At 59.9% G+C, this 57,671-nt stretch carries 50 protein-coding genes (2 of these 50 only partly in view); 35 read left to right on the top strand and 15 right to left on the bottom strand.

All coding sequences use genetic code 11. The annotated features are described in order from the left end of the window. The 3 genes from aat to infA all read left to right on the top strand — a co-directional run. A protein-coding gene (gene aat / locus FFS64_RS13090; RefSeq protein WP_137805746.1) for a leucyl/phenylalanyl-tRNA--protein transferase crosses the window boundary here: on the top strand, positions 1-606 show its 3' portion. 75 nt of this gene lie to the left of the window's left edge; the window shows 606 of its 681 coding nt (coding positions 76-681); the start codon falls outside the window, past its left edge; it ends in the stop codon at positions 604-606. A gap of 68 nt (positions 607-674) precedes the next feature. Then, positions 675-1,382: an arginyltransferase gene (locus tag FFS64_RS13095; RefSeq protein ID WP_137805747.1), complete on the top strand. Its 708-nt coding sequence runs from the start codon at positions 675-677 to the stop codon at positions 1,380-1,382. 112 nt (positions 1,383-1,494) lie between these two features. After that, a complete protein-coding gene (gene infA, locus FFS64_RS13100) occupies positions 1,495-1,713 on the top strand; it encodes a translation initiation factor IF-1 (protein ID WP_002553999.1) in 219 nt (72 codons plus the stop codon). A gap of 136 nt (positions 1,714-1,849) precedes the next feature. Here infA and clpA read toward each other — a convergent pair whose 3' ends face one another. Both clpA and clpS read right to left on the bottom strand, forming a co-directional pair. Further along, entirely contained in the window at positions 1,850-4,120 is a 2,271-nt protein-coding gene (gene clpA / locus FFS64_RS13105) for an ATP-dependent Clp protease ATP-binding subunit ClpA (protein WP_095192703.1), read from the bottom strand. 30 nt (positions 4,121-4,150) lie between these two features. Then, positions 4,151-4,513 (bottom strand): ATP-dependent Clp protease adapter ClpS, encoded by a 363-nt coding sequence (gene clpS / locus FFS64_RS13110; protein ID WP_015094394.1) that lies wholly within the window; start codon positions 4,511-4,513, stop codon positions 4,151-4,153. Positions 4,514-4,737: 224 nt separating this feature from the next. Between clpS and cspD the strand changes: the two genes are divergently transcribed. Next, on the top strand, positions 4,738-5,004 hold the full coding sequence (cspD, locus tag FFS64_RS13115; protein WP_095192704.1) for a cold shock domain-containing protein CspD: 267 nt from the start codon (positions 4,738-4,740) through the stop codon (positions 5,002-5,004). Between the two features lie 82 nt (positions 5,005-5,086). Here cspD and icd read toward each other — a convergent pair whose 3' ends face one another. After that, the gene (gene icd / locus FFS64_RS13120) at positions 5,087-6,343 is read right to left on the bottom strand and encodes an NADP-dependent isocitrate dehydrogenase (protein ID WP_137805748.1); all 1,257 of its coding nucleotides are present in this window, start codon (positions 6,341-6,343) and stop codon (positions 5,087-5,089) included. Between icd and FFS64_RS31280 the strand changes: the two genes are divergently transcribed. The 25 genes from FFS64_RS31280 to FFS64_RS13240 all read left to right on the top strand — a co-directional run bounded on the left by FFS64_RS31280 (position 6,342) and on the right by FFS64_RS13240 (position 33,792). Further along, a complete protein-coding gene (locus tag FFS64_RS31280; RefSeq protein WP_171017084.1) occupies positions 6,342-6,509 on the top strand; it encodes a hypothetical protein in 168 nt (55 codons plus the stop codon). The genes icd and FFS64_RS31280 overlap by 2 nt on opposite strands. Positions 6,510-6,860: 351 nt before the next feature. Next, positions 6,861-9,086 carry an NADP-dependent isocitrate dehydrogenase gene (locus FFS64_RS13125; protein ID WP_137805749.1) on the top strand — a complete coding sequence of 742 codons (2,226 nt, stop codon included), beginning with the start codon at positions 6,861-6,863 and terminating at the stop codon, positions 9,084-9,086. Positions 9,087-9,204: 118 nt separating this feature from the next. Further along, positions 9,205-9,651 carry an NUDIX hydrolase gene (locus FFS64_RS13130; protein WP_137805750.1) on the top strand — a complete coding sequence of 149 codons (447 nt, stop codon included), beginning with the start codon at positions 9,205-9,207 and terminating at the stop codon, positions 9,649-9,651. A gap of 59 nt (positions 9,652-9,710) precedes the next feature. Further along, a complete protein-coding gene (mnmA, locus tag FFS64_RS13135; RefSeq protein ID WP_137805751.1) occupies positions 9,711-10,844 on the top strand; it encodes a tRNA 2-thiouridine(34) synthase MnmA in 1,134 nt (377 codons plus the stop codon). Next, positions 10,841-11,464, top strand: coding sequence for a high frequency lysogenization protein HflD (hflD, locus tag FFS64_RS13140; protein WP_137805752.1), 624 nt, complete (start codon positions 10,841-10,843; stop codon positions 11,462-11,464). Before mnmA ends, hflD begins: the two co-directional genes overlap by 4 nt. Positions 11,465-11,592: 128 nt before the next feature. Then, the gene (purB, locus tag FFS64_RS13145) at positions 11,593-12,963 is read left to right on the top strand and encodes an adenylosuccinate lyase (protein WP_095192711.1); all 1,371 of its coding nucleotides are present in this window, start codon (positions 11,593-11,595) and stop codon (positions 12,961-12,963) included. An 86-nt stretch (positions 12,964-13,049) separates the two neighbouring features. Then, a complete protein-coding gene (locus FFS64_RS13150; protein ID WP_137805753.1) occupies positions 13,050-14,219 on the top strand; it encodes a cupin domain-containing protein in 1,170 nt (389 codons plus the stop codon). Next, entirely contained in the window at positions 14,212-14,637 is a 426-nt protein-coding gene (locus tag FFS64_RS13155; RefSeq protein ID WP_137805754.1) for a GNAT family N-acetyltransferase, read from the top strand. The genes FFS64_RS13150 and FFS64_RS13155 overlap by 8 nt, the downstream gene beginning before the upstream one ends. 171 nt (positions 14,638-14,808) lie before the next feature. Continuing rightward, the gene (locus FFS64_RS13160) at positions 14,809-15,570 is read left to right on the top strand and encodes a secretin N-terminal domain-containing protein (protein ID WP_137805755.1); all 762 of its coding nucleotides are present in this window, start codon (positions 14,809-14,811) and stop codon (positions 15,568-15,570) included. 512 nt (positions 15,571-16,082) lie between these two features. Beyond that, on the top strand, positions 16,083-17,408 hold the full coding sequence (aceA, locus tag FFS64_RS13165; RefSeq protein WP_020799541.1) for an isocitrate lyase: 1,326 nt from the start codon (positions 16,083-16,085) through the stop codon (positions 17,406-17,408). 541 nt (positions 17,409-17,949) lie between these two features. Then, positions 17,950-18,363, top strand: coding sequence for an NADH-quinone oxidoreductase subunit A (locus tag FFS64_RS13170; RefSeq protein WP_003223812.1), 414 nt, complete (start codon positions 17,950-17,952; stop codon positions 18,361-18,363). 10 nt (positions 18,364-18,373) lie between these two features. Beyond that, the gene (locus FFS64_RS13175; protein ID WP_047527662.1) at positions 18,374-19,048 is read left to right on the top strand and encodes an NADH-quinone oxidoreductase subunit B family protein; all 675 of its coding nucleotides are present in this window, start codon (positions 18,374-18,376) and stop codon (positions 19,046-19,048) included. A 72-nt stretch (positions 19,049-19,120) separates the two neighbouring features. Then, positions 19,121-20,905 (top strand): NADH-quinone oxidoreductase subunit C/D, encoded by a 1,785-nt coding sequence (gene nuoC, locus FFS64_RS13180; RefSeq protein ID WP_095192716.1) that lies wholly within the window; start codon positions 19,121-19,123, stop codon positions 20,903-20,905. A 2-nt stretch (positions 20,906-20,907) separates the two neighbouring features. Then, positions 20,908-21,405: an NADH-quinone oxidoreductase subunit NuoE gene (gene nuoE, locus FFS64_RS13185; protein ID WP_008020715.1), complete on the top strand. Its 498-nt coding sequence runs from the start codon at positions 20,908-20,910 to the stop codon at positions 21,403-21,405. Next, a complete protein-coding gene (nuoF, locus tag FFS64_RS13190; protein ID WP_137805756.1) occupies positions 21,402-22,757 on the top strand; it encodes an NADH-quinone oxidoreductase subunit NuoF in 1,356 nt (451 codons plus the stop codon). The genes nuoE and nuoF overlap by 4 nt, the downstream gene beginning before the upstream one ends. A gap of 137 nt (positions 22,758-22,894) precedes the next feature. Next, positions 22,895-25,609 (top strand): NADH-quinone oxidoreductase subunit NuoG, encoded by a 2,715-nt coding sequence (nuoG, locus tag FFS64_RS13195; protein WP_137805757.1) that lies wholly within the window; start codon positions 22,895-22,897, stop codon positions 25,607-25,609. Further along, on the top strand, positions 25,606-26,613 hold the full coding sequence (gene nuoH, locus FFS64_RS13200) for an NADH-quinone oxidoreductase subunit NuoH (protein ID WP_095192719.1): 1,008 nt from the start codon (positions 25,606-25,608) through the stop codon (positions 26,611-26,613). The genes nuoG and nuoH overlap by 4 nt, the downstream gene beginning before the upstream one ends. A gap of 12 nt (positions 26,614-26,625) precedes the next feature. Beyond that, positions 26,626-27,171 carry an NADH-quinone oxidoreductase subunit NuoI gene (nuoI, locus tag FFS64_RS13205; RefSeq protein WP_007970449.1) on the top strand — a complete coding sequence of 182 codons (546 nt, stop codon included), beginning with the start codon at positions 26,626-26,628 and terminating at the stop codon, positions 27,169-27,171. A 9-nt stretch (positions 27,172-27,180) separates the two neighbouring features. Further along, entirely contained in the window at positions 27,181-27,684 is a 504-nt protein-coding gene (gene nuoJ, locus FFS64_RS13210) for an NADH-quinone oxidoreductase subunit J (RefSeq protein WP_095192720.1), read from the top strand. Between the two features lie 2 nt (positions 27,685-27,686). Then, positions 27,687-27,995, top strand: a complete 309-nt coding sequence (gene nuoK / locus FFS64_RS13215; RefSeq protein WP_007946416.1) for an NADH-quinone oxidoreductase subunit NuoK — start codon at positions 27,687-27,689, stop codon at positions 27,993-27,995. Continuing rightward, a complete protein-coding gene (gene nuoL, locus FFS64_RS13220; protein WP_095192721.1) occupies positions 27,992-29,845 on the top strand; it encodes an NADH-quinone oxidoreductase subunit L in 1,854 nt (617 codons plus the stop codon). The genes nuoK and nuoL overlap by 4 nt, the downstream gene beginning before the upstream one ends. A 39-nt stretch (positions 29,846-29,884) precedes the next feature. Next, positions 29,885-31,417: an NADH-quinone oxidoreductase subunit M gene (gene nuoM / locus FFS64_RS13225; protein ID WP_137805758.1), complete on the top strand. Its 1,533-nt coding sequence runs from the start codon at positions 29,885-29,887 to the stop codon at positions 31,415-31,417. Positions 31,418-31,424: 7 nt separating this feature from the next. Beyond that, positions 31,425-32,888 carry an NADH-quinone oxidoreductase subunit NuoN gene (gene nuoN, locus FFS64_RS13230; protein ID WP_095192723.1) on the top strand — a complete coding sequence of 488 codons (1,464 nt, stop codon included), beginning with the start codon at positions 31,425-31,427 and terminating at the stop codon, positions 32,886-32,888. 249 nt (positions 32,889-33,137) lie between these two features. Beyond that, on the top strand, positions 33,138-33,488 hold the full coding sequence (locus tag FFS64_RS13235) for a toxin (RefSeq protein ID WP_137805759.1): 351 nt from the start codon (positions 33,138-33,140) through the stop codon (positions 33,486-33,488). Next, a complete protein-coding gene (locus FFS64_RS13240) occupies positions 33,478-33,792 on the top strand; it encodes a DNA-binding transcriptional regulator (RefSeq protein ID WP_095192725.1) in 315 nt (104 codons plus the stop codon). Before FFS64_RS13235 ends, FFS64_RS13240 begins: the two co-directional genes overlap by 11 nt. 252 nt (positions 33,793-34,044) lie before the next feature. On the opposite strand, the gene FFS64_RS13245 is transcribed toward FFS64_RS13240, so the two are convergent. From FFS64_RS13245 to FFS64_RS13270, 6 genes are all read right to left on the bottom strand, one after another. After that, positions 34,045-35,787, bottom strand: a complete 1,743-nt coding sequence (locus FFS64_RS13245) for an ABC transporter substrate-binding protein (protein WP_137805760.1) — start codon at positions 35,785-35,787, stop codon at positions 34,045-34,047. Between the two features lie 167 nt (positions 35,788-35,954). Next, the gene (locus FFS64_RS13250) at positions 35,955-36,227 is read right to left on the bottom strand and encodes a DUF2160 domain-containing protein (RefSeq protein ID WP_095192727.1); all 273 of its coding nucleotides are present in this window, start codon (positions 36,225-36,227) and stop codon (positions 35,955-35,957) included. 10 nt (positions 36,228-36,237) lie between these two features. Then, complete coding sequence (locus tag FFS64_RS13255) at positions 36,238-37,038, bottom strand: carbohydrate ABC transporter permease (RefSeq protein ID WP_095192728.1); 801 nt, start codon at positions 37,036-37,038, stop codon at positions 36,238-36,240. 10 nt (positions 37,039-37,048) lie between these two features. Continuing rightward, entirely contained in the window at positions 37,049-37,915 is an 867-nt protein-coding gene (locus tag FFS64_RS13260; protein WP_056854628.1) for a carbohydrate ABC transporter permease, read from the bottom strand. Continuing rightward, complete coding sequence (locus FFS64_RS13265) at positions 37,912-39,027, bottom strand: ABC transporter ATP-binding protein (protein WP_137805761.1); 1,116 nt, start codon at positions 39,025-39,027, stop codon at positions 37,912-37,914. Before FFS64_RS13265 ends, FFS64_RS13260 begins: the two co-directional genes overlap by 4 nt. Then, a complete protein-coding gene (locus FFS64_RS13270; protein ID WP_095192730.1) occupies positions 39,027-40,121 on the bottom strand; it encodes an ABC transporter ATP-binding protein in 1,095 nt (364 codons plus the stop codon). The genes FFS64_RS13265 and FFS64_RS13270 overlap by 1 nt, the downstream gene beginning before the upstream one ends. Positions 40,122-40,434: 313 nt before the next feature. On the opposite strand from FFS64_RS13270, the gene FFS64_RS13275 reads away from it, so the two are divergent. Next, on the top strand, positions 40,435-42,270 hold the full coding sequence (locus FFS64_RS13275; protein ID WP_137805762.1) for a sigma-54-dependent Fis family transcriptional regulator: 1,836 nt from the start codon (positions 40,435-40,437) through the stop codon (positions 42,268-42,270). Between the two features lie 168 nt (positions 42,271-42,438). On the opposite strand, the gene cysS is transcribed toward FFS64_RS13275, so the two are convergent. Next, positions 42,439-43,821 (bottom strand): cysteine--tRNA ligase, encoded by a 1,383-nt coding sequence (gene cysS, locus FFS64_RS13280; protein ID WP_137805763.1) that lies wholly within the window; start codon positions 43,819-43,821, stop codon positions 42,439-42,441. A gap of 15 nt (positions 43,822-43,836) precedes the next feature. After that, the gene (locus FFS64_RS13285) at positions 43,837-45,534 is read right to left on the bottom strand and encodes a glutamine--tRNA ligase/YqeY domain fusion protein (RefSeq protein WP_137805764.1); all 1,698 of its coding nucleotides are present in this window, start codon (positions 45,532-45,534) and stop codon (positions 43,837-43,839) included. A 250-nt stretch (positions 45,535-45,784) separates the two neighbouring features. On the opposite strand from FFS64_RS13285, the gene FFS64_RS13290 reads away from it, so the two are divergent. Together FFS64_RS13290 and lpxH are read left to right on the top strand one after the other, a co-directional pair. Continuing rightward, on the top strand, positions 45,785-46,288 hold the full coding sequence (locus FFS64_RS13290; RefSeq protein ID WP_095192734.1) for a peptidylprolyl isomerase: 504 nt from the start codon (positions 45,785-45,787) through the stop codon (positions 46,286-46,288). Further along, positions 46,285-47,037: a UDP-2,3-diacylglucosamine diphosphatase gene (lpxH, locus tag FFS64_RS13295; protein ID WP_137805765.1), complete on the top strand. Its 753-nt coding sequence runs from the start codon at positions 46,285-46,287 to the stop codon at positions 47,035-47,037. Before FFS64_RS13290 ends, lpxH begins: the two co-directional genes overlap by 4 nt. Positions 47,038-47,115: 78 nt before the next feature. On the opposite strand, the gene FFS64_RS13300 is transcribed toward lpxH, so the two are convergent. From FFS64_RS13300 to FFS64_RS13310, 3 genes are all read right to left on the bottom strand, one after another. Next, positions 47,116-50,790: a translocation/assembly module TamB domain-containing protein gene (locus FFS64_RS13300; RefSeq protein WP_137805778.1), complete on the bottom strand. Its 3,675-nt coding sequence runs from the start codon at positions 50,788-50,790 to the stop codon at positions 47,116-47,118. An 11-nt stretch (positions 50,791-50,801) separates the two neighbouring features. Beyond that, positions 50,802-52,529, bottom strand: a complete 1,728-nt coding sequence (locus FFS64_RS13305; protein ID WP_137805766.1) for an autotransporter assembly complex family protein — start codon at positions 52,527-52,529, stop codon at positions 50,802-50,804. Between the two features lie 78 nt (positions 52,530-52,607). Beyond that, positions 52,608-53,258 (bottom strand): N-acetyltransferase, encoded by a 651-nt coding sequence (locus tag FFS64_RS13310; protein WP_137805767.1) that lies wholly within the window; start codon positions 53,256-53,258, stop codon positions 52,608-52,610. A gap of 279 nt (positions 53,259-53,537) precedes the next feature. Here FFS64_RS13310 and xthA point away from each other — a divergent pair, with 279 nt between their 5' ends. After that, positions 53,538-54,350 carry an exodeoxyribonuclease III gene (xthA, locus tag FFS64_RS13315; protein ID WP_137805768.1) on the top strand — a complete coding sequence of 271 codons (813 nt, stop codon included), beginning with the start codon at positions 53,538-53,540 and terminating at the stop codon, positions 54,348-54,350. A 128-nt stretch (positions 54,351-54,478) separates the two neighbouring features. Then, entirely contained in the window at positions 54,479-55,819 is a 1,341-nt protein-coding gene (locus FFS64_RS13320; protein ID WP_137805769.1) for a substrate-binding domain-containing protein, read from the top strand. A gap of 135 nt (positions 55,820-55,954) precedes the next feature. Here FFS64_RS13320 and FFS64_RS13325 read toward each other — a convergent pair whose 3' ends face one another. Further along, positions 55,955-57,184 (bottom strand): acyl-CoA dehydrogenase, encoded by a 1,230-nt coding sequence (locus FFS64_RS13325; RefSeq protein ID WP_137805779.1) that lies wholly within the window; start codon positions 57,182-57,184, stop codon positions 55,955-55,957. Between the two features lie 174 nt (positions 57,185-57,358). Between FFS64_RS13325 and FFS64_RS13330 the strand changes: the two genes are divergently transcribed. Continuing rightward, a protein-coding gene (locus FFS64_RS13330) for a LysR family transcriptional regulator (protein ID WP_137805770.1) crosses the window boundary here: on the top strand, positions 57,359-57,671 show its 5' portion. It continues 617 nt past the right edge of the window; 313 of the gene's 930 nt are visible here — the first part of the coding sequence; its start codon is at positions 57,359-57,361; the stop codon falls past the right edge of the window.

A 57,671-nucleotide genomic window follows, 5' to 3' on the forward strand; every position in this document is an offset into this window, starting at 1 on the left:
TTGGCCGCCGGCGGCGACCTGTCTGCCGATCGGCTGATTCAGGCCTACCGTCACGGTTGTTTTCCATGGTTCTCGGAAGGCCAGCCGATTCTCTGGTGGTCGCCGGATCCACGCACTGTCCTGTTTCCCGACGAACTGCACGTTTCCCGCAGCTTGAACAAACTGCTGCGCCAACAACGTTATCAAGTGACCTTCGACCAGGACTTTTCCGCCGTCATTCGCGCCTGCGCCGCCCCACGGGAGTACGCCGATGGCACCTGGATCACCGAAGCCATGCAGAACGCCTACCTGGAGCTGCATCATCGCGGTTTCGCGCACTCGGTGGAGGTCTGGGACCAGGGCACGCTCGTCGGCGGGCTGTACGGCCTGGCGATGGGCCGGCTGTTTTTCGGCGAATCCATGTTCAGCCGCGCCGACAACGCCTCCAAATATGGCTTTGCCACACTGGTGAGACATCTGAAAGACTCGGGTTTTGTACTCATCGACTGCCAGATGCCCACCGACCATCTGCACAGCCTGGGCGCACGGGCGATTCCCCGCAGCGCATTTGCCGGCTACCTGGCGCAGTATCTGGATCAACCCAGCCGCGCCACCTGGGTTTGCTGAGCGACTTTTGCGCGCGTGGCTTACACTTAGAGACGCCCCTAATTAAAAGCTTATCCCGAGGGTTGATCATGACCGAGTTGGCGCGATTGAAGTTTTATGCCACTCAGCCCCATTCTTGCAGCTATCTGCCCGAGGAGCAGGCCACGACCCTGTTTCTCGACCCCAGTCAGCCCATGGATGTGCATGTCTATGCAGACCTGTCGGAAATGGGTTTTCGTCGCAGTGGCGACCACTTGTATCGCCCTCATTGCCAGAACTGCAATGCGTGCGTGCCGGCGCGCATTCCTGTTGCGCAATTCACACCCAACCGTCAGCAGAAACGCATTTTCAAGCGCAACGCCGACTTGCAGGTACGCCCGGCCAAGCCAGGATTCAGCGAAGAGTATTTCGACCTTTATCAGCGTTATATAGAAGAGCGGCATGCCGACGGCGACATGTACCCACCCAGTCGCGATCAGTTTTCGACGTTCCTGGTGCGCGATCTCCCGTTTTCCCGGTTCTACGAATTCCGCCTCGACGGCCGGTTGCTGGCGATTGCCGTCACTGACCTTCTGCCGAACGGTCTGTCGGCGGTCTACACCTTCTACGAACCCGACGAAGAGCGTCGCAGCCTGGGGCGTTATGCCATCCTCTGGCAAATCACAGAGGCCCGGCGCCTGGGGCTGGATGCGGTCTATCTGGGTTACTGGATCAAGAACTGCAAAAAAATGAGCTACAAGACCCAGTATCGCCCCATTGAATTGCTGGTTAACCAGCGTTGGGTCGTTCTGAACTAGAGCACACCCTTAAACCCCTTGGCTTGCCCCCCACTTTTCGGGCACAATGCACGCCGCTTTTGCCTGGCGCAGTTGCACCGGGCCATTCACTGGACACCGAGGGCTTTACTGCATGTCGAAAGAAGACAGCTTCGAAATGGAAGGCACTGTCGTCGACACCCTGCCCAACACCATGTTTCGCGTGGAGTTGGAAAATGGGCACGTCGTAACCGCGCATATTTCCGGCAAGATGCGCAAGAACTACATTCGTATTCTTACCGGTGACAAAGTGCGCGTCGAGCTGACGCCCTATGACTTGAGCAAAGGGCGCATCACTTACCGCGCTCGCTAATCAAGTCAATACAAAACGCCCGGCATTGCCGGGCGTTTTTGTTTGCCGATTGTTTGAACGACAATCTCCTACAGGGAAGAACGGTAGGCAGCAAAAAGGCGCCAAACGGCGCCTTTTTGCTTTGTTGCGATCAACGTCAGGCCATTTCCGCCGTGGTCTCGAACTCGAAGGTCAGCTCGCCGTCCTTGATGTCGATGTGTACTACACCGCCATGTTCGGCCAGTTCGCCAAAGAGTATCTCCTCCGCCAGTGGACGCTTGATCTTGTCCTGGATCAGGCGCGCCATAGGTCGAGCGCCCATCATCGCGTCGTAACCACCGGCCGCCAGCCAGCTGCGGGCAGCATCGGTGACTTCCAGCAGTACACGCTTGTCTTCCAGCTGTGCCTGAAGTTCGATAAGGAACTTGTCCACCACGCTCTTGATGACCTCATGACTGAGGCGACCAAACTGGATGATGGTGTCCAGACGGTTACGGAATTCAGGCGTAAAGCTCTTCTTGATCACTTCCATTGCATCGGAGGAGTGATCCTGAAGGGTGAAGCCGATCGAGGCACGCGCCGCGGTTTCAGCACCGGCGTTGGTCGTCATGATGACGATCACGTTACGGAAATCCGCTTTGCGCCCGTTGTTATCGGTCAGCGTACCGTGGTCCATGACCTGCAGCAGCAGGTTGAAGACTTCCGGATGCGCTTTCTCGATTTCATCGAGCAGCAGCACGCAATGTGGCTGTTTGGTAATGGCTTCAGTCAGCAAACCGCCCTGATCGAACCCGACATAACCAGGAGGCGCACCGATCAGACGCGATACGGTGTGACGTTCCATGTACTCGGACATGTCGAATCGAACCAGCTCGACACCCAATGCCTTGGCCAACTGACGCGCCGCCTCGGTTTTACCGACACCGGTAGGACCGGCGAACAGGAACGAGCCGACAGGCTTGTCAGGCGACTTGAGACCGGCGCGGGACAACTTGATCGCGGTCGCCAGGGAGTCGATCGCAGCATCCTGACCGAACACGGTCAGCTTCAGGTCACGCTCAAGGTTACGCAGCAACTCTTTGTCGGAGCTGGTGACGTGTTTTGGCGGAATCCGCGCGATTTTCGCGACGATATCCTCAACCTGAGGCACTTCGATGCGTTTTACCCGCTTCTCGATCGGTTGCAGGCGCTGATAGGCACCCGCCTCGTCGATGACATCGATGGCCTTGTCCGGCATGTGCCGGTCATTGATGTAGCGCGACGCCAGTTCGGCAGCGGCACGCAGGGCTTCATCGCTGTACTCGATATTGTGATGAGTCTCGAAACGCCCCTTCAAGCCACGCAGGATGCCGATGGTGTCTTCCACCGACGGTTCCGACACATCGACCTTCTGGAAACGTCGTGCCAGGGCACGGTCTTTCTCGAAGATGCCGCGAAATTCCTGGAACGTAGTCGAACCGATGCACCGGATATCACCGGAGGACAGCAGCGGCTTGAGCAGGTTGGAAGCATCCATGACGCCACCGGACGCGGCACCCGCACCGATGATGGTATGGATTTCGTCGATGAACAGGATCGCCTGCGGACGTTTTTTCAGTTCATTGAGCAACGCCTTGAAGCGCTTCTCGAAATCGCCGCGATATTTGGTCCCGGCCAGCAAGGCGCCCAGGTCAAGGGAATACACCACGCTGTTGGCCAGCAGGTCCGGCACCTGGTTGTCGACAATGCGTTTGGCCAGGCCTTCGGCAATCGCGGTTTTACCCACGCCCGCCTCGCCCACCAGCAACGGATTGTTTTTGCGACGACGCGCCAGGATCTGCGCAACGCGCTCGACTTCCAGCTCACGGCCTACCAGCGGATCGATGCGACCCTGGCGCGCGAGTTCGTTAAGGTTGCTGGCATAAGCATCCAGAGGATTGCCTGAAGAAGAAGACTCACCGCCCTCGTCGTCCTGCATATCTTGCTCGCCCTCAGAGTGATCGCCGTGCCCTGGCACTTTGGAAATGCCGTGGGCGATGTAGTTGACGACATCGATACGGGCAACGCTCTGCTGTTTCAGCAGGAACACTGCCTGACTCTCTTGCTCACTGAAGATCGCGACCAGCACATTGGCGCCAGTCACTTCGCGTTTGCCCGAGCTCTGTACGTGAAACACAGCACGTTGCAGGACACGCTGGAAGCCCAGGGTTGGCTGGGTTTCACGATCCTCGTCATGCACGGGGATCAATGGCGTGGTGGAGTCGATGAACTCCTGCAGGTCATGCTTGAGTTTGTCGAGGTTTGCGCCGCACGCACGCAAAACGGTGGCGGCAGCCTCATTATCCAATAGGGCCAGCAGGAGATGCTCGACGGTCATGAATTCATGACGCTTCGAACGGGCCTCCTTGAAGGCAAGATTGAGGGTGACTTCGAGCTCGCGGTTTAACATAGCTTCACCTCATACCCAAGTGTCCGGCGATTAACCGTCCTTCTCGATTTCACAGAGTAGCGGATGCTGGCTTTCCCTGGCGTACTGGTTGACCTGCATGGCCTTGGTCTCGGCGATGTCGCGGGTAAACACTCCACATACTGCCCGTCCTTCTGTATGGACGGCCAGCATGACCTTGGTCGCCAGCTCGCGATTCAGGTTAAAAAACACCTCGAGCACTTCGACGACGAAATCCATCGGTGTGTAGTCATCATTAAACAAAACCACCTTGTACATCGGCGGCGCCTGTAAAGCAGGCTTAGCCTCCTGAACAGCAATGCCTGCGGAATCGTCGTCGTGTAAATCAGGGCGATCCTGATTGAATGTTAGTCGAATCTGGCTGATTGCATGCATGGAAAGAAAGGTTCGTCAGTTGTGCAAATACAGTGGTGGGGGCACCCATTAACGTTTTCAACTCCGACTGCCGGGTCACCTTGACTATCGGCAAAACGGTGTTACAACCAATAGAGCCCACAGTGGGTAAAAAAGGTCCGCGGAGTCAAATTTTTTCGAAGAAATGACTGCGGATGAACTGGATGATACTCCAGTGATGGAGTCTGTTGCAGAGGGAGTTGGGTATGTCAGGCGTCAAGGTCAGTGGCAAGGTGAAATGGTTCAACAACGCCAAGGGTTACGGTTTCATTAACGAGGATGGCAAAAGCGAAGATCTGTTTGCCCATTACTCAGCCATCCAGATGGACGGCTATAAAACCTTGAAGGCCGGCCAGGCTGTCGTCTTCGAAATCATCCAGGGGCCAAAGGGCTTGCATGCCGTCAACATCAGCGCCCCTGTAGAGGCTTCGAAAACCACGACACCTGCCACGCAGCAGTCCGTGACGGTCTGACACCGCACCGTCATCCAGTCATAAAAAAAACCGCCCGACTCAATCATTTGAATCGGGCGGTTTTTGTACGTCTGTCGCTTGCTTACATGTGCTTGATCAGCGCCTCACCGAATCCGGAAGACGAAACCAGCGTGGCGCCTTCCATCAGACGCTCGAAGTCATAGGTCACGGTCTTGGCCTTGATCGCGCCATTGGTGCCCTTGATGATCAGGTCCGCCGCCTCGGTCCAGCCCAGATGGCGCAGCATCATTTCTGCCGAAAGAATCACCGAACCTGGGTTGACCTGGTCCTTGCCGGCATACTTCGGCGCAGTACCGTGGGTGGCCTCGAACATGGCCACGGTGTCGGACAGGTTGGCGCCCGGCGCGATACCGATACCGCCCACTTCCGCCGCCAGGGCGTCGGAGAGGTAGTCACCGTTGAGGTTGAGCGTGGCGATCACGTCGTATTCGGCCGGACGCAGCAGGATCTGCTGAAGCATGGCGTCGGCAATGGCGTCCTTGACGATGACTTCGCGGCCGGTTTTCGGGTTCTTGAGTTTCATCCACGGGCCGCCATCGAGCAGCTCGGCGCCGAATTCTTCCTTCGCCACCTCATAGCCCCAGTCCTTGAAGGCACCTTCGGTGAATTTCATGATGTTGCCCTTGTGCACGATGGTCAGCGACTTGCGGTCGTTGTCCACCACGTATTGCAGGGCCTTGCGCACCAGACGCTTGGTGCCTTCCTTGGATACCGGCTTGATGCCGATACCGCAGTCCTGGTCGAAACGGATCTTGGTGACACCCATTTCTTCTTTCAGGAATTTGATGACTTTAGTGGCTTCCGGCGAGCCGGCCTTCCACTCGATACCGGCATAGATGTCTTCGGAGTTCTCGCGGAAGATCACCATGTCGACGTCGCCAGGCTTTTTCACCGGGCTTGGCACGCCCTCGAACCACACCACGGGCCGCAGGCAGACATACAGGTCAAGCTGCTGGCGCAGGGCAACGTTGAGCGAACGGATGCCACCACCGACCGGCGTGGTCAGCGGCCCCTTGATGGAAACGACGTAATCTTTCACGGCATCCAGGGTTTCCTGGGGCAGCCAGGTATCCTGGTCGTAGACCTGGGTGGCCTTCTCACCGGCGTAGACTTCCATCCAGGAAATCTTGCGCTTGCCCCCATAAGCCTTTTCTACGGCAGCATCAACCACTTTGATCATCACGGGACTGACGTCGACGCCAATGCCGTCGCCTTCAATGAACGGGATGATCGGATTATCAGGAACATTAAGAGAATGGTCGGCGTTGACGGTGATTTTTTCGCCGACGGCTGGAACCTGAATCTTCTTGTAACCCATGCTGAACTCCATTGATTGGATTGAACATCTGGCTTGGTTCGAGCGTAACCCAGTTAAATCAGCACGCAAACCCTATGTTCCATTCATCTGCCGCAAAGCCGCACAACAGCTGACCTACAAGCCTGAAAGCAAAGGGAAAAACGCCAAACTCCAGCACGACGAATGACCCTGCGCCGCGGACGCCTTTCCATTGCCCCTGCGACCTTTAGACCAATGGACGAGAATCGATTCACATGAACCATCGGCAGATTGCCAGCTACCTATGTATAATGCCGCCCGCTGACCATAGGGTCACAACGGCCGACCTCTCCTTGCTACCCAAAACGTAGCCGAGACTTTCCGCCCAAAGCCGGGCTGTTACCGCAACCCGACTGCTTGACGCTCTACTGATGCACCCAACATCACCGCGAAGAAATCTCGACATTCGGCTCATGGATGACTTTGAACGAACGCGCTTACCCGGCGCCCCTCGAGTTTCTGCGCACGCTTTAGCAAAGAAGAGAGAGTTAATCCGAATATGCCCACCCGCTCGAAGATCATCTATACCTTCACCGACGAAGCTCCCGCCCTCGCCACCTATTCACTGTTGCCTATCGTAGAGGCCTTCACCGCCTCGGCTGATATCGCCGTGGAAACCCGCGATATCTCTCTTGCAGGGCGCATCCTGGCCAGCTTCCCCGAGCAACTGGGCGACAAAGCCGTAGCCGACCACCTCGCCGAACTGGGCGACCTGGCCGTTACGCCTGAAGCCAACATCATCAAGCTGCCGAACATCAGCGCCTCGGTTCCGCAGCTGCAAGCCGCGATCAAAGAACTGCAAGCCCAAGGCTACGCACTGCCGGACTACCCGGAAACCGTGACCAGCGACGCCGACAAAGAAGCCAAGGCCCGTTACGACAAGGTCAAGGGCAGCGCCGTGAACCCGGTTCTGCGCGAAGGCAACTCCGACCGTCGCGCTCCGTTGTCGGTCAAGAACTACGCACGCAAGCACCCGCACAAAATGGGCGCCTGGGCCGCGGACTCCAAGTCCCACGTCGCGCACATGAGCAGCGGTGATTTCTACGGCAGCGAAAAAGCCGCCCTGATCGACGCCGCCGGCGCGGTCAAAATCGAACTGATCGCTCAAGACGGCACCACCACCGTCCTGAAAGAAAAGACCAGCGTTCAGGCTGGCGAGATCCTCGACTGCGCCGTGATGAGCAAAAATGCCCTGCGCAGCTTCATCGCCGCTGAAATCGAAAGCGCCAAGCAACAAGGCGTACTGCTGTCGGTTCACCTCAAAGCCACCATGATGAAGGTCTCCGACCCGATCATGTTCGGCCAGATCGTTGCCGAGTTCTATAAAGACGCACTGGCCAAGCACGCTGATGTGCTGGCGCAAATCGGCTTCAACCTGAACAACGGCATCGGCGACCTGTACGCTCGCATCAAGGCCCTCCCGGCCGAGCAGCAAGCGCAGATCGAAGCCGACATCCAGGCGGTCTACGCCGTTCGTCCGTCGCTGGCGATGGTCAACTCCGACAAGGGCATCACCAACCTGCACGTGCCGAGCGACGTCATCGTCGACGCCTCGATGCCGGCAATGATCCGTGACTCCGGCAAGATGTGGGGCACCGACGGCCAGCTGCACGACACCAAGGCGGTGATCCCGGATCGCTGCTACGCCACCATCTACCAGGCAGTGATCGAAGACTGCAAGGCAAATGGCGCCTTCGATCCAACCACCATGGGCAGCGTGCCGAACGTTGGCCTGATGGCGAAGAAAGCCGAAGAGTACGGCTCCCACGACAAGACCTTCCAGATCAAGACCAACGGTGTGGTTCGCGTAACCGACACCAACGGCACCCTGCTGCTGGAACAGTCGGTTGAAGCCGGCGACATCTTCCGCATGTGCCAGACCAAAGACGCGCCGATCCAGGACTGGGTCAAACTGGCCGTCAACCGTGCCCGCGCAAGCGCCACGCCAGCCATTTTCTGGCTGGACCCGATGCGCGCCCACGATGGCGTGGTGATCGAGAAAGTTCAGGCCTACCTGAAGGATCACGACACCTCCGGCCTGGACATCCGCATCATGTCGCCAGTCGACGCGATGAAGTTCACCCTGCAGCGCACCCGCGAAGGCAAGGACACCATCTCGGTGACCGGTAACGTACTGCGCGATTACCTGACCGACCTGTTCCCGATCATGGAACTGGGCACCAGCGCCAAGATGCTGTCGATCGTGCCGCTGATGAACGGCGGTGGCCTGTTCGAAACCGGCGCTGGCGGTTCGGCACCCAAGCACGTGCAGCAACTGCTGGAAGAGAACTTCCTGCGCTGGGATTCCCTGGGCGAGTTCCTGGCCCTGGCCGCTTCCCTTGAGCACCTGGGTGTGACTTACGACAACCCTAAGGCGCTGGTTCTGGCCAAGACCCTGGACCAGGCCACCGGCCAGTTCCTGGACAACAACAAGTCGCCATCGCGTAAAGTCGGCAACATCGACAACCGCGGCAGCCACTTCTACCTGGCGCTGTACTGGGCCCAAGCCCTGGCCGCCCAGTCCGAAGACACTGCACTGCAAGCGCAGTTCGCGACCCTGGCCAAGACCCTGACCGAGAACGAAGCAACCATCGTTGCCGAACTCAACGCCGTTCAGGGCAAGCCAGTGGACATCGGTGGTTACTACCACGCCGATGCCGAGCTGATCAGCAAGGCCATGCGTCCGAGCGCCACGCTCAACGCGGCGATTGCTGCACTGGTGTAAGGCTGTAAAGAAGCATCACGAACCCCGGCCATGTGCCGGGGTTTGTGTTTTGAGTACTTATTGATTGGCACAAATCCTTGTGGGACCGTGTTTCAACAATCAGAACCGAGGAAACCCCATGGACTGGCAACCCCACATCACCGTCGCCACCATCGTCGAAGACAACGGCCGCTTCCTGATGGTCGAAGAGCTAAAGCACGGACGAACGGTGCTCAACCAGCCCGCCGGCCACCTGGATCCGGACGAAACCCTCACCGAAGCCGCCGTACGCGAAACCCTCGAGGAAACCGGCTGGGACGTCGAACCGACCGGGGTACTGGGCATTTATCTCTATACCGCGCCGAGCAACGGCGTAACCTACCAACGGGTGTGCTTCATCGCCAAACCGCTGAAACACCACCCCGACTATCAACTGGACGACGGCATCGTCGGCGCCAAGTGGCTGACCCGCGAGGAATTGATCGAGCAGCGCGAGCACTGGCGCAGCGAGCTGATCATCCGCTGCATTGACGACTATCTGGACGGTAAACACTTCGGTCTCGAACTGATCCGTCCTTCTCTTTAGCCTTGCAGGCCTGAGCCTGTTAGAATCGCGTCCTTTTTCAAGACACTCATTGAATCCCTATGCGTGATCCAGCCCCTTCTGACACACAAAAGAAGCGCGTCATTGTCGGTATGTCCGGCGGCGTGGACTCTTCCGTTTCCGCTCTCCTGCTGATCGAGCAGGGCTATGAGGTGGAAGGCCTGTTCATGAAGAACTGGGAAGAAGACGATGGAACGGAATACTGCACCGCCATGGATGACCTGGCGGACGCCCAGGCCGTGTGCGACAAGATTGGCATCAAGCTGCACACCGCCAACTTCGCCGCCGAGTACTGGGACAACGTGTTCGAGCACTTCCTGGCCGAATACAAGGCCGGTCGCACGCCGAACCCGGACATCCTGTGCAATCGCGAGATCAAGTTCAAGGCGTTCCTCGACTACGCCATGATGCTCGGCGCCGACCTGATCGCCACCGGTCACTACGTGCGTCGCCGCGACATCGACGGCCGCACCGAATTGCTCAAAGGCCTGGATCCGAACAAGGACCAGAGCTACTTCCTGCACGCGGTCGGCGGCGAACAGATCGCCAAGACCCTGTTCCCGGTCGGCGAGCTGGAAAAACCCCAGGTCCGTGCGATTGCCGAAAAATACGAACTGGCGACCGCGAAGAAAAAGGATTCCACCGGGATCTGCTTCATCGGCGAGCGCCGCTTCAGCGATTTCCTCAAGCAATACCTGCCGGCGCAACCGGGCGAAATCAAAACCACCGAAGGCGAAGTCATCGGCCGTCACCACGGCTTGATGTACCACACCATCGGCCAGCGCCAGGGCCTCGGTATCGGCGGCCTGAAGGACGCCGGCGAAGAACCGTGGTACGTGCTGATCAAAGACCTGGAACACAACGAGCTGATCGTTGGCCAGGGCAATGACCACCCGTGGCTGTTCTCCCGCGCCCTGCTCGCTTCCGACATCTATTGGGTCAACCCGATCGACCTGAGCCAGCCGCGCAAGCTGACCGCCAAGGTCCGCTATCGCCAGAGCGACCAGCCCTGCACCCTGGAAAAGACCGCCAGCGGCTACCGCGCGACCTTCGATGACCCACAACGTGCGGTCACTCCGGGTCAGTCCGTGGTGTTCTACGAGGGTGAAATCTGCCTCGGCGGCGGCGTGATCGAAGTCGCCGAACCCTGGACAAGCAAAGGCCAGCAACAATGAGCCCGACTCAGGAGCAACTGACGGCGCTGGGCGGCGTGTTTCTCGCCGCGGTGCTGGTGGACAAGATCGCCAAGACCGGCCAGACCAACGAGGCCGGCCTGACCTGCATGCTCGGCAGCCTGTTGATCCGCGACCCCAAGGACACCCTGGAAGTCTACGGCGGCGACGACATCAATCTGCGCGAAGGCTATCGCGCCTTGATCGGCGCCCTGGAACGCGACCCGAGCGCCCTGCAGCGCGAACCGTTGCGCTATGCGCTGGCCATGCTCGGCCTTGAGCGTCAGCTGGCCAAGCGCAACGACATGCTGGACGTGATCGGCAAACGCCTGCCGCAGATCCAGTCCCAGGTCGAACACTTCGGCCCGGCTCACGAAAACGTAATCGCCGCGTGCGGCGCGCTGTACCAGGACACCCTGAGCACCCTGCGCCAGCGCATCCAGGTCCATGGTGACATGCGCAACCTGCAGCAACCGAGCAACGCCTCGAAAATCCGCGCCCTGTTGCTGGCCGGTATTCGTTCGGCACGCCTGTGGCGGCAATTGGGCGGTCATCGCTGGCAACTGGTGGTCAGTCGCCGCAAATTGCTCAAAGAGCTTTACCCACTGATGCGCAGCAGCTGAAGCGCATCAACAACACCGTTTTGTAGTCAGTAACGCGTAATACGCTGGTCAGTTGGCAACGGACCCGCGGATTTTTTTCATGTATGATACGCGCCCCATTTCGTTGCCCGACTGTCCGAGAACACCCCATGCAGCTCTCTTCGCTCACTGCGGTTTCCCCTGTTGACGGCCGCTACGCCGGCAAAACCCAGGCCCTGCGCCCAATTTTCAGCGAGTACGGCCTGATCCGTGCCCGCGTTCTGGTTGAAGTGCGCTGGCTCCAGCGCCTGGCCGCTCACCCTGCCATCAGCGAAGTGCCGGCGTTCTCCGCCGAAGCCAACGCGGTGTTGAATGCCCTGGCGGAAAACTTCTCCCTGGAACACGCCGAGCGCGTCAAAGAGATCGAGCGCACCACCAACCACGACGTCAAGGCCATCGAGTACTTGCTCAAAGAGCAAGCGGCCAAGCTGCCGGAACTGGCCAAGGTCAGCGAATTCATCCACTTTGCCTGCACCAGCGAGGACATCAACAACCTGTCCCACGCCCTGATGCTGCGCGAAGGCCGTGATGACGTGATGCTGCCGCTGATGCGCCAGACCGCCGAAGCCATTCGCGAACTGGCCATCCGCTTTGCCGACGTGCCGATGCTGTCGCGCACCCACGGTCAACCGGCTTCGCCGACCACCCTGGGCAAAGAGCTGGCGAACGTGGTTTACCGCCTGGAGCGCCAGATCGCTCAAGTCGCCGCCGTTCCGCTGCTGGGCAAGATCAACGGCGCTGTCGGCAACTACAACGCACACCTGTCGGCCTACCCTGAGATCGACTGGGAAGCCAATGCCCGTGCCTTCATCGAAGACGAGCTGGGCCTGGGCTTCAACCCGTACACCACGCAGATCGAACCGCACGATTACATTGCCGAGCTGTTCGACGCGATCGCCCGCTTCAACACCATCCTGATCGACTTCGACCGCGACATCTGGGGCTACATCTCCCTGGGCTATTTCAAACAGCGCACCATCGCTGGCGAAATCGGTTCGTCGACCATGCCGCACAAGGTCAACCCGATCGACTTCGAAAACTCCGAAGGCAACCTGGGCATCGCCAACGCACTGTTCCAGCACCTGGCGAGCAAACTGCCGATCTCCCGCTGGCAGCGCGACCTGACCGACTCCACCGTACTGCGCAACCTCGGTGTCGGCTTCGCCCACAGCGTGATCGCGTACGAAGCAAGCCTTAAAGGCATCAGCAAACTCGAGCTGAACGCAGACAAAATCGCTGCCGATCTGGATGCCTGCTGGGAAGTCCTGGCCGAGCCGATCCAGACCGTGATGCGTCGCTACAACATCGAAAACCCGTACGAGAAGCTGAAAGAATTGACTCGCGGCAAGGGCATCAGCCCTGAAGCGCTGCAGACTTTCATCGACGGCCTGGACATGCCAGCCGCCGCCAAGGCCGAGCTGAAATTGCTCACCCCGGCGAACTACATCGGCAACGCTGTGGCACAAGCCAAACGCATCTGATCGACCGCTGGACCCTTTTGAGACGCCCGGCAGCGCCGGGCGTTTTTATTCCCGTCTGAAAAGTGCTTTTTTTCAATAGGTTACACATGAATCCTGACATTCCTCTTCAACTTCTGGGCGGCATCACGGCACGGGAATTCCTGCGCGACTACTGGCAGAAAAAACCGCTGCTGATCCGTCAGGCGATTCCTGACTTCGAAAGCCCGATCGACGCCGACGAACTGGCCGGCCTGGCGCTGGAAGAAGAAGTCGAATCGCGCCTGATCATCGAGAACGGCGAGCGTCCGTGGGAATTGCGTCGCGGCCCGTTTGCCGAAGACGAATTCAGCAAACTGCCGGAACGCGAATGGACCCTTCTGGTTCAAGCCGTTGACCAGTTCGTACCGGAAGTCAGCGAGCTGCTGGAGCACTTCCGCTTCCTGCCGAGCTGGCGCATCGACGACGTGATGATCAGCTTCGCCGCCCCCGGTGGCAGTGTCGGTCCGCACTTCGACAACTACGACGTGTTCCTGCTGCAAGGCCACGGCAAGCGCAACTGGAAAATCGGCCAGATGTGCGACTCCGAAAGCCCGCTGCTGCAACATGCGGACCTGCGCATCCTTGCCGACTTCGAAGCCACCGACGAATGGGTCCTGGAACCGGGCGACATGCTGTACCTGCCGCCGCGCCTGGCCCACTGTGGCGTGGCCGTCGACGACTGCCTGACCTACTCCGTGGGTTTCCGCGCACCGAGCGCCGCTGAAGTGCTGACCCACTTCACCGACTTCCTCAGCCAGTTCCTGCCTGACGAAGAGCGCTACACCGACGCCGATGCACTGCCTGCGGCCGACCCGCACCAGATCCAGCACGACGCCCTCGACCGCCTGAAAAGCCTGCTGGCCGAGCACATGAGCGACGAGCGCCTGCTGCTGACCTGGTTCGGCCAGTTCATGACCGAGCCGCGCTATCCGGAATTGGTGGTCGGCCCTGAAGATCTCGCCGAAGACGACGTACTCGGCGCACTGGAGCAAGGCGCGGTGCTGATCCGCAACCCGAGCGCCCGCCTGGCCTGGTCGGAAGTCGATGACGACCTGCTGCTGTTCGCCAGCGGCCAGAGCCGTTACCTGCCCGGCAAACTGCGCGAGCTGCTGAAAATGATCTGCGCCGCCGATGCCCTGCACGTCGACAACCTCGGCCAATGGCTGAGCGACGAAGACGGTCGCGGCCTGCTCTGCGAACTGGTCAAGCAAGGAAGCCTGGGGTTTGCCGATGAATAAGATTCACGTACGTGTCGCAGACTGGCAGAAGGACAACGCCGAGATCCGGCGCATTCGTGAAGCGGTGTTCGTCGCCGAGCAGTCCGTTCCACCTGAACTGGAATGGGATGCCGACGACCTGACTGCCGTGCATTTCCTGGCTCTGGAAGGCGACTTTCCGATTGGCACCGCACGCTTGCTGCCCGACGGTCATGTCGGCCGGGTATCGGTACTCAAGGACTGGCGCGGACTGAAAGTCGGCGACGCACTGATGCAGGCGGTGATCGGTGAAGCCGAGAAGCGCGGGCTGAAGCAACAGATGCTCAGCGCCCAGGTACAGGCCACGGCATTCTATGAGCGCCTGGGTTTTCACATGGTCAGCGAGGAGTTCCTGGAAGCAGGCATTCCGCATGTGGACATGGTGCGCGAGTCGGCTTGAGACCTTGTGGCGAGGGACCTTGCTCCCTCGCCACAAAGGCCCTGAAGACACCCAAAAACGCCCCGTCATTTTCGAATGCCGGGGCGTTTTGCTGTCCAGGATTCAACTTGCCCCACCCCAGGCCGACAAACTGGCAATATCAACACTTTGAAGTTGGCGGAGATAACGGATATGTCCCTACGCACCCTGCTCACCACACTGTTGGTAACCTGCAGTTTTTCGGTCATGGCAGCCACCGAGATCGTGCCACTGAACTACCACACCAGCGCCGATCTGCTGCCGGTGGCGCAGGATTTCATCGGCAAGGACGGCCAGGTCAGCGCCTACGGCAATCAGCTCATCGTCAACGCCGATCAGCGCAAGATCGACGAACTTAAGGCGCTTTTAGGCCAGCTCGATACCGCACCCAAACGCCTGCTGATTACCGTCGACACCAACGAAAACAACGTCCAGGGCGATCAGGGTTATTCAGTGAACGGCGCCAAGCCGAACCAGACCCGCATCATCAACCGCAGCACCGACAGCCGTGACGGCGGCGTCCAGCAAATCCAGGCCACCGATGGCATGCCGGCACTGATCCAGGTCGGCCAGAGCGTACCGCTGACCAGCACCCAGAGCGACTCCTACGGCGACCTGCGCAGCCAGACCGAATACCGCAACATCACCCAGGGTTTTTACGTCACCGCCAATGTCACCGGCGAGATCGTTCACCTGTCGATCAGTACAAACCGTGACCGCATGAGCCAGGAACGCCCCGATGTAGTGAACGTACAAAGTACCGACACAACCGTCACCGGCCGCCTGGGCGAATGGATCCTGCTGGCCGGGGTAAATGGCCAGACACAGGCCGACAAACAGGGCCTGGCCCGCAGCTACTCGACCCAAAGCCGCAATGACATGACCCTGCGGGTGAAAGTCGACACCTTGGACTGAACCACCGAAAACTGACCGGCAAGTCGTATTAGACCAAAGATGTAGTGCCTGAAAAAAAGCACTACAAAACGTTTGACGAGCCAAAAAAGCGAAGGCATGATGGCCTCGCTCCCGCTAATCAGAGGCCCTGGCAAGGGCCTTCGAGGCGATGTTCGCACCTACCCCGCGAACCGCTTCGTGTCTGTACCGCCCACAAGGTGTGTTTGACGAGGTTGTCGACTGGAACGAAGTTGTCCCGAGGGACGGAAGCGTTATTAGGTAACCCGGCACCACACTGATGTTCGTACCAAGGCCCACGACGCCCGAATGCGCCCGCAGTTCGCCTTTACCTGCTCACTTCCCCCTCGAGCCCATCGTTCATCCCGTCGCCTCCCCCGCCGAATCCGACTTGACCGCCTAAGCTTCTGGTCAGCGAGCAGCCATCTACGCCATTTTCAGGATGCGTATCTGGCAAACAGGAATTTTCCACCGCAGAACAACTTTTCATACAAGACGCGACGAGGTTTATCTCCATGGCACTGACACGCGAACAGCAAATTGCAGCCCTCGAAAAAGACTGGGCTGAAAACCCGCGCTGGAAAGGCGTGACACGCACTTACTCCGCTGCTGACGTCGTCCGTCTGCGTGGCTCGGTTCAACCTGAGCACACCTTTGCAAAAATGGGCGCCGAGAAGCTGTGGAACCTGGTTACCCAGGGTGCCAAGCCAGCCTTCCGTCCTGAGAAAGATTTCGTCAACTGCATGGGCGCCCTGACCGGCGGCCAGGCTGTGCAACAAGTCAAGGCCGGTATCCAGGCGATCTACCTGTCGGGCTGGCAAGTGGCTGCGGACAACAACTCCGCCGAATCGATGTACCCGGACCAGTCGCTGTACCCGGTTGACTCGGTTCCAACCGTGGTCAAGCGCATCAACAACTCGTTCCGTCGTGCCGACCAGATCCAGTGGAAAGCCGGCAAGAACCCGGGCGACGAAGGCTACATTGACTACTTCGCGCCTATCGTGGCCGACGCTGAAGCCGGTTTCGGCGGCGTACTGAACGCCTACGAGCTGATGAAGAGCATGATCGAAGCAGGTGCCGCCGGCGTTCACTTCGAAGACCAACTGGCTTCCGTGAAGAAATGCGGCCACATGGGCGGCAAGGTACTGGTTCCGACCCAGGAAGCCGTACAGAAGCTGACCGCTGCCCGTCTGGCGGCTGACGTTGCCGGTACGCCGACCATCATCCTGGCCCGTACCGACGCCAACGCGGCTGACCTGCTGACGTCCGACTGCGACCCGTACGACCAGCCATTCGTGACTGGCGAACGTACACAGGAAGGCTTCTACAAAGTGCGCGCAGGCCTGGACCAGGCTATCGCTCGCGGCCTGGCCTACGCGCCGTACGCCGACCTGATCTGGTGTGAAACCGCCAAGCCGGATCTGGAAGAAGCCCGTCGCTTCGCCGAAGCGATCAAAAAGGAATACCCGGACCAACTGCTGTCGTACAACTGCTCGCCTTCCTTCAACTGGAAGAAAAACCTGGACGACGCGACCATCGCCAAGTTCCAGCGCGAACTGTCCGCCATGGGCTACAAGCACCAATTCATCACCCTGGCCGGCATTCACAACATGTGGCACAGCATGTTCAACCTGGCGCACGACTATGCCCGCAACGACATGACTGCCTACGTGAAGCTGCAAGAGCAGGAATTCGCCGACGCCGCCAAGGGTTACACCTTCGTGGCTCACCAGCAGGAAGTGGGCACCGGCTACTTCGACGACATGACCACCGTGATCCAGGGTGGCTCGTCTTCGGTGACCGCGCTGACCGGTTCGACTGAAGAAGAACAGTTCCACTGATCTGCTTCACCTGAGTCAACGGCCGTTGCGGACCGTATAGAAAGCTAACCGCAGCGCTGCACATCTGACGCCCCGACTGGTTCGGGGCGTTTTTTTGCCCACGATTCAGAGCCCCCACAAGGGGTTGTGGTGTTGAACCCACACATTGATCCAGAGCGCTATCGAGATCAGGAAAATCAGGTAAAACAGCCCCGCACGCTACTTGCAGTAACGCGCATATAAGACAACTTCCCAACTCCCTGCAGGGTAAAGAGTTTAAAAACCAACCCAAACAATATTGATTATCATTTAGCCACAACTATGTTCGTTACATTCCCTACAAAACATATTTGACGAAATGCCGGCTAATGCCCGCAACGCAAGGGCTACAGGGCTTTGAGGGCTCGCTATGTCCTTATTCCTATAAATAATTTCGCTATAGGAATTTTACTTGCAGGGTGTTTAGCCATAAAATCAGCGGGATTGATTGCTGCGACATATCGTCACTGCTTTGTTTCTTTTCAAGCTCAGAGACCCTTGCTCTCTGTTAAGGATTACCAGCATGCCCGAAGCGACAGGACTCATGGCCCACAACTGGGGCTTTGCCATTTTCCTTCTGGGCGTTGTCGGCCTCTGTGCCTTCATGCTCGGTGTCTCCAGCCTCCTTGGGTCAAAAGCCTGGGGTCGCAGCAAAAACGAACCGTTCGAGTCCGGCATGCTACCTACAGGTGGCGCCCGCTTGCGGCTCTCAGCCAAATTCTATCTGGTCGCGATGCTCTTCGTGATCTTCGATATCGAAGCCCTTTTTCTCTTTGCATGGTCTGTGTCCGTCCGCGAAAGCGGCTGGACCGGATTCGTCGAAGCTCTCGTTTTCATAGCAATTCTGTTGGCAGGCCTTGTCTACCTATTCCGAGTGGGCGCCCTTGACTGGGCTCCGGAAGCTCGGCGCAAGCGGCAAGCGAAGCTGAAACAATGAGGCTTTGGCAATGCAATACAATCTCACCAGGATCGACCCCGATGCTCCTAACGAGCAGTATCCGATTGGCGAACGGGAAACCGTTTCCGATCCGTTAGAAGATCAAGTCCACAAAAACATTTTCATGGGCAAGCTCGAAGACGTGCTTAACGGCACGATCAACTGGGGGCGCAAGAACTCCCTGTGGCCGTATAACTTCGGCCTTTCGTGCTGCTATGTGGAAATGACCACCGCCTTCACGGCGCCCCACGACATCGCGCGCTTTGGCGCCGAGGTTATCCGGGCATCGCCGCGTCAGGCGGATTTCATGGTTATCGCCGGTACCTGCTTCATCAAGATGGCGCCGATCATTCAGCGTCTCTACGAGCAAATGCTCGAACCGAAATGGGTTATCTCCATGGGTTCGTGCGCCAACTCCGGTGGCATGTACGACATCTACTCTGTCGTTCAAGGGGTGGACAAGTTCCTGCCCGTGGACGTCTACGTGCCTGGCTGCCCGCCCCGCCCTGAAGCTTTCCTGCAAGGCCTGATGCTGTTGCAGGAGTCGATTGGCCAGGAGCGTCGCCCACTTTCCTGGGTCGTTGGCGATCAAGGCGTTTATCGCGCCGAGATGCCTTCCGAAAAGGAAAAGCGCCGCGAACAGCGTATTCAGGTAACCAACCTGCGCAGCCCCGACGAAGTCTGATCCAGTTCTGCTGTTTCAAAGAAACGAAAAACTGGCTTCATTCTTTACGTTGACCGAAAGCGATAAATAACCATGACTACAGGCAGTGCTCTGTACATCCCGCCTTATAAGGCAGACGACCAGGATGTGGTCGTCGAACTGAACAACCGTTTTGGCCCCGAGGCGTTCACCGCCCAGCCTACCCGCACCGGCATGCCGGTGCTTTGGGTTGCCCGCGCCAAACTCGTCGAAGTCCTGACTTTCCTGCGCAACCTGCCCAAGCCGTACGTCATGCTCTATGACCTGCACGGCGTGGACGAGCGCCTGCGCACCAAGCGTCAAGGGCTGCCGAACGGCGTCGACTTCTCCGTGTTCTATCACTTGATGTCGATCGAACGTAATAGTGACGTAATGATCAAGGTCGCCTTGTCCGAAAGCGACCTCAGCTTGCCGAGCGTCACCAGCATCTGGCCGAACGCCAACTGGTACGAGCGTGAAGTCTGGGACATGTACGGCATCGACTTCAAAGGCCACCCGCACCTGTCGCGCATCATGATGCCGCCGACCTGGGAAGGTCACCCGCTGCGCAAGGACTTCCCGGCCCGTGCCACCGAGTTCGATCCGTTCAGCCTGACCCTGGCCAAGCAACAGCTCGAGGAAGAAGCCGCGCGCTTCAAGCCTGAAGACTGGGGCATGAAACGTTCCGGTCCGAACGAGGACTACATGTTCCTCAACCTGGGTCCCAACCACCCTTCGGCGCACGGTGCGTTCCGCATCATCCTGCAGCTGGACGGTGAAGAAATCGTCGACTGCGTACCGGACATCGGCTACCACCACCGTGGTGCCGAGAAGATGGCCGAGCGTCAGTCCTGGCACAGCTTCATTCCGTACACCGACCGTATCGACTACCTCGGCGGCGTGATGAACAACCTGCCGTACGTGCTCTCGGTCGAGAAGCTGGCCGGCATCAAGGTGCCGGAGAAGGTCGACGTCATCCGCATCATGATGGCCGAGTTCTTCCGGATCACCAGTCACCTGCTGTTCCTGGGTACCTACATCCAGGACGTCGGCGCCATGACCCCGGTGTTCTTCACCTTTACCGACCGTCAGCGCGCCTACACCGTGATCGAAGCCATCACCGGTTTCCGCCTGCACCCGGCCTGGTACCGCATTGGTGGCGTCGCCCATGACCTGCCGCGCGGCTGGGAAAAACTGGTCAAGGACTTCGTCGAGTGGATGCCCAAGCGTCTGGACGAATACCAGAAAGCCGCCCTGGACAACAGCATCCTGCGTGGCCGGACCATCGGCGTCGCCGACTACAACACCAAGCAAGCCCTGGAATGGGGTGTCACCGGTGCCGGTCTGCGTTCCACCGGTTGCGACTTCGACCTGCGTAAAGCGCGTCCGTACTCGGGCTACGAAAACTTCGAGTTCGAAGTACCGCTGGCGGCCAATGGCGATGCCTACGACCGTTGCATCGTGCGTGTCGAGGAGATGCGCCAGAGCATCAAGATCATCGACCAGTGCCTGCGCAACATGCCGGAAGGCCCGTACAAGGCGGATCACCCGCTGACCACGCCGCCGCCGAAAGAGCGCACGCTGCAGCACATCGAAACCTTGATCACGCACTTCCTGCAAGTTTCGTGGGGCCCGGTCATGCCGGCCAACGAATCCTTCCAGATGATCGAAGCGACCAAGGGCATCAACAGTTATTACCTGACGAGCGATGGCGGCACAATGAGCTACCGCACCCGGATTCGTACCCCAAGCTTCCCGCACCTGCAGCAGATCCCTTCGGTGATCAAAGGCAGCATGGTCGCGGACTTGATCGCGTACCTGGGTAGTATCGATTTCGTTATGGCCGACGTGGACCGCTAAGCATGAACAGCACGCTTATCCAGACAGACCGTTTCACCCTGAGTGAAACCGAGCGCTCGGCCATCGAGCACGAGCTGCATCACTACGAAGACCCGCGCGCGGCGTCGATCGAAGCCCTGAAGATCGTCCAGAAGGAACGTGGCTGGGTGCCGGATGGCGCCCTGTACGCCATCGGCGAAATCCTCGGCATTCCGGCCAGCGACGTTGAAGGCGTGGCGACGTTCTATAGTCAGATCTTCCGTCAACCGGTCGGCCGCCACATCATTCGCGTCTGCGACAGCATGGTCTGCTACATCGGCGGCCACGAGTCGGTGGTCAGCGAAATCCAGAGCAAGCTGGGCATCGGCCTGGGTCAGACCACCGCCGACGGTCGTTTCACCCTGCTGCCGGTCTGCTGCCTCGGTAACTGCGACAAGGCGCCGGCGTTGATGATCGACGACGACACGTTCGGTGATGTGCAGCCAGCAGGCGTTGCCAAATTGCTCGAGGGCTACGTATGACCCTGACTTCCTTCGGTCCTGCCAACCGCATCAAGCGTTCGGCCGAAACTCACCCGCTCACCTGGCGTCTGCGTGACGACGGCGAAGCCGTATGGCTCGACGAATACCAGGCCAAGAACGGTTACGCCGCTGCGCGCAAGGCCTTCGCCGACATGGCTCAGGACGACATCGTCCAGACCGTGAAAGACTCCGGCCTCAAGGGCCGCGGCGGTGCAGGCTTCCCCACTGGCGTGAAGTGGGGCCTGATGCCGAAAGACGAATCCATCAACATCCGCTACCTGCTGTGCAACGCGGATGAAATGGAGCCCAACACCTGGAAAGACCGCATGCTGATGGAGCAACTGCCCCATCTGCTGATTGAAGGCATGCTGATCAGTGCCCGCGCACTGAAAACCTACCGTGGCTACATCTTCCTGCGTGGCGAGTACACCACCGCCGCCAAGCACTTGAACCGTGCCGTGGAAGAAGCCAAGGCAGCGGGCCTGCTGGGCAAGAACATCCTGGGCAGCGGTTTTGATTTCGAGCTGTTCGTCCACACCGGCGCCGGGCGTTACATCTGCGGTGAAGAAACCGCACTGATCAACTCCCTTGAAGGCCGCCGCGCCAACCCGCGCTCCAAGCCGCCCTTCCCTGCCGCCGTTGGCGTATGGGGCAAGCCGACCTGCGTGAACAACGTCGAAACCCTGTGCAACGTCCCGGCGATCATCGCCGACGGCGTGGACTGGTACAAATCGCTGGCTCGCGAAGGCAGTGAAGACATGGGCACCAAGCTCATGGGCTTCTCCGGCAAGGTCAAGAACCCGGGCCTGTGGGAACTGCCATTTGGCGTCACCGGTCGCGAGCTGTTCGAAGACTACGCCGGCGGCATGCGCGACGGTTACCAGCTCAAGGCCTGGCAACCCGGCGGCGCCGGTACCGGTTTCCTGTTGCCGGAACACCTGGATGCACAAATGTACGCCGGCGGCATCGCCAAGGTGGGCACCCGCATGGGTACCGGCCTGGCCATGGCGGTGGACGACAGCGTCAACATGGTGTCCCTGCTGCGCAACATGGAAGAGTTCTTCGCCCGTGAGTCATGCGGTTTCTGCACCCCGTGCCGTGACGGTCTGCCGTGGAGCGTGAAGCTCTTGCGTGCGATCGAGAACGGTGAAGGGCAAGCCGGCGATATCGAGACCCTGCTGGGTCTGGTCGGCTTCCTCGGTCCAGGCAAGACCTTCTGTGCTCACGCACCGGGTGCCGTGGAGCCATTGGGCAGCGCCATCAAATACTTCCGCCATGAGTTCGAAGCCGGCATCGCGCCCACCAGCGCCGTCGTCCCGCCTCTGGCAAGGCCGATCGTAGTCGGCGCGTAAACGCTTAAAAAAGGCGAAGGGTCCGTGCCCTTCGCTTTTCGTGCGATGACGCCTTTAACGGCTGTATTGATTCGCGCGGATAACAAGATTCCATTAGCCACGCCCGCTGACACCGGGCCAACGAAGAACTTTGAACCATGGCCACTATCCACGTAGACGGCAAAGAGCTCGAAGTCGATGGGGCAGACAACCTGTTACAGGCATGTCTGTCGCTAGGCCTCGATATCCCTTATTTCTGCTGGCACCCCGCCCTTGGCAGCGTTGGCGCTTGTCGCCAGTGCGCGGTCAAGCAGTACACCGACGAGAACGACAAGCGTGGTCGGATCGTCATGTCCTGCATGACCCCCGCCACCGACGGCAGCTGGATCTCCATCGACGACGAAGAAGCGAAAGTATTTCGCGCCAGCGTCGTCGAATGGCTGATGACCAACCACCCTCACGACTGCCCGGTCTGTGAAGAAGGCGGTCACTGCCACCTGCAAGACATGACGGTAATGACCGGCCACAACGAGCGCCGTTACCGCTTCACCAAGCGCACCCACCAGAACCAGCAACTGGGGCCGTTCATTTCCCACGAGATGAACCGCTGCATCGCTTGCTACCGCTGCGTGCGCTTCTATAAGGATTACGCCGGCGGCACCGACCTGGGCGTGTTCGGCGCCCACGACAACGTGTACTTCGGTCGCGTTGAAGACGGCGTGCTGGAAAGCGAGTTCTCCGGCAACCTCACCGAGGTCTGCCCGACCGGTGTGTTCACCGACAAGACCCACTCCGAGCGCTACAACCGTAAATGGGACATGCAGTTCTCGCCGAGCATCTGCCATGGCTGCTCCAGCGGTTGCAACATTTCCCCGGGCGAGCGTTACGGTGAGCTGCGTCGTATCGAAAACCGTTTCAACGGTTCGGTAAACCAGTACTTCCTGTGCGACCGTGGCCGTTTCGGCTATGGCTACGTCAACCGCAAGGACCGTCCACGTCAGCCTTTGCTGGCCAACGGCGCCAAGCTGACCCTCGACGAAGCGCTGGATAAAGCCGCCGATCTGTTGCGCGGCCGCAACATCGTCGGTATCGGTTCGCCACGCGCCAGCCTCGAAAGCAACTACGCGTTGCGCGAACTGGTCGGCGCCGAGCACTTCTACTCTGGTATCGAAGCGTCCGAGCTGGAGCGCATCCGTCTGGTGCTGCAAGTGCTCAAAGACAGCCCGCTGCCAGTGCCGAACATGCGCGACATCGAAGACCACGACGCCGTGTTCGTCCTCGGCGAAGACCTGACCCAGACCGCAGCCCGTATGGCCTTGGCCCTGCGTCAGTCGGTCAAAGGCAAAGCTGAAGACATGGCCGACGCCATGCGCGTCCAGCCCTGGCTCGACGCCGCGGTGAAGAACATCGGTCAGCACGCGCTGAACCCGCTGTTTATCGCCAGCCTGGCTGAAACCAAGCTCGACGACATCGCCGAAGAATGCGTTCACGCCGCTCCAGACGACCTGGCCCGTATCGGTTTCGCCGTGGCTCACGCCCTCGACGCCAGCGCTCCAGCCGTTGAAGGCCTGGATGCCGAAGCCCTTGAGCTGGCCAAGCGCATTGCCGACGCCCTGCTCGCGGCCAAGCGCCCACTGATCATCGCCGGTACGTCCCTGGGCTCCAAAGCCTTGATCGAAGCCGCCGCGAACATCGCCAAGGCCTTGAAGCTGCGCGAGAAGAACGGTTCCATCAGCCTGATCGTGCCGGAAGCCAACAGCCTCGGCCTGGCCATGCTCGGTGGCGAATCGGTCGACGCTGCGCTGCAAGCGGTGATCGATGGCAAGGCCGACGCCATCGTCGTGCTGGAAAACGATCTGTACACCCGTACCGACAAAGCCCGTGTGGATGCTGCCCTGACCGCCGCGAAAGTGGTGATCGTGGCTGACCACCAGAAGACCGCCACCAGCGATCGCGCGCACCTGGTTCTGCCAGCCGCCAGCTTCGCCGAAGGCGACGGTACCCTGGTCAGCCAGGAAGGCCGCGCCCAACGCTTCTTCCAGGTGTTCGATCCGAAGTACATGGACGCCAGCATCCTGGTTCACGAAGGCTGGCGCTGGCTGCATGCCCTGCGCGCGACCCTGCTGAACCAGCCGATCGACTGGACCCAGCTGGACCACGCCACCGCTGCCGTGGCGGCAAGCACGCCGCAACTGAACCGCATCGTCGATGCCGCACCGTCCGCCGCGTTCCGCATCAAGGGCATGAAACTGGCCCGTGAACCGCTGCGTTACTCCGGTCGTACCGCCATGCGCGCCGACATCAACGTGCATGAACCGCGTACCCCGCAGGACAAGGACACCGCGTTCGCCTTCTCGATGGAAGGTTACTCGGGTTCGGCCGAACCGCGTCAACAAGTGCCTTTCGCCTGGTCTCCGGGCTGGAACTCGCCGCAAGCCTGGAACAAGTTCCAGGACGAAGTCGGTGGTCACATCCGTGCCGGCGACCCGGGCACCCGCCTGATCGAAAGCACCGGTGACTCGCTGAACTGGTTCGCCAGTGTTCCGCGTGCGTTCAACCCGGCTCCTGGTACCTGGCAGGCCGTGCCGTTCTTCCACCTGTTCGGCAGCGAAGAAAACTCTTCGAAAGCCGCTCCGGTCCAGGAACGCATTCCGGCCGCCTACGTGGCCCTGGCCAAGTCCGAAGCCGACCGCCTGGGTGTCAACGACGGCGCCATGCTGAGCTTGAACGTGGCTGGCCAGACCCTGCGCCTGCCACTGCGTATCAATGAAGAGCTGGGCGCCGGCCTGGTGGCATTGCCTGCGGGCATCGCCGGCATTCCACCAGCCATCTTTGGCCAATCCGTTGACGGTCTGCAGGAGGCAGCGCAATGACCTTGTTCACTCCTGAAGTGATCGACATCATCATCGCGGTCCTCAAGGCCGTGGTGATTCTGCTCGCCGTGGTGGTCTGCGGCGCCCTGCTCAGCTGGGTCGAGCGTCGCCTGCTCGCCCTCTGGCAGGACCGTTACGGTCCGAACCGCGTCGGTCCGTTCGGTGCGTTCCAGATCGCCGCCGACATGATCAAGATGTTCTTCAAGGAAGACTGGACCCCGCCGTTCGCCGACAAGATGATCTTCACCCTGGCACCGGTAGTGGCCATGAGCGCCCTGCTGATTGCCTTCGTGATCATCCCGATCACCCCGACCTGGGGCGTGGCGGATATCAACATCGGCATCCTGTTCTTCTTTGCCATGGCCGGTCTGTCGGTCTACGCGGTGCTGTTCGCCGGCTGGTCGAGCAACAACAAGTTCGCCCTGCTGGGCAGCTTGCGGGCCTCGGCACAAACCGTGTCGTACGAAGTGTTCATGGGCCTGTCGCTGATGGGCATCGTGATCCAGGTCGGCTCGTTCAACATGCGCGACATCGTTGAATACCAGGCCCAGAACCTGTGGTTCATCATTCCGCAGATCTTCGGTTTCCTGACCTTCTTCATTGCTGGCGTGGCCGTGACTCACCGTCACCCGTTCGACCAGCCGGAAGCGGAACAGGAACTGGCCGACGGTTACCACATTGAATACGCCGGCATGAAATGGGGCATGTTCTTCGTCGGCGAGTACATCGGTATCGTGCTGATTTCGGCGCTGCTGGTGACCTTGTTCTTCGGTGGCTGGCACGGTCCGTTCGGCATTCTGCCGCAGATCCCGTTCATCTGGTTCGCACTGAAAACCGGGTTCTTCATCATGATGTTCATCCTGTTGCGCGCTTCGATTCCGCGCCCACGGTATGACCAGGTGATGGATTTCAGCTGGAAGTTCTGCCTGCCGCTGACCCTCGTCAACATGCTGGTGACCGCTGCGATCGTGTTGCTCAACACGCCCGCCGTCGCGGCTCAGTGAGGATAGAGAATCATGAAGTACATATTTGACATCGTGCATGGCTTCTACACCCAGCTTCGCAGCCTGGTGATGATTTTCGGCCACGCCTTCCGCAAGCGCGACACGCTGCAGTACCCGGAAGAACCGGTCTACCTGCCGCCTCGCTACCGTGGCCGTATCGTCCTGACCCGCGACCCCGACGGCGAAGAGCGTTGCGTAGCCTGCAACCTGTGCGCCGTGGCTTGCCCGGTCGGTTGCATCTCGCTGCAGAAAGCTGAAACCGAAGACGGTCGCTGGTACCCGGACTTCTTCCGCATCAACTTCTCGCGCTGCATTTTCTGCGGCCTCTGCGAGGAAGCCTGCCCGACCACCGCGATCCAGCTGACACCGGATTTCGAGATGGCCGAGTTCAAACGTCAGGACCTGGTTTACGAGAAAGAAGATCTGCTGATCTCCGGCCCCGGCAAAAACCCTGATTACAACTTCTATCGTGTTGCAGGTATGGCGATTGCCGGTAAGCCGAAGGGCTCCGCGCAGAATGAAGCCGAACCGATCAACGTGAAGAGCTTGCTGCCTTAAGGAAGAAAGATGGAATTCGCTTTCTATTTCGCATCGGGTATCGCTGTTGTGTCCACGCTTCGCGTGATCACCAACACCAACCCTGTGCACGCCCTGCTCTACCTGATCATTTCGCTGATCGCCGTGGCAATGACGTTTTTCGCCCTCGGCGCGCCGTTCGCCGGTGTGCTGGAAGTGATCGCCTACGCTGGCGCCATCATGGTGCTGTTCGTGTTCGTGGTGATGATGCTGAACCTGGGCCCGGCCTCGGTTCAGCAGGAGCGTGTCTGGCTCAAGCCCGGTATCTGGGGCGGCCCGGTCGCCCTCGCCGCGCTGCTGCTGGTTGAACTGCTGTATGTGCTGTTCTCCGACCAGACCGGCCAGGCCATCGGCCACACCACCGTAGACGCCAAGGCCGTGGGCATCAGCCTGTTCGGTCCTTACCTGCTGGTGGTCGAACTCGCCTCGATGCTGCTGCTCGCCGCAGCCGTGACGGCGTTCCACTTGGGCCGCAACGAAGCCAAGGAGCAATGACGATGCCTGCTATCCCTATGGAGCATGGTCTGGCGGTCGCCGGCATCCTGTTCTGCCTCGGTCTGGTCGGCCTGATGGTCCGCCGCAACATTCTTTTCGTGCTGATGAGCCTGGAGGTCATGATGAATGCCTCCGCGTTGGCGTTCATCGTTGCCGGTAGCCGCTGGGCGCAGCCGGATGGACAGATCATGTTCATCCTGGTGATCAGCCTGGCAGCCGCCGAGGCCAGTATCGGCCTGGCGATTCTGTTGCAGCTGTACCGCCGCTTCCACACTCTCGATATCGACGCTGCCAGCGAGATGCGCGGATGAATCTTCTCTATCTGACTTTCGTATTCCCTCTCATTGGTTTCCTGCTGCTGTCGTTCTCCCGTGGACGCCTCTCGGAAAACCTCTCGGCGCTGATCGGCGTCGGTTCCGTCGGCTTGTCGGCCATCGTCACGGCTTACGTGATCTGGCAGTTCAACGTCGCACCACCGGAAGGCGGCCACTACACCCAGGTGTTGTGGCAGTGGATGGCGGTGGAAGGCTTCACGCCGAACTTCGCGCTGTACCTGGATGGTCTGTCCCTGACCATGCTCGGTGTCGTAGTCGGCGTAGGCTTCCTGATCCACCTGTTCGCGTCCTGGTACATGCGCGGTGAAGCCGGTTACTCGCGCTTCTTCGCCTACACCAACCTGTTTATCGCCAGCATGCTGTTCCTGGTGCTGGGCGATAACCTGTTGTTCCTGTACTTCGGCTGGGAAGGCGTGGGCCTGTGCTCGTACCTGTTGATCGGTTTCTACTACAGCAACCGCAACAACGGTAACGCCGCACTCAAAGCCTTCATCGTGACCCGTATCGGCGACGTGTTCATGGCCATCGGCCTGTTCATCCTGTTCGCTCAACTGGGCACGCTGAACGTCCAGGAACTGCTGGTGCTGGCACCGCAGAAATTCCAGGCCGGCGACTTCTGGATGGTCATGGCCACCCTGATGCTGCTGGGCGGCGCTGTCGGTAAATCCGCGCAACTGCCGCTGCAAACCTGGCTGGCGGATGCGATGGCCGGCCCGACTCCGGTTTCGGCACTGATCCACGCGGCAACGATGGTAACTGCAGGTGTCTACCTGATCGCCCGTACCCACGGTCTGTTCACCCTGGCGCCGGAAATCCTGCACCTTGTGGGCATCGTCGGTGGCGTGACCCTGGTGCTGGCCGGTTTTGCCGCGCTGGTGCAGACCGACATCAAGCGAATCCTCGCCTACTCGACCATGAGCCAGATCGGCTACATGTTCCTGGCCCTGGGCGTTGGTGCCTGGGACGGCGCGATCTTCCACCTGATGACCCACGCCTTCTTCAAGGCCCTGCTGTTCCTTGCTTCCGGTGCGGTGATCGTTGCCTGCCACCACGAGCAGGACATCTTCAAGATGGGCGGCCTGTGGAAGAAACTGCCTCTGGCCTACGCCAGCTTCATCGTTGGCGGCGCGGCCCTGGCGGCCCTGCCACTGGTCACCGCGGGCTTCTACTCCAAGGACGAAATCCTCTGGGAAGCGTTCGCCAGCGGCAACCAGGGTCTGCTCTACGCAGGTCTGGTCGGCGCGTTCATGACCTCGCTGTACACCTTCCGCCTGATCTTCATCGCGTTCCACGGTGAAGCGAAGACCGAAGCCCATGCCGGTCACGGCATCGCTCACTGGTTGCCACTGTCGGTGCTGATCGTGCTGTCGACCTTCGTCGGCGCGATGATCGTTCCGCCGCTGCACGGTGTACTGCCGCAAAGCGTCGGCCACGCCGGTGGCGAAGCCAAGCACAGCCTGGAAATTGCCTCGGGCGCCATCGCCCTGGCCGGTATCCTGCTGTCCGCGCTGCTGTTCCTCGGCAAGCGTCGCTTCGTGACCGCCATCGCCAACAGCGGCATCGGCCGTTTCCTGTCCGCCTGGTGGTTCGCTGCCTGGGGCTTCGACTGGATCTACGACAAACTGTTCGTCAAGCCATACCTGGCGATCAGCCACATCCTGCGCAAAGACCCGCTCGACCAGACCATCGGTCTGATACCGCGCATGGCCAAAGGCGGTCACACCGCCCTGAGCCGTACCGAGACCGGTCAACTGCGTTGGTATGCCGCCTCGATGGCTGCTGGTGCCGTGCTGGTAATCGGCGCCGTCGTGCTGGTAGCGGTCTGATATGAACCTTGCGAACTTGCGAAAGGAATTGAGCCCGTCATGATTCTGCCTTGGCTAATCCTGATCCCCTTCATCGGCGGCCTGCTGTGCTGGATGGGTGAGCGCTTCGGCGCCACCCTCCCCCGCTGGATTGCGCTGATCACCATGTCCCTGTTGCTCGCCCTCGGCCTCTGGCTGTGGGCCAACGGCGACTATTCACTTGCCCCGGCGCCAGGCGCCGATCCGAGCTGGGTGCTTGAGTTCAAGCACATCTGGATCCAGCGTTTCGGCATCAGCGTGCACCTGGCCCTCGACGGCCTGTCGCTGTTGATGATCCTGCTGACCGGTCTGCTGGGTGTTCTCTCGGTCCTCTGCTCGTGGAAAGAAATCCAGCGTCACGTTGGCTTCTTCCACCTGAACCTGATGTGGATCCTGGGCGGTGTCGTCGGCGTGTTCCTGGCCCTCGACCTGTTCATGTTCTTCTTCTTCTGGGAAATGATGCTGGTGCCGATGTACTTCCTCATCGCGCTCTGGGGTCACAGTTCTTCGGACGGCAAGAAAACCCGGATCTACGCGGCGACCAAGTTCTTCATCTTCACTCAGGCTTCCGGCCTGATCATGCTGGTGGCGATCCTGGGTCTGGTACTGGTCAACTTCAACGACACCGGCGTGATTACTTTCAACTACGCCGACCTGTTGAAAACCAAGATGTCGACGACCACCGAGTACATCCTGATGCTCGGCTTTTTCATCGCTTTCGCGGTGAAACTGCCGGTCGTGCCGTTCCACTCCTGGTTGCCTGACGCTCACGCCCAGGCGCCGACCGCGGGTTCCGTCGACCTCGCCGGTATCTTGCTGAAGACTGCTGCCTACGGCCTGCTGCGTTTCGCCCTGCCGCTGTTCCCGAACGCATCGGCCGAGTTCGCGCCGTTCGCCATGACCCTGGGTCTGATCGGGATTTTCTACGGTGCGTTCCTGGCGTTCGCGCAAACCGACATCAAGCGTCTGATTGCCTTCTCGTCCGTTTCCCACATGGGCTTCGTGCTGATCGGCATCTATTCCGGCAGCCAACTGGCGCTGCAGGGCGCGGTGATGCAGATGCTGGCGCACGGTCTGTCGGCCGCGGCACTCTTTATCCTGAGTGGCCAGCTGTACGAGCGCACCCACACCCGCGACATGCGTGAAATGGGTGGCCTGTGGTCGAAGATCGCTTACCTGCCGGCCCTCAGCCTGTTCTTCGCAGCCGCGTCCCTGGGCCTGCCGGGTACCGGTAACTTCGTCGGCGAGTTCCTGATCCTGATCGGCACCTTCCCGATCGCCCCATGGGTCACCATCATCGCGACGTCCGGCCTGGTGTTCGGTTCGGTCTACTCGCTGATCATGATCCATCGTGCCTACTTCGGCCCGGCCAAGTCGGACGCGGTGCTGCATGGCATGGACGGTCGCGAAATGATCATGGTGGTCGGTCTGGCAGCGCTGCTGATCTACATCGGCGTCTACCCGCAACCGTTCCTCGATACCTCTGCCGCTACGATGCATGGCGTGCAGCAGTGGCTCGGCACCGCCTTCACTCAACTCGCTTCGGCCCGGTAAGAGCGCTATGGAATTCACGACTCAACACTTTATCGCGCTTGCGCCGTTGTTGATCACCAGCGCCACGATCATCGTGGTGATGCTGGCGATCGCCTGGCGCCGCAACCACTCCCAGACCTTCCTGCTGTCGGTGGCGGGTCTGAACCTGGCATTGCTGTCCATCCTGCCGGCCCTGAAAGTCGCGCCTTTGGCCGTGACCCCGTTGCTGCAGATCGACACCTTCGCCTGCCTGTACATGGCGCTGATCCTGGTCGCCACCCTCGCCTGTGTAACCCTCGCCCACGCCTACCTCGGCGATGGCGGTTCGGGTTACCCGGGTAACCGTGAAGAACTGTACCTGCTGATCCTGATGGCTGCCGCCGGCGGCCTGGTGCTGGTCAGCGCGCAGCACCTGGCCGGATTGTTCATCGGTCTGGAACTGCTGTCGGTACCGGTCTACGGTTTGGTGGCCTACGCCTTCTTCAACAAGCGCTCGCTGGAAGCCGGTATCAAGTACATGGTGCTGTCGGCTGCCGGTTCCGCGTTCCTGTTGTTCGGTATGGCACTGCTGTATGCCGACTCCGGCTCCCTGAGCTTCGTCGGTATTGGCCAGGCTCTGGCGGCCACCGGCCTGCCAAGCTCGCTGGCGCAACTGGGCCTGGGCATGATGCTGATCGGCCTGGCGTTCAAGCTGTCGCTGGTACCGTTCCATCTCTGGACCCCGGACGTTTACGAAGGTGCTCCGGCGCCGGTCGCGGCGTTCCTGGCCACCGCTTCCAAAGTCGCCGTGTTCGCGGTGATGGTGCGTCTGTTCCAGATCTCGCCAGCCGCGAGCAGCGGTGTCCTGAGCGACGTGCTGACCATCATCGCCATCGCGTCGATCCTGTTCGGTAACCTGCTGGCCCTGACCCAGAGCAACCTCAAGCGTCTGCTGGGTTACTCGTCCATCGCCCACTTCGGTTACCTGCTGATCGCCCTGGTGGCGAGCAAGGGTTTGGCCGTGGAAGCCATCGGCGTGTACCTGGTCACCTACGTGATCACCAGCCTCGGCGCCTTCGGCGTGATCACCCTGATGTCCTCGCCGTACAACGGCCGTGACGCGGACGCCCTGTACGAATACCGCGGCCTGTTCTGGCGCCGTCCGTACCTGACCGCCGTACTGACCGTGATGATGCTGTCCCTGGCCGGTATCCCGCTGACCGCAGGCTTCATCGGCAAGTTCTACATCATCGCCACCGGTGTCGAGTCGCACCAATGGTGGCTGGTCGGTTCCCTGGTACTGGGCAGCGCCATCGGCGTGTTCTACTACCTGCGCGTCATGGTCACCCTGTACCTGATCGAACCAAACCTGCGTCGCCACGATGCGCAACTGCACTGGGAACAACGTGCAGGCGGCGTGATGCTGCTGGCCATCGCGGTACTGGCCTTCTTCCTTGGCCTGTACCCACAACCGCTGCTGAACCTGGTTCAGCAATCGGGTCTGGCGGGTTGATCGCTTAAGCGTTCTCAGTAAAAACAGAAACGGCACCTTCGGGTGCCGTTTTTGTTTTTGTGGGATTTGTTACCGCTGCCCCGCCCCCCTTCTGCAATCCCCGAATGCTCTCGCTGGGCTGGTCGACTCGTCCTACAGGTGTTTTTACGACCGGGGTCTACCGTTAAAAACGGGAACGAAAAGGTTGGCCTCGATGGCTTGACCAATTCGACTACAGGGATAAAACTATACGTAGGTAGCGTACAGAACATGGATGCTCTATTTGTCGAGTTACGTATGTTTCAGAAACATCGAGACGATCACCTCGATGATGATCTGTTTCGCAGCTTTCAGTTGGAATTGCTGAAGAACCCCGAAGCGGGCGATCTCATTGAGGGCACCGGTGGGCTGCGCAAAATTCGCTTCTGCGATCAACGACGAAGTAAAGGCAAGCGCGGTGGCTTACGGGTGATTTATTACTGGTGGTCGGGCTTCAATCAGTTCTGGTTGTTCACCGTGTATGGCAAAGACGAGCAGGACGAGCTGTCGCCCTCCCAGAAAAAGCTTTTCAGACAAACGCTGGATAGAGAAATCAAAACGAGATTCCACTATGAAACGTGACATTTTTGCCGAACTGATGGATGGCCTCGAAGCCCTGGCCGATGAGCGCCAAGGCAAGATCACGTTGCGAACCCACAAGGTTCAACTGCCAGAACTGACGCCCATCACTGCCGAGGAAGTGGTCGCCATCCGCCAACAGCTCAACCTTTCCCGGTCGGTGTTTGCGATGTATCTGCGCACCAATACCCGAACCCTGGAAAACTGGGAACAGGGACGGGCAACGCCCAATGCCCAGGCCACGACCCTTATCCGCTTGGTCGAGCGCTTTCCGCAGACGATTGAACATCTCGCAGCCCTGACCTGAATTCAGAAGCTCTTGTGCCCGAAGCACGCGCCAGCAGCGCATTGCAGCGGGTACTTCTGTCAGATGCTTGTTCTGCTGATGAAAGTAGGTAACCGGGATGGCCCCTTCGCGAGCAGGCTCGCTCCCACAGTGGTTCTCCTGTGTACACAAGATCTGTGAACACCCGCGATCACCTGCTCGCGAAGGGGCCTCATCAGGCACCAACAAAAACGGCACCTCCCGGTGCCGTTCGCCTTTCACAACTCCAATGCTTTACTTGCGCGCCGCCTCCCACGATTTCAGCAGTTCGGCGTAGCTCACGGTCTCGCCTTTAGGTTTCTCGTTCGCCAGTTTCGGTTTCGGGGCGCCCGGTTGGTCGAACCAGTATTGCGCGTCGCGCTCGGGGTTCATTTTCGGGGCGCAGGTGGCTTGGGCTTTCGAACGCTCAAGACGGGTCATGATCGCGTCCTGATCCTTGGCCAGGCCGTCGAGTGCCTGTTGCGGGGTTTTCTCGCCGCTGGCGGCTTCGGCGATGTGGCTCCACCACAACTGCGCGAGGCGAGGATAATCAGGCACGTTGGTCCCGGTCGGGGTCCATTGCACGCGGGCCGGGCTGCGGTAGAACTCCACCAGGCCACCGAGTTTCGGCGCCAGGTCGGTCATGGCCTGCGAGTTGATGTCCGATTCGCGGATCGGGGTCAGGCCGACGATGGTTTTCTTCAGCGAGACGGTTTTCGAGGTCACGAACTGTGCGTACAGCCAGGCTGCCAGTTTTTGTTTCTCAGGCGTGGACTTCATGAACGTCCAGGAACCGGCGTCCTGATAACCGAGCTTCATGCCCTCTTCCCAGTACGGTCCTTTCGGCGACGGCGCCATGCGCCATTTCGGCGTACCATCGGCATTCATCACCGGCAGGCCAGGCTTGGTCATGTCGGCGGTAAACGCGGTGTACCAGAAGATCTGTTGGGCGATGTTGCCCTGGGACGGCACCGGGCCGGATTCGGAGAAGGTCATGCCCGCCGCTTCCGGTGGCGCGTACTTCTTCATCCAGTCGACGTATTTGGTGGTGGCGAACACCGCTGCCGGGCCGTTGGTATCACCGCCACGGGTTACGCTGGAACCGACCGGATGGCAGTCCTCGACACGAATGCCCCACTCGTCCACCGGTAAACCGTTGGGGATGCCTTTGTCACCGGCACCGGCCATGGAGAACCAGGCATCGGTGAAGCGCCAGCCCAGGGATGGGTCTTTCTTGCCGTAGTCCATGTGCCCGTAGACACGCTTGCCGTCGATTTCCTTGACGTCTTCACTGAAGAACTTGGCGATGTCTTCATAGGCCGACCAGTTCACCGGTACGCCCAGCTCGTAGCCGTACTTCTCCTTGAATTTGGCTTTCAGGTCCGCGCGTTCGAACCAGTCGGCGCGGAACCAGTACAGGTTGGCGAACTGTTGGTCGGGCAGTTGATAGATCTTGCCGTCCGGCGCGGTAGTGAACGAGATGCCGATGAAGTCCTTGATGTCCAGGGTCGGCGAGGTGAAGTTCTTGCCCTCGTTGGCCATCAGGTCGGTGATCGATTCGGTCTTGCCGTAGCGAAAGTGCGTGCCGATCAGGTCCGAGTCGTTGACCCAACCGTCATAGATGTTTTTGTCCGACTGCATCTGGGTCTGCAACTTCTCCACCACGTCGCCTTCCTGCAGCAGGTCGTGGGTCAGCTTGATCCCGGTGATTTCGCTGAACGCCTTGGCCAGCACCTTGGACTCGTACTCGTGGGTGGCGATGGTTTCCGACACCACCTTGATGCTCATCCCGCGAAACGGCTCCGCTGCCTTGATGAACCACTTCAGCTCTTCGAGCTGTTGTTCGGCCGTCAGGGTGGACGGTTTGAATTCACTGCCGATCCATTTCTTCGCGGCGTCTTCGTAGGCATCGGCCCAGGCCGAAGCGCTCAAACCGCTGAGTGCCAGCATGGCTGCCAATGAAATGCTATGTCGCAGCTTATTGTTTTTATCCAACATAAGACCTCCTTATAGGGTTTCGGAGCAGGCTCTGTACGAGAGCTGCCTGCGCGTCGATCATGCTGCGTTAAAAACTGGCTCGGTATGCTCATTGACTGACGTCAACTCCGCTACCTCGCCTGTTTTTGCCTTGCCTGATCGCCGCTCGGCGAGCTCTCGTACAGACCCTATCCCCATCGCATCACAGCCAACAGCCACACCAGGGACAACGCGAACGCTATCCAGATGCTCCAGTCGGTCACGCCGATTACCAGCAGGTGCAGGTAGGCGCTGCCGAGAAGACCGATAAACAAGCGATCGCCACGGGTGGTGGCAATCGGTAAAAAGCCTCGCCGAAGAATGCTCGGCGAACGCAACTCCCAGGTCGTCATGCCCACCAGGATCAAACCAATAACGCTGAAAAATGCCGCCGTCGGGACGGTCCAGCTCATCCATTCCATCATCGATTCCTCATACCCGGCCCAGGGCAAAGCCCTTGGCCACGTGGTTGCGAACAAACCAGATCACCAGCATGCCCGGCAGAATGGTCAGCACCCCCGCCGCTGCCAGCACGCCCCAGTCGATACCGGACGCCGAGACAGTACGGGTCATGACCGCCGCGATGGGTTTGGCGTTCACCGAGGTGAGGGTGCGCGCCAGCAGCAGTTCGACCCAGGAAAACATGAAGCAGAAAAACGCCGTCACACCGATGCCGGAGCCGATCAGCGGGATGAAGATCTTCACGAAGAACTTGGGGAAACTGTAGCCGTCGATGTAGGCGGTTTCGTCGATTTCCTTGGGCACACTGGACATGAAGCCTTCGAGAATCCATACCGCCAGCGGCACGTTGAACAAACAGTGGGCCAGCGCCACGGCGATGTGGGTATCGAACAACCCGATCGACGAATACAGCTGAAAGAACGGCAGCAAAAACACCGCCGGTGGCGCCATGCGGTTGGTCAGCAGCCAGAAGAACAGGTGTTTGTCGCCGAGGAAGCGGTAACGCGAGAACGCATAAGCCGCCGGCAGCGCCACGCTCAGCGAGATCACCGTGTTCAGGCTTACGTAATACAACGAGTTGAGGTAACCGGTGTACCAGGCCGGATCAGTGAAAATCACCTTGTAGTTGTGGAAGGTGAAATCCTGGGGAAACAGCGTCAAACCGCCGAGGATTTCGGTGTTGCTCTTGAAGGACATGTTCAGCAGCCAGTAGATCGGCACCAGCAGGAACAGGATGTAGATCAGCAGCGGAATCAGTTTTCTTTTGCTCATGGCGCGGGCCTCAACGGTTGGCGTCAGAGTGAGTCATGGCGGTGTAGAACAGCCAGGACACCAACAGGATAATCAGGAAGTACACCAGCGAAAACGCCGCGGCCGGGCCGAGGTCGAACTGGCCGATCGCCATTTGCGTCAGGGTCTGGCTGAGGAAGGTCGTGGCATTGCCCGGTCCGCCGCCGGTCAGCACGAACGGCTCGGTGTAGATCATGAAGCTGTCCATGAAACGCAGCATCACCGCGATCAGCAACACGCTCTTGAGCTTGGGCAACTGGATGTGCCGGAACACCGCCCAGGCCGAGGCCCGGTCAATCCGTGCTGCCTGGTAGTACACGTCCGGGATCGCCCGCAGGCCGGAGAAGCACAACAGCGCCACCAACGACGTCCAGTGCCAGACGTCCATCACCAGCACAGTGACCCAGGCATCCATGGTGTTCGCCGCGTAGTTGTAGCTGATGCCCATAGCGTTGAGACTGGAACCGAGCAGGCCGATGTCGGCCCGGCCGAAGATCTGCCAGATGGTGCCGACCACGTTCCACGGGATCAGCAGCGGAATCGCCAGAATGATCAGCACCACCGATGACCAGCGGCCCTTGGTCGGCATGGTCAGGGCTATCGCGATCCCCAGTGGGATTTCGATCAGCAGCACGCAAGCCGAATAGATGAACTGGCGCAGCAACGAGTCGTGCAGACGCGGATCGAGCAGCACCTGCTTGTACCAGTCGGCCCCCACGAAATAGCGGCTGGATTGGTCGAAGATGTCCTGCACCGAGTAGTTGACCACGGTCATCATCGGGATCACGGCACTGAACGCCACCAGCAAAAACACCGGCAGCACCAGCCACCAGGCCTTGTTGTTCTGCACCTTGTTCATGGCTGCGCCTCACTGGTGGATTGTGCTTCGAGGAGGAATTCGTCGGCGTAGACCATCAGCCATTGCGCCGGAAAACTGATGTAGGCCGTGCCTTCGGGCACCGGCTTGTCTTCGGCCAGACGCACTTTCAACGGCACGCCGTCGAGGTTCAGGGTCATGATCTTGTAGGTGCCGAGGTCTTCGACGTGTACGACTTGTGCCCGCAGCGCGTCATCAAACGGCTCATCCCACACGTGGACAAACTCTGGCCGAATGCCGACCTTCAGGGTTTGCCAGGAGGACTCGGCGATGCGCTTTTGCATGGCTTCGGACAGCGGTAAATGGGTCGAGGCGAAACCGACACCACCCGTTTGCGGCTGCACCTCGATCAGGTTCATGCCGGGGCTGCCGATGAAATAACCGACAAAGGTATGACTCGGCCGCTCGAACAGTTCCCGTGGCGTGCCGAACTGCACGATCTGGCCGCCGTACATCACGGCGATCTTGTCGGCGAAGGTCGAAGCCTCCAGCTGATCATGGGTGACGTAGACCATGGTGATGTTGAACTGCTCGTGGATCTGCTTGAGCTTGCGCCGCAGCTTCCACTTCAGGTGCGGGTCGATCACCGTCAGCGGTTCATCGAACAGGATCGCCGACACGTCATCGCGCACCAGCCCACGGCCCATGGAGACTTTCTGTTTTTCGTCGGCGGTGAGGTTGCGGGCCTTTTTGCTCAGCAAGTTCTGAAGGTCGAGGACTTCGGCGATTTCCTGCACCTTGGTGTGAATTTTCGCCTCGGCCATGCCCTGGTTACGCAGGGGGAAGGCCAGGTTGTCGAACACCGTCATGGTGTCGTAAACCACCGGAAACTGGAAAACCTGGGCGATGTTGCGTTTTTCCGGGGTCAGGTTGTTGACCGCTTTACCGTCGAACAGCACATGGCCCTGGGACGGGCTGAGCAATCCGGAAATGATATTGAGCAAGGTCGACTTGCCGCAGCCCGACGGGCCGAGCAAGGCATAGGCGCCACCCTGCTCCCAGATATGGTCCATTTCGCGGATGGCGTAATCCTCGGGACCGCTCGGCGTGCTGGTGTAGCTGTGGGCGAGGTTCTGCAAACGGATTTCGGCCATCAGGCAACCCTCGCGACACGCCGGCCCGGCGCCTGAACCAGCCGCCCCTGCGTATCGAACACAAACAGTTTATGGGTCGGGATGTAGATGCGTATCGGCGCATCGACGTCGTATTCGTGAACGCCAGGCAGGTGCAGCACCAGCAGGAAATGCTCGTTGCGCACGTGCAGGAAGGTTTCCGAACCGCTGATTTCCGCGACTTCGACGGTCACCGCCAGTTCGAGGTCATCGTCGTTGCTCGGCACCAGCGAGATATGGCTGGGGCGCACGCCGAAGCGGAACTCGCCCTCGCCCACCGGGCGCAAATCGACGTTCAACGGAAAGTGCACGAAATTGGCGAAGCTCACTTCGTTACCGGCAATGCGACCCGGCATCAGGTTGATCGGCGGCTCGGAAAACAGCTCGGCCGCCAGCACGGTCTGCGGCTGGTGATAGACCTCGGACGACTTGCCGCTCTGAACCACCCGGCCTTCGTGAAGAATGGTCGTGGTGCCACCCAGCGCCAGGGCTTCGTTGGGCTCGGTGGTGGCATAGATGGCGATGGTGTGGTGCGCCTTGAACAGCTCGCGCATTTCCTGGCGCAGCTCTTCGCGCAACTTGTAGTCGAGGTTGACCAGCGGCTCGTCGAACAGGATCAGTTCGGCATCCTTGACCAGTGCCCGGGCCATGGCCGTGCGCTGCTGCTGACCACCGGAAAGTTCGAGAGGATAGCGCTTGAGGAATTTCTCGATGCGCAGCATCTTCGCGGTTTCCAGCACTTTGCTCTGGATCAGCTCATTGGACACACCGGCCTGGCGCAAGGGCGAGGCGATGTTCTCGAAGACGGTCATGGTCGGGTAATTGATGAATTGTTGATACACCATCGACACGTTGCGCAAGCGCACCGGACGCTGGGTGACATCGACGCCATTCATCAGGATGCGACCGCTGTCAGGCTTGTCCAGCCCGGCCATCAGGCGCATGAGACTGGTTTTACCGGACAGCGTGCGCCCGAGCAAAACGTTGAAGGATCCGGGTTCGAAACGCAGGCACGCATCGTCAATCCAGGTCTGGCCCTCGACGGTGCGGCTGACATGCTCCAGGGTTAATGACATGGCTCGGCCTTTTTTGTTTTTGGAGTCAAGCGACCGGAGCTACATAGCGACATTTGTGCCAGAAATCGCAAGCGATTGATCTGATTAGGAAAACAAGAAATTCAGATAGAAATGCCGTTCGATGCTGAACACAAATGAACAACTGTGACTGAACAACTGAACACTTCAACGATTGACAATGAACATTAGTGAACAACACTCTACAGATCGTTTTCGGGTCCTTGTAGGAGCGAGCAAGCTCGCTCCTACAGGGTGCCGCGTGAAATCGAAGTAACCAAAACAACAATAAGAGCTGGTTCAGAGAGCAACTGCCATGGCCGCACCTGCCCCCGCGTTATCCCACGACGCCATCATCCAGGACTCCTGGAAACGTTGCCGCGCGTTCGGCCTCAACCATCAAAGCACCCCGGCATTCGATCAGTTGCCCGCCGAAGGCATCGCGCAGTTGCTGGAAAGCCAGCATTCATTGGTGCAGACCACCCATCAGGAAGTGCTGCCGTATTACGAGAACATCCTGAGCAATTCCAATTGCCTGATCATGCTCGCCGACAATCAGGGTCAGGTGCTGACGTCCTGGGGCACCCAACGCTTTATCGAGCCGAGCCTGACCCGTGGCTTCAGTGCCGGCGCCAGCTGGATGGAGCGTTGCAGCGGGACCAACGCCATCGGCACCGCACTGGCCTGCGAGCAGGCGGTGCACATCGAACACGATGAACACTTTCTCAAAGCCAACCGCTTCATGACCGGCTCGGCCGCGCCGATTTTCGACGCCGAGCGCAAGGTCATCGCGGTGCTGGATGTATCCAGCGACAGCTACCTGCCGCCGTCCCACACCCTGGGCATGGTCAAGATGATGAGTCAGACCGTGGAAAACCGGCTGATCCTCAACCTGTTCCACGGCCAGCATTTTCAGCTGACCTTCAACACCGGCCTGAACAACCTCGACAGCCAGTGGGCCGGGTTGCTGATCTTCGACGAGAGTGGCCAGGTGCTGTCCGCCAATCGTCGCGCCGACAATCTGCTGGGTGTGCGTTTGTCGCGGGTCAGTGTCGAGAGCCTGTTCAAGGTTTCGTTGCTGGAACTGCTGAATCAACCCGAAGGCCTGCCCTTCTCGCTCCAGGCCTCCGGGCGCAATCGCTTCCAGTGCCTGCTGAAACGGCCGAAGCAGGCACCGATCCAGGCTCGGGTATTCAGTGAGCCCACCGTCACGGCACCGGCCACCATCAGTCTCAACACCCTGCACTTCGGCGACAGCCGCGTGGAAAAAGCCGTGCGCCAGGCCGAGCGTCTGCTGGAAAAAGACATTCCGCTGTTGATCCACGGTGAAACCGGCGTCGGCAAGGAAGTCTTCGTCAAGGCGTTGCATCAGGCCAGTTCCCGCAGCAAACAGCCGTTCATTGCCGTCAACTGTGCGGCGATCCCCGCCGAACTGGTGGAATCCGAGTTGTTCGGCTATGAAAAAGGCGCGTTCACCGGCGCCAACCAGAAAGGCAGCATCGGCCTGATCCGCAAGGCGGACAAAGGCACCCTGTTCCTCGACGAAATCGGCGACATGCCACTACCGACCCAGGCCCGGTTGCTTCGCGTGTTACAGGAGCGTTGCGTGCAACCGGTGGGCAGCAGTGAGTTGTTCCCGGTGGACATTCGCATCATTTCGGCGACCAACCGTTCGTTGCGCGAACAGGTGCAGTTGGGGCGCTTCCGCGAGGATCTGTATTACCGCATTGGCGGCCTGACCCTGGAATTACCGCCACTGCGCGAGCGCAGCGACAAACAGGCACTGTTCAAGCGTTTGTGGGAGCAACACCGCGAACCAAGCCAGTGGGCCGGTTTGAGCCGTGAGGTATTGGAGTTGTTCGATCGTCATCCTTGGCCGGGGAATTTGCGCCAGGTCAGCAGCGTGATGCAGGTGGCACTGGCCATGGCCGAGGAACAACCGGTGCGGCTGGAGCATTTGCCGGATGATTTTTTTGTCGACCTGGAGATGGAACCGGTGGAGACGCCGGAGTCGCTGGTGGTGGATCTGGATGATGCCGAGGATTTGAATCGGCAGTTGCAGGCAGTTGGAGGGAACATATCCCATCTGGCGCGGCGGCTCGGAGTTAGCCGCAATACCCTTTACAAACGACTTCGCCAATCAGACAGCTGACTGCTGCGCAGTCAATCGCGGGCAAGCCACGCTCCCACAGGGATTGCGCAATACCTGTGGGAGCGTGGCTTGCCCGCGATGGCGTCAACTCAGACATTACTGGACTCTTGCCCAGCCCAAAAACAAAAACCCGCACAAGGCGGGTTTTGTTTGTAGCGAATACAGCAATCAGTCAGCCAGACGCCAGGTCGTGCCGCCCTTGCCGTCTTCCAGCACCACGCCCATGGCGGTGAGCTGGTCGCGGATGCGGTCGGATTCGGCCCAGTCTTTAGCGGCACGGGCCGCCAGGCGCGCAGCGATCAGCGCTTCGACTTCGGCTGCATCCACCCGCCCTTCGGCGCCGGCCTGCAGGAAGTCATCGGCTTCGAGCTGCAACACGCCCAGCACGCTGGCCAATTCCTTCAAGCGCGCCGCCAGACCGGCTGCCGCATCAAGATCGCTCTCGCGCAGGCGGTTGATCTCGCGCACCATCTCGAACAGCACCGCGCAGGCTTCCGGCGTGCCGAAGTCGTCGTTCATCACCTGGGTGAAACGCTCGACGAACGCTTCTCCGCCCGCCGGCGCCACGCTCGGCAGGCCTTTCAACGCGTGGTAGAAACGCTCCAGGGCGCCTTTGGCGTCCTTGAGGTTGTCTTCCGAGTAGTTGATGGCGCTGCGGTAGTGGCTCGACACCAGCAGGTAACGCACGACTTCCGGGTGGTACTTGTCGAGCACGTCGCGGATGGTGAAGAAGTTGTTCAAGGACTTGGACATCTTCTCGCCATTGATCCGGATCATGCCGCAATGCATCCACGCGTTGGCGTAGGTCTTGCCGGTGGCCGCTTCGCTCTGGGCGATTTCGTTTTCGTGGTGCGGGAATTCGAGGTCGCTGCCGCCGCCATGAATATCGAACGTCTCGCCAAGGCAGCAGGTCGACATCACCGAGCACTCGATGTGCCAGCCCGGACGCCCGGCGCCCCACGGCGATTCCCAGCTCGGCTCGCCCGGTTTGGCGGCTTTCCACAGCACGAAGTCCAGCGGGTCCTGTTTCGACTCGTCGACTTCGATGCGCGCGCCGATGCGCAGGTCTTCGATCTTTTTGCGCGACAGCTTGCCGTAGCCCATGAACTTGCCGACGCGGTAGTAGACGTCGCCGTTGCCCGGGGCGTAGGCGTAACCCTTGTCGATCAGGGTCTGGATCATCGCGTGCATGCCGGGGATGTGATCCGTGGCACGCGGCTCCATGTCCGGCTTCTTGATGTTCAGGCGCGCTTCGTCTTCGTGCATCGCCGCGATCATGCGCTCGGTCAAGGCTTCGAACGACTCGCCGTTCTCGTTGGCCCGATTGATGATCTTGTCGTCGATGTCGGTGATATTGCGCACGTAGGTCAGGTCGTAACCGCTGAACCGCAACCAGCGGGTCACCAGGTCGAACGCAACCATGCTGCGGCCGTGGCCCAGGTGGCAGTAGTCGTACACGGTCATGCCGCACACGTACATGCGCACCTTGTTGCCATCGAGCGGCTTGAAGACTTCTTTGCTCTTGGTGAGCGTGTTGTAGATCGTTAGCACGTTAAATCCTTTGAATCACTGGCCCCACGAATCACGCAGGGTCACGGTACGGTTGAATACCGGCTGACCGGGTTTCGAGTCCTTGATATCCGCGACGAAGTAACCTTCGCGCTCGAACTGGAAACGGTCTTCCGGCTGTGCGTTGCCCAGCGAGGGTTCGGCACGACAACCGGTGAGTACCTGCAGTGAATCAGGGTTGATGTTGTCCAGGAAGCTGGCGCTGTCTTCGGCCTTCTCCGGGTTCGGAGAACGGAACAGCCGGTCGTACAGACGCACTTCGCACTCGACGCTGGCGGCGGCCGGCACCCAGTGGATCACGCCCTTGACCTTGCGGCCTTCAGGGTTCTTGCCCAGGGTGTCCGGGTCGTAGGAGCAACGCAGCTCGACGATATTACCGTCGGCGTCCTTGATCGCTTCGTCGGCGCGGATCACGTAGCTGCCGCGCAGGCGCACTTCGCCGGCCGGTTCCAGGCGCTTGTAGCCCTTCGGCGGCTCTTCCATGAAGTCTTCACGGTCGATGTAGATCTCACGGGCGAATGGCAGCGTACGCACGCCCATGTCTTCTTTCGGGTGGCATGGCAGTTCGAGGTTCTCGACCTGGCCTTCCGGGTAGTTGGTGATCACGACTTTCAGCGGGCGCAACACGCACATGGCACGCGGGGCGCTGTGGTCGAGGTCGTCGCGGATGCTGAATTCGAGCATGCCGAAGTCGACCACGCCGTCGGAACGGTTAGTACCGATCATTTCGCAGAAGTTGCGGATCGATTTCGGCGTGTAGCCACGGCGGCGGAAGCCCGACAGCGTGGACATGCGCGGGTCATCCCAACCGTTGACGTGGCCCTCGTCCACCAGCTGCTTGAGCTTGCGCTTGCTGGTGATGGTGTAGTTCAGGTTCAGGCGGCTGAACTCGTACTGACGCGGATGCGCCGGCACGGGCAGGCTGTCGAGGAACCAGTCGTACAGCGGACGGTGGCTTTCGAACTCCAGGGTGCAGATCGAGTGGGTGATGCCTTCGATGGCGTCCGACTGACCGTGGGTGAAGTCGTAGTTGGGGTAGATGCACCACTTGTCGCCGGTCTGGTGGTGGTGAGCGTGACGGATGCGATACATGATCGGATCGCGCAGGTTCATGTTCGGCGACGCCATGTCGATCTTGGCCCGCAGCACACGTGCGCCGTCCGGGAATTCACCGGCGCGCATACGGGCGAACCAGTCGAGGTTTTCTTCCACGGAACGATCACGGAACGGGCTGTTCTTGCCCGGTTCGGTCAGGCTGCCACGGTATTCCTTGGCTTGCTCAGGGGTCAGGTCGTCGACATAGGCCTTGCCGGCCTTGATCAGCTCGACGGCCCAGTCGTGCAGCTGGTCGAAGTACTGCGAGGCATAGCGCACTTCGCCGGCCCACTCGAAGCCCAGCCATTTGACATCACTTTCGATCGCGTCGATGTATTCCTGGTCTTCCTTGGCCGGGTTGGTGTCGTCGAAGCGCAGGTGGGTGACGCCGCCGAACTCCTGGGCCAGGCCGAAGTTCACGCAGATCGACTTGGCGTGGCCGATGTGCAGGTAGCCGTTGGGCTCAGGCGGGAAACGGGTGACGATCTGCGTGTGCTTGCCCGAGTCCAGGTCTGCCTGGATGATCGGCCGCAGGAAGTTGACCGGCACGGCAGGGCCGGTCTTGGAGTTCGAGGTAGGGTCGACAGTGGGCTTGCTCATAGGATCCTTGGACGTACAAGTGCGTGGCCGGGAGTAAGGGCCTGACAAAACAAAGCCGCTATCATAGCCGATGCCGTCAAGCAGCTGACAGAGCAGGCCGGAAAACCGCTGCATTTAATCGGATGTAAACGAAAAACAGCCTCGAAATTCGCGTGCGTCGCGCTAAACTGCGCTCCTTGGTCGAAGCCGGCCAACAAGGTTGCGGGCCTTGCTGCCCCGAAACCCACGAATTCCTTAAAGAGTAGCCAACATGACCCAAGTCAAATTGACCACCAACTTCGGCGACATCGTCCTCGAACTGAACGCTGAAAAGGCACCAATCACCGTTGCCAACTTCGTCGAATACGTCAAAGCCGGTCACTACGAAAACACCGTTTTCCACCGTGTCATCGGTAACTTCATGATCCAGGGCGGCGGTTTCGAGCCAGGCATGAAAGAAAAGAAAGACAAGCGTCCAAGCATCCAGAACGAAGCTGACAACGGTCTTTCCAACGACAAGTACACCGTCGCCATGGCCCGCACCATGGAGCCGCATTCGGCTTCCGCCCAGTTTTTCATCAACGTGGCTGACAACAGCTTCCTGAACCACAGCGGCAAGAACGTTCAGGGCTGGGGCTACGCGGTATTCGGCAAAGTGACCGCCGGCACCGACGTTGTCGACAAGATCAAAGGCGTGGCCACCACTTCCAAGTCCGGCCACCAGGACGTACCAGCAGACGACGTGATCATCGAGAAAGCCGAGATCATTGAGTGATATTGCTGATTTCAGACTTGCATCTGGAAGAGGAGCGCCCGGACATTACCCGGGCGTTTCTGGATTTGCTCGCCGGACGCGCCCGCTCGGCGAGTGCGTTGTACATTTTGGGCGACTTTTTCGAGGCGTGGATTGGCGACGACGCCATGACCCCCTTTCAGCGCTCCATCTGCCAGGCCCTGCGCGATTTGAGCGACAGCGGCACGGCCATTTTTCTGATGCACGGCAATCGCGATTTCATGCTTGGCCAGGCCTTTTGCAAACAGGCCGGCTGCACCTTGCTGAAAGACCCGAGTGTCGTGCAGCTCAACGGCGAGCCGGTGCTGCTGATGCACGGCGACAGCCTTTGCACCCGCGACGAAGCCTATATGAAGCTGCGTCGCTACCTGCGTAACCCCATCACCCTGTTCATCCTGCGGCACCTGCCTTTGGGCACCCGGCATAAACTGGCGCGCAAGCTGCGCAGCGAAAGCCGGGCGCAGACACGGATGAAGGCCAATGACATCGTCGATGTCACGCCCGAAGAAATTCCGCGGATCATGCAGCAATACGGGGTGAAAACCCTGATTCATGGTCACACTCACCGCCCGGCCATCCACAAGTTGCAGCTCGGCAATCAGGCGGCCCGGCGCATTGTGCTGGGAGATTGGGATCGTCAGGGCTGGGCGTTACAGGTCGATGAGCAGGGGTTTGCGTTGGCGCCGTTTGATTTCATCCCGCCGCCGCAACTTGCAGCCCCCGCCAACTGACCGCCAAACACAGACAAAACCTGTACAAGCGAGCCTGCTCGCGAAGGGAGCGACTCAGTTTATGAAAGAAAACGGACTCTAGAAATCCCGCTTGTAGAAGATGTCCAGCGAACTGGCCACGCCGCCCGCCGCTTCGAGGTAGACCTTTTTGCTCAGCTTGTAGCGCAAGGCGATGGTATTGGCCGGTTCGAACACGCCGACGCCATAGCGCAGGCTGAGCTTTTCGGAGAGGTTGCCGCTGGCGACCACGCTGGTGGTGTTGCCGCTGCCCTGGGTATCGAGCTGGAAATCCTCGATGCCCAGGTTCTTCGCCAGGCCGTCGGTCACCCCGGAGCTGCCCATCAGCCCCAACCCGAGCGCCGCTTGGGCGAGCATGTTGTTGTCCTCGCCGCTGGTACTCAGCGGACGCCCCAGCACCAGGTACGACAGCGCCTGCTCCTGGCTCATGGCCGGCTCGGAGAAGATTTGCGTGGTCGGCTGCTCGGCACTGCCGCTCAAGCGAATGCCGGCGATGACATCATCGGTCTGGCGGATCGCCTCGATATCGAGATACGGCTGGTCGATGGGACCGGCAAACAGCAGACGCGCGCGGCGCACCGTCAGGCGCTGGCCGTAGGCACGATAACGTCCATCGTTGAGCCAAAGCTCGCCACGGGTATCCAGGTTGTCACCGATGTGCACATGACCTTGCAGGTTCGCCGTAAGGCCGAAACCGGCAAAGCTCAGTTTTTCCTCTCCGACCACCACATCGATGTCCATGACCGTGGCCATCGGTGGTTTGCCCTCTTCAGTCTGCTGGCCGACGATCACCGTGTCATCGGAGACCTTGACCGTCGACGGCGGCAACTCGCGAATGGTGATATCGCCTTTGGGCACCCGCACTTTGCCGGCGACCGCGAGCTTGTCGTCCTTGATCGAGATGTTCAGGTCCGGCGCCACTTCAAGCTTGGCGTAGGGTTCGACGGTGACCGGCAATTGCGAGCCCTTGAGTGCCAGGTCCACCACCAGTGCCTGGCCCCAGGCGATGTTGCCGTTAAGGCTACCCTGCCCGGTCTTGCCACTTTTCCAGCCGCCGTCGAGCTGCACGGCTTCACCGGCGATCACCGCCCGCAGCTGCAAAGCCTCGATCTCCATCGGCAACTCCGGCCCGGACAACTCGCCATCGCTGAGCAGCAGATTGCCGTTGACCTGCGGTGCCAGCAGCGTGCCTGCAATGGTGCCGCTGCCGTTCAAGCGCCCGGTCAGTTTCTCGACCATGGGCACGAACGGACGCGCCACCGACAGGTCCAGGCCGCTCAAGCGGAAGGAACCGCTCACGGGTTTGTTGTTCGCCAGCGGGTTGATCTGCGCCTGCACCATCAGCTCACCGAGCTTGCCGCCGACGAAGCTCAGATCGGTATCGATGCGCTTGGGCGTGAGTGTGCTGGTGAGTTTCAGGGTCTGGTACGGGAAGTCCAGCCACTGGTCCTTCTCCTTGACCCGCAACGTGCCGCCACTGGCGTCGATGCTGATCTGGCCGTTCGGGCCGCTGGCCGGAACATCCAATTGCACGTCAGCGTTGAGTCGGCCCTGCCAGGCAAAATCCTTCGGCAACCACTGTGCGAGGCTATCGATGGGAAATTGCTTGAGGTGATAACGCAGCTTCGGTTCAGGCATCAAGCGCTGATCCTCACCGCAAAGACTGGCCGGCCCGGACATCCAGCAATGGGCGCCGAAGTTGATCTTGCCGTCGGCCAGGCGTTCCAGCTTCGCCGGGCCTTGCAGTTTCCAGTCCTGGCCACCGGCCTGAATATCCCCGCTGGCCAGGCGTCCGCGCCAATTGCCCTTGTCCAGCGCGCCGTCCAGCCCGAGGGCGAGTTTCAGCTTCGGCCCTTGCAGGTCGAGGTTCAGCTTCTGGTTCTTGATGTCGCCCTGGCCGCTGGCGGTCAAGGTGCCGAGTGAGGTATCGCCGGTCTGGATGCCGCTGCCCTTGAGGTCGATTTTCGCCCGTTGTGCACTGTCGAGAGTGGCGTCCAGGTTCAGGCTTTGCAGGCGATGATCGGCGAATGCCAATTGCGTAGCTTGCAGCCCGAGCTTGCCTTGTGGGGCCTTGAGCGTGCCGGCGACATCGACACGGCCATTGATCTGGCCACGCAATTGCGGCCACAGTTGTGCCAAGCGCGGCAACTTGATGTCGATCTGCCCGGTGAGTTTCTGTTGCAGGCTGCCCTTACCGTTGATGCTGTTATCACCGAGGCGAATCTGCAGCGCGTTCAGATTCCATTGCTCGCCGCTGCCATCGGCCTTGGCTTGCAATACGGCCGGTTGGCCACGCAGTTTGCCCTTCAGATCGAGATCGGCGTTGAGGCTGAGCTTTTCATTCTTCATTTCGCCTTTGCTGCGCAACGGTCCGGCGAGGGTGCCCGGCAGTTCCGCGACCCAGTACGCCGGGTTGATCGCCGAAAGATCCAGCGCGGTGTCCCAGGCAATGCCATCGGCGAATTGCAGGTTCAGGTGCCCTTCGGCCTTGCCCTGCCCGGCGGTCAATTGAATCTGTTGCAGATAGATTTTCGTCAGGTCGCCAGCGAACGGGCTGGTCAGGCTGAATGCACCGGCCGGGCCATCCAGCGCGGCATCGAAGTGGCCGAGGTATTTGCCATCGGTGTAGGAGACTTCGCCTTTGAAAGTGCGCAAGGCCACTTCCGGTTCGTCAATCAGCGGATACAGACGGTGCCACGGAAAATCCAGCCAATCGACTTTCGCTTCGGCACTCAAGCCGTTGCTCCAGTCCAGTTGCCCGGTGAGCTTGAGGCTTTGCTTGTCGCTGGCCGTCAAATCCAGCGCGGCGATCTGCGCGCCGTTGGCGTCGACCTTACCTTGCAACAGCAGCGCCACCGGGCCTTGTTCGGCAGGCAACGTGGCTTTACCGAGCAACTGATAACCGTTTTTCAGATCGCCAGCGCCGCTGACCTCAAGCTGATTGAGTAACAGCGTGTTCGGCAAGTCGGCACTGGCCTTGAAACCGTCGGCGGTGATACGCACTTTGGCTGGCAGGTTCTCCACCAGCGGTTGCAGTTCGCCGCTCAGTTGTCCGTTCAGATAGCCGCTGCTGTCGGCTTTCAGGTTCAGGGTTTTGAGCAAGTCGCCATCGACCTTCAGGGCCAGCGCCCACGGTTCAGTACCCGGCGCCGGCAGGGTCAATTTGCCTTCAGCCTTGAGCGGCCAGTTGCCGGTCGGTTGCAGCAAACCGGACAGATTCAGGCTCAGCTCATCGCGCTGCAATTGCACCGAATCGATCTGCAAGCCGTTGACCGTCCAGTGCGCCGCCAATTGCAGACCTTTGAGCTGTTCGCTGCCATTGAACAGCAGGCTGCCGACCTGAATGTCCCCCAATTCGAGCGCCACGGGCAGCTGCAAATCCGGAAGACTGATCGGTCCGCTGCTCTCTTCCTGCGCACCAGGCGGGAATTGCAGGCTGACCTGATCGGCCTTCAACTGCTCGATACACAAGGTCATGCGCGTCAGGCACAACGGCGACCAGGCAAAAATGACTTTATTGAGTTCGACCTGGCTGGTGTCTTGCTGCCACAGAACACGGTCGGCGCTCCACTGTCCGCCCAAGCGACCCTGGAAATTATCCAGGCTCAGCCCCGGTACAAACCCCAGCGCCCAGCGACTGCCCGTCGCCGTACCCAGCACCGTGGTCAGCGTCAAAACCACCAACAGCAGCAGCGCCGTGATCGCCAGCAGCGTTACTTTCAAGCCACGCTTCACAAAAACAGGCTTCACAACTCAGGCCCCATGGAAAAGTGCAGTCGAATGCCACCATCGTCGTCCATCGCATGGGCCAGGTCGAGGCGGATCGGCCCCACCGGCGAGACCCAGCGCACGCCGATACCGACCCCGGTCTTGAGGTTCGGCAGTTCGAGGGTATTGAAGGCGTTGCCCTGGTCGATAAAGGTCGCAACCCGCCATTTTTCAGCAACAGAGTACTGATACTCGGCACTGGCGGTGACCATGTAACGGCCGCCGATGCGATCGCCCTGGTTGTTTTCCGGGGACAGGCTCTGGTAGTCGTAACCACGCACGCTCTGGTCGCCACCGGCAAAGAACCGCAGCGAAGGAGGTATCGATTTATAGCCGTTGGTGGCGCTGCCGCCGACCTGTACCCGACCGAGTAAACGGTGCTTGTCGAACACCGTGGTCAGGCCTTTGACCAGCGCCGTGCCGTACAGCAAGTTGTTGTCCGAACCCAAGCCTTCCTTGGCCACTTTGGTTTCGAATTCCAGGCGATAACCGTTGTGCGGATCGATGCGGTTGTCGCTTTTGAGGTACGAATAGCTCACGCCGGGCATCAGCAAGGTGCTGAGCCCGGAGTCGTCACCCAGCCGGTATTCCTCGCGTTGCCACTTGAGCGACACCACCCGCTGCCAACCGCTGGGTAACTTGCTGTGCCATTCCGGGCCCAGCGTCAGCAACTTGCTGAGGCTGTCCTTGTCGGCGATTTCTTCATTCTGATAACCACCGGCGAAGCGCAGTTTGTCGGTCAGCGGTGGGTCCAGCGGGATGTCGTAGAACACCCCGACGTTTTGCCGCGGCGCCGAGATTTCGGTCTCCCAGCCATAGCTGTGGCCCTGTGGATTGACCCAGTGGCGGGTCCAGTTGGCCTTGACCCGGGGGCCGACGTCGGTGGAATAGCCAAGGCCAAGGCCCATGGTTCGCGGCTTGCGGGTTTCCAGTTTGACGTCCACCGGGATCACATCCTCCTTGGATGCCGTCGGAGCCGCATCGACCCGCACGCCTTCGAAGTAACCACTCGATTGCAGCGCCTGGTTGAGTTCGGCGATCAGTTCGGAGTCATAGGGCGTGCCAGCCTTGAACGGCACCATGCGTTGCAGCAGATCCTCGTCGAACGGCGTGTCGCCCTCGAAGCTGACCTTGCCCAGGGAATAACGCGGGCCGCTGTCGTAAATCAGTTCGATATCGGCCACACCGGCCCGCGGATCGACCGACAGCTTCGAACGGGTAAAACGGCCGCTGAAAAAACCGTAGCGCGAGGCCTGGTTCTGGATCAGGCGCTTGGCGTCGTCGTACTGGCCATGGTTAAGCACTGCACCGGTTTGCAGCGCATGGCTCTTGGGCACACGAAAGGCTTTGAGGGACGCCGCCGGGCCGTCGACGCGGATGGTGACGTTGCGCAAATGCACCGGCTCACCGGGCTCGATGTTGAGTATCAGACGCGGCGTCTTGCCGCCCTTCACATCGCTGTCGATCTGCGGCTGGTAATAACCCAGGGCCTGGGCAGCCTTGCGCGCCTGCTCCTCAGCGCCACGACTGAAGCGCAACAAGGCTTCTTCGTCACGATCGCCGAGACTGCCGATATAGCCCTCTATATTGGCTTTCAGTGCATCGTTGGACGGGTTGATCCGCACATCCAATTCACTTTGGGCCAGTGCCGCGCAGCTGCTGATCAGCATGAGCACGCCACTGGTTATTCTTCCTGGAAACTTCATAGGCGCGGATGCTATCACGTGCGGGTTCGTAAACAGTGGGAGCGTGATAGAGCCTGGCGCGTCTGTAAAGTTCGCCGTTCAAGCCGTGGCGGTTTGTACCACCTGAGGGTTGGCGTGGAAAAACACATGCTCGCGTACCGGCCCTACGGCCACTTCGCCGATTTCCTCATAGCCCTGCCGCTTGTAGAAATCCAGGTAACGCGGATCCCCGGTATCGAGCATCACCCCTTGGGAACTTTCATCCACCGCGCACCAGTTGTGCACCGCTTGCAGCAACTGCTCGCCGAAGTGTTTGCCTTGGAATTGCGGATGAATGCCCAGCAACGGCAGGACATGCACCGAGTCCGACGGCGCACAGGCCGCGACCGCATCGTGATACTCAAGGTAGCGGCGGGTGCAGCGAAAGCCGGTGCTGAGTACCATCCGCAGGCGCCAGGCCCAGCTTTCGGTGATGCCCAGCCGACGTTGCGGCGGCGCGATCAGAGCGATGCCGATCAAGCGGTCATTGACCAGTAGGCCAATGGCCGGTAAGTCCTGCAGGAAGTGCTGCTGGACCAGTTCCCGTACGGTGGCGCGCACCCGCTGTTCGTACCCGGGGCGCTCCGACTCGAACAGGTAACTGAAGGTCGGCTCGTGCCGGTAAGCCTGGTACAACAACGAACGCGCTTCGCGGGAATAGCCGCTGTCGAGCATGTGGATATCGGCGATGGCGGTGGAGGTTTCGGGCATGACGGTTGATCTCCCCGGCGCGGCGCGGGTGGCTGCGCTCTTATTCGTACGAGCCTATGGGTGATGACACAGTTCCCCCACAGGTATAGACCAGAGTGAATCGCTGTGGGAGCGGTAGAGGGTTCAGGCTGGCTGCACCGGCCTCATCGCGGCGATCCGACTTGCCCGCGAAGAGGCCCGCACTGCCAACAAAGATCTGACAGAACACATTGAATCCCCCAACACTGGCTCCATTGCACCATGTCAGCTAGCATCGCCCTTTTGCCAGGACTGCCGACCATGAAGATTGTCTCCTTCAACATCAACGGGCTGCGCGCCCGTCCCCATCAGCTGGCGGCGCTGATTGAAAAGCACCAGCCCGATGTGATCGGCTTGCAGGAAACCAAGGTCCACGATGACCAGTTTCCGCTCGAAGAAATCAAGGCCCTGGGCTATCACGTGTATTTCCACGGGCAAAAGGGGCACTACGGCGTGGCCCTGCTCTCGCGTCAGGAGCCACTGGCCCTGCACAAAGGTTTCGCCACCGATGAAGAAGACGCGCAGCGGCGCTTCATCTGGGGCACATTCGCCGACGCCAATGGTGTGCCGGTGACCATCATGAACGGCTACTTCCCACAAGGTGAAAGCCGCGACCACCCGACCAAATTCCCGGCCAAGCAACGTTTCTACAGCGATTTGCAGCAACTGCTGGAAAGCCAGTTCAAGAACGAGCAGCCGCTGGTAGTCATGGGCGATGTGAACATTTCCCCGGAAGACTGCGACATCGGGATCGGTCCGGACAACATGAAGCGCTGGCTGAAAACCGGCAAATGCAGCTTCCTGCCGGAAGAGCGCGAGTGGATGGCCCGCTTGAAAAACTGGGGCCTGGTGGACAGCTTCCGTCACCTCAACCCGGATGTGGCCGATCGTTTCAGCTGGTTCGACTACCGCAGCCGCGGTTTTGAAGACGAGCCCAAGCGCGGCCTGCGCATCGACTTGATCCTGGCGTCCCACGGCTTGCTGCCGCGGGTCAAGGATGCGGGCGTGGATTACGAGCTGCGCGGCATGGAGAAACCCTCGGATCATGCGCCGATCTGGCTTGAATTGAGCTGATCTCAAGCACAGCGCAATTCCCCCCCTGTGGGAGCGAGCCGGCTCGCTCCCACAGGGGAAAGCGTCATATTTCGGAAACCTTACTGACTTAATCTCCCGACACCTCTTTCGCTATGTAAGGTGCCGGCATGACGCTGCGCGTGTTGTTCCTGTTGATGCTGTGCAGCTGGCTGCCATTGACGGCCTCGGCCAGCGATTTACCGACGCCCGAACAAGGCCCGGTGCTGCGCATCCAGGGTTCCAACACCATCGGCGCGGCATTGGGCCCGGCGTTGGTCGAAGGCTTGATGCGCCAACAGGGCCTTGTCAAAGTACATGCCGAGGCCCCTGACAAGGCCAATGAACTGCGGATCGTCGGTGAAACCGCACTGGGACGCCGGGTCGAGGTAGAGCTCACGGCCCACGGTTCCAGCACCGGCTTCAGCGCGCTGAAAACCGGCAGCGCCGATCTGGCGGCCTCATCACGTCCGATCAAGGATCGCGAGGTGACCGACCTCCAGTCACTGGGTGATCTGAAAAGCCCTGGTGCCGAACAGGTCATCGCCATCGACGGCCTGGCGATCATCCTTCACCCGCAGAATCCGCTGAACCAACTCGACACCGTGCAACTGGCGCGCATTTTCAGTGGCGAAGTCAAAACCTGGGAAGATCTCGGCGGCAGCGGCGGGACGATTCATCTATATGCGCGGGATGATCAGTCCGGCACGTACGACACCTTCAAGGAACTGGTCCTCAGTGGCCACGGAAAAACCCTCGGCGGCAGCGCGAAACGCTTTGAATCCAGCGAACAATTGTCCGACGCGGTCAGCCTCGACCCGCAAGGCATAGGCTTTATTGGACTGCCTTACGTGCGCAATGCCAAAGCCGTAGCGATTGTCGATGGTCAATCCCAGGCCATGCTGCCGCAGGGCAGCCTGATTGCCACCGAAGACTATCCGCTGTCCCGCCGCTTGTTCTTTTACCTGCCGCCAAACGGGAAAAATCCCTGGGCCGAGGCGCTGGTGGCCTTTGCCCAAAGCAGCCAGGGCCAGGCGATTGTTGCCGCCAACGGTTTCATCGCCCAGACCGTGCAAGCCATGGCCGTCACCCCCAATGCGCTGATGCCCGAGGGCTATCAGGAACTCAGCCGCCACGCCCAACGACTGAGCGTCAACTTTCGCTTCGAAGAAGGCAGCGCCAGCCTCGACAACAAGGCCCGGCAGGACCTGTCACGGGTACTCGACTATATAAAGCAGCATGACAAAACCGATCGGCAAGTCACGCTGGTGGGTTTTGGCGATGCCAAGAGCGACCCGGCGCGTGCCGACCTGTTGTCGAAACTGCGGGCCATGACGGTACGGCGGGAACTGGTGAAAAGCGGCGTGGTGCTGCGCGAAATTCGCGGCTTCGGTGCCGAAATGCCGGTGGCGGCCAACAGCGCGGATGAAGGACGGATCAAGAATCGGCGGGTTGAGGTTTGGGTTTATTGAATCAGGTGTTTCTGTGTTGAATGGGCCTATGCCATCGCGGGCAAGTCGGATCGCCGCACCGCCGCTCCCACAGGGATCACACTCAACCTGTGGGAGCGGCGATCCGACTTGCCCGCGATGAACGATAACGCGGACTTACTGCCCGCTACGCAGCATCTCTTTCGGTACGTACTTGCCGATTTCGAACTTGCCGATCGCCGCGCGGTGCACTTCATCCGGGCCGTCGGCCAGGCGCAGGGTGCGCTGCATCGCGTACATATAGGCCAACGGGAAATCGTTCGACACCCCTGCCCCGCCATGGATCTGGATCGCCCGGTCGATCACCCGCAAGGCCACGTTCGGCGCCACCACTTTGATCTGCGCGATTTCGCTCTTCGCCACTTTGTTGCCGACGGTGTCCATCATGTACGCCGCTTTCAACGTCAACAGGCGGGCCATGTCGATTTCCATCCGCGAGTCGGCGATCTTGTCGATGTTGCCGCCCAGGCGCGCCAGAGGCTTGCCGAACGCGGTGCGGTTCACCGAGCGTTTGCACATCAGCTCCAGCGCGCGCTCAGCCATGCCGATCGAGCGCATGCAGTGGTGAATCCGGCCTGGGCCGAGACGACCTTGAGCAATCTCGAAGCCGCGTCCTTCGCCCAGCAGGACGTTTTCGTACGGCACCCGTACGTTTTCAAACAGCACTTCGGCGTGACCGTGGGGTGCATCGTCATAACCGAACACCGGCAGCGGACGCACGATCTTCACGCCGGGGGTATCGACCGGCACCAGAATCATCGAGTGTTGCGCGTGGCGTGGCGCGTCGGGATTGCTCAGGCCCATGAAGACCAGGATCTTGCAACGCGGGTCACAGGCGCCGGAAGTCCACCATTTCTTGCCGTTGATGACCCACTCATCGCCATCACGCACCGCGCGGGCCGCCATGTTGGTGGCATCGGAGGACGCAACGTCCGGCTCGGTCATGGCGAACGCCGAGCGGATCTCGCCGCGCAGCAGCGGCTCCAGCCAACGTTGTTTCTGTTCTTCGTTGGCGTAACGCACCAGCACTTCCATGTTGCCGGTGTCCGGCGCCGAGCAGTTGAACGGCTCCGGCCCCAGCAGCGAGCGGCCCATGATTTCCGCCAGCGGCGCGTATTCAAGGTTGGTCAGGCCGGCGCCGAGTTCGGACTCAGGCAGAAACAAATTCCACAAGCCTTCGGCCTTGGCCTTGAGTTTGAGTTCTTCCATGATCGCGGTCGGCTGCCAGCGATCGCCTTCGGCAACCTGGCGCTCGAACACGGCTTCGGCGGGATAGACGTAGGTGTCCATGAACGCGGTCACGCGCTCACGCAGTTCTTGCACCTTGGGCGAATAAGCGAAATCCATGGGCAGCTCTACCTTTTCGAGGGTTTCAGAGGAGTTGTTCAAGACATGCGATCGATGCTAGAACAGCTACGAAAATTTACCTAGCCTATTTTCGGCGTGTATTAACATTCATCACCGATATATGATCGACTGATAGCCAAGGCTACCCGTCCACACAATAAGAGAGCCGCGTAAATGAATCTGAGCAAGGTCGACCTCAACCTTTTCATCGTCTTCGACGCGATCTACACCGAAGCCAACCTGACCCGCGCCGGGCAGATTGTCGGCATTACCCAACCCGCGGTGTCGAACGCACTGGCCCGCCTGCGCGAGACCTTCAACGATCCGCTGTTCGTCCGCACCGCCCAGGGCATGGTGCCCACGCCGATGGCGCAGAACATCATCGGCCCCGTGCGTAACGCCCTTTCGCTGCTGCGGGTATCGGTCCAGGAAAGCCGCATTTTCAACCCGCTGCAGGCGGTGAAGACGTACCGCATCAGCATGACCG

Source organism: Pseudomonas sp. G(2018) (genome assembly GCF_005502415.1).
GTDB lineage: Bacteria > Pseudomonadota > Gammaproteobacteria > Pseudomonadales > Pseudomonadaceae > Aquipseudomonas.

What these genes read in the sequence shown, in the direction of transcription:
- clpA (WP_095192703.1), bottom strand. Translation starts at nt 4,120, where the DNA reads ATGTTAAACCGCGAGCTCGAAGTCACCCTCAATCTTGCCTTCAAGGAG.
- FFS64_RS13130 (WP_137805750.1), top strand. Translation starts at nt 9,205, where the DNA reads ATGGACTGGCAACCCCACATCACCGTCGCCACCATCGTCGAAGACAAC.
- nuoG (WP_137805757.1), top strand. Translation starts at nt 22,895, where the DNA reads ATGGCCACTATCCACGTAGACGGCAAAGAGCTCGAAGTCGATGGGGCA.
- FFS64_RS13155 (WP_137805754.1), top strand. Translation starts at nt 14,212, where the DNA reads ATGAATAAGATTCACGTACGTGTCGCAGACTGGCAGAAGGACAACGCC.
- FFS64_RS13275 (WP_137805762.1), top strand. Translation starts at nt 40,435, where the DNA reads ATGGCCGCACCTGCCCCCGCGTTATCCCACGACGCCATCATCCAGGAC.
- FFS64_RS13235 (WP_137805759.1), top strand. Translation starts at nt 33,138, where the DNA reads ATGGATGCTCTATTTGTCGAGTTACGTATGTTTCAGAAACATCGAGAC.
- FFS64_RS13160 (WP_137805755.1), top strand. Translation starts at nt 14,809, where the DNA reads ATGTCCCTACGCACCCTGCTCACCACACTGTTGGTAACCTGCAGTTTT.
- FFS64_RS13250 (WP_095192727.1), bottom strand. Translation starts at nt 36,227, where the DNA reads ATGGAATGGATGAGCTGGACCGTCCCGACGGCGGCATTTTTCAGCGTT.
- nuoM (WP_137805758.1), top strand. Translation starts at nt 29,885, where the DNA reads ATGATTCTGCCTTGGCTAATCCTGATCCCCTTCATCGGCGGCCTGCTG.
- cspD (WP_095192704.1), top strand. Translation starts at nt 4,738, where the DNA reads ATGTCAGGCGTCAAGGTCAGTGGCAAGGTGAAATGGTTCAACAACGCC.
- FFS64_RS13285 (WP_137805764.1), bottom strand. Translation starts at nt 45,534, where the DNA reads ATGAGCAAGCCCACTGTCGACCCTACCTCGAACTCCAAGACCGGCCCT.
- aceA (WP_020799541.1), top strand. Translation starts at nt 16,083, where the DNA reads ATGGCACTGACACGCGAACAGCAAATTGCAGCCCTCGAAAAAGACTGG.
- nuoC (WP_095192716.1), top strand. Translation starts at nt 19,121, where the DNA reads ATGACTACAGGCAGTGCTCTGTACATCCCGCCTTATAAGGCAGACGAC.
- hflD (WP_137805752.1), top strand. Translation starts at nt 10,841, where the DNA reads ATGAGCCCGACTCAGGAGCAACTGACGGCGCTGGGCGGCGTGTTTCTC.
- FFS64_RS13245 (WP_137805760.1), bottom strand. Translation starts at nt 35,787, where the DNA reads ATGTTGGATAAAAACAATAAGCTGCGACATAGCATTTCATTGGCAGCC.
- nuoJ (WP_095192720.1), top strand. Translation starts at nt 27,181, where the DNA reads ATGGAATTCGCTTTCTATTTCGCATCGGGTATCGCTGTTGTGTCCACG.
- nuoH (WP_095192719.1), top strand. Translation starts at nt 25,606, where the DNA reads ATGACCTTGTTCACTCCTGAAGTGATCGACATCATCATCGCGGTCCTC.
- FFS64_RS13290 (WP_095192734.1), top strand. Translation starts at nt 45,785, where the DNA reads ATGACCCAAGTCAAATTGACCACCAACTTCGGCGACATCGTCCTCGAA.
- FFS64_RS13150 (WP_137805753.1), top strand. Translation starts at nt 13,050, where the DNA reads ATGAATCCTGACATTCCTCTTCAACTTCTGGGCGGCATCACGGCACGG.
- FFS64_RS13170 (WP_003223812.1), top strand. Translation starts at nt 17,950, where the DNA reads ATGCCCGAAGCGACAGGACTCATGGCCCACAACTGGGGCTTTGCCATT.
- clpS (WP_015094394.1), bottom strand. Translation starts at nt 4,513, where the DNA reads ATGCATGCAATCAGCCAGATTCGACTAACATTCAATCAGGATCGCCCT.
- purB (WP_095192711.1), top strand. Translation starts at nt 11,593, where the DNA reads ATGCAGCTCTCTTCGCTCACTGCGGTTTCCCCTGTTGACGGCCGCTAC.
- infA (WP_002553999.1), top strand. Translation starts at nt 1,495, where the DNA reads ATGTCGAAAGAAGACAGCTTCGAAATGGAAGGCACTGTCGTCGACACC.
- FFS64_RS13320 (WP_137805769.1), top strand. Translation starts at nt 54,479, where the DNA reads ATGACGCTGCGCGTGTTGTTCCTGTTGATGCTGTGCAGCTGGCTGCCA.
- nuoI (WP_007970449.1), top strand. Translation starts at nt 26,626, where the DNA reads ATGAAGTACATATTTGACATCGTGCATGGCTTCTACACCCAGCTTCGC.
- FFS64_RS13270 (WP_095192730.1), bottom strand. Translation starts at nt 40,121, where the DNA reads ATGTCATTAACCCTGGAGCATGTCAGCCGCACCGTCGAGGGCCAGACC.
- FFS64_RS13325 (WP_137805779.1), bottom strand. Translation starts at nt 57,184, where the DNA reads ATGGATTTCGCTTATTCGCCCAAGGTGCAAGAACTGCGTGAGCGCGTG.
- nuoL (WP_095192721.1), top strand. Translation starts at nt 27,992, where the DNA reads ATGAATCTTCTCTATCTGACTTTCGTATTCCCTCTCATTGGTTTCCTG.
- icd (WP_137805748.1), bottom strand. Translation starts at nt 6,343, where the DNA reads ATGGGTTACAAGAAGATTCAGGTTCCAGCCGTCGGCGAAAAAATCACC.
- mnmA (WP_137805751.1), top strand. Translation starts at nt 9,711, where the DNA reads ATGCGTGATCCAGCCCCTTCTGACACACAAAAGAAGCGCGTCATTGTC.
- FFS64_RS13255 (WP_095192728.1), bottom strand. Translation starts at nt 37,038, where the DNA reads ATGAGCAAAAGAAAACTGATTCCGCTGCTGATCTACATCCTGTTCCTG.
- nuoK (WP_007946416.1), top strand. Translation starts at nt 27,687, where the DNA reads ATGCCTGCTATCCCTATGGAGCATGGTCTGGCGGTCGCCGGCATCCTG.
- FFS64_RS13310 (WP_137805767.1), bottom strand. Translation starts at nt 53,258, where the DNA reads ATGCCCGAAACCTCCACCGCCATCGCCGATATCCACATGCTCGACAGC.
- xthA (WP_137805768.1), top strand. Translation starts at nt 53,538, where the DNA reads ATGAAGATTGTCTCCTTCAACATCAACGGGCTGCGCGCCCGTCCCCAT.
- FFS64_RS31280 (WP_171017084.1), top strand. Translation starts at nt 6,342, where the DNA reads ATGCTGAACTCCATTGATTGGATTGAACATCTGGCTTGGTTCGAGCGT.
- FFS64_RS13240 (WP_095192725.1), top strand. Translation starts at nt 33,478, where the DNA reads ATGAAACGTGACATTTTTGCCGAACTGATGGATGGCCTCGAAGCCCTG.
- FFS64_RS13095 (WP_137805747.1), top strand. Translation starts at nt 675, where the DNA reads ATGACCGAGTTGGCGCGATTGAAGTTTTATGCCACTCAGCCCCATTCT.
- nuoE (WP_008020715.1), top strand. Translation starts at nt 20,908, where the DNA reads ATGAACAGCACGCTTATCCAGACAGACCGTTTCACCCTGAGTGAAACC.
- nuoF (WP_137805756.1), top strand. Translation starts at nt 21,402, where the DNA reads ATGACCCTGACTTCCTTCGGTCCTGCCAACCGCATCAAGCGTTCGGCC.
- FFS64_RS13125 (WP_137805749.1), top strand. Translation starts at nt 6,861, where the DNA reads ATGCCCACCCGCTCGAAGATCATCTATACCTTCACCGACGAAGCTCCC.
- FFS64_RS13175 (WP_047527662.1), top strand. Translation starts at nt 18,374, where the DNA reads ATGCAATACAATCTCACCAGGATCGACCCCGATGCTCCTAACGAGCAG.
- FFS64_RS13260 (WP_056854628.1), bottom strand. Translation starts at nt 37,915, where the DNA reads ATGAACAAGGTGCAGAACAACAAGGCCTGGTGGCTGGTGCTGCCGGTG.
- nuoN (WP_095192723.1), top strand. Translation starts at nt 31,425, where the DNA reads ATGGAATTCACGACTCAACACTTTATCGCGCTTGCGCCGTTGTTGATC.
- FFS64_RS13265 (WP_137805761.1), bottom strand. Translation starts at nt 39,027, where the DNA reads ATGGCCGAAATCCGTTTGCAGAACCTCGCCCACAGCTACACCAGCACG.
- FFS64_RS13305 (WP_137805766.1), bottom strand. Translation starts at nt 52,529, where the DNA reads ATGAAGTTTCCAGGAAGAATAACCAGTGGCGTGCTCATGCTGATCAGC.